This is a genomic window from Microbacterium foliorum (assembly GCF_003367705.1).
Lineage (GTDB): Bacteria > Actinomycetota > Actinomycetes > Actinomycetales > Microbacteriaceae > Microbacterium > Microbacterium foliorum.
This window is the reverse complement of sequence record NZ_CP031425.1, coordinates 3,001,003-3,057,793: the sequence shown is the minus strand read 5'-3', so window position 1 is coordinate 3,057,793 and position 56,791 is coordinate 3,001,003. Positions and strand designations below refer to the sequence as shown.

The 56,791-nt window shown below is 67.2% G+C and carries 51 protein-coding genes and 1 tRNA gene (2 of these 52 running past the window's edge); 26 read left to right on the top strand and 26 right to left on the bottom strand.

Annotation, left to right across the window (positions count from 1 at the left end; translation table 11 throughout):
- Positions 1–433, bottom strand: partial view of a phosphoglucomutase (alpha-D-glucose-1,6-bisphosphate-dependent) gene (gene pgm, locus DXT68_RS14490; RefSeq protein ID WP_045253653.1) — the start only. Its footprint begins 1,211 nt before the window's first position; the window shows 433 of its 1,644 coding nt (coding positions 1–433); it begins with the start codon at positions 431–433; the stop codon falls past the left edge of the window.
- Positions 434–495: 62 nt separating this feature from the next.
- Between pgm and pheA the strand changes: the two genes are divergently transcribed.
- Positions 496–1,446: a prephenate dehydratase gene (pheA, locus tag DXT68_RS14485; RefSeq protein ID WP_045253654.1), complete on the top strand. Its 951-nt coding sequence runs from the start codon at positions 496–498 to the stop codon at positions 1,444–1,446.
- Positions 1,447–1,707: 261 nt separating this feature from the next.
- Here the strand turns inward: pheA and DXT68_RS14480 are convergent, their stop codons facing one another.
- The 5 genes from DXT68_RS14480 to DXT68_RS14460 all read right to left on the bottom strand — a co-directional run bounded on the left by DXT68_RS14480 (position 1,708) and on the right by DXT68_RS14460 (position 6,001).
- Positions 1,708–1,914 carry a hypothetical protein gene (locus DXT68_RS14480; RefSeq protein WP_045253689.1) on the bottom strand — a complete coding sequence of 69 codons (207 nt, stop codon included), beginning with the start codon at positions 1,912–1,914 and terminating at the stop codon, positions 1,708–1,710.
- A 342-nt stretch (positions 1,915–2,256) separates the two neighbouring features.
- On the bottom strand, positions 2,257–2,580 hold the full coding sequence (locus tag DXT68_RS14475) for a hypothetical protein (protein WP_156149272.1): 324 nt from the start codon (positions 2,578–2,580) through the stop codon (positions 2,257–2,259).
- Positions 2,581–2,606: 26 nt separating this feature from the next.
- On the bottom strand, positions 2,607–3,527 hold the full coding sequence (locus DXT68_RS14470; RefSeq protein ID WP_052677675.1) for an endonuclease domain-containing protein: 921 nt from the start codon (positions 3,525–3,527) through the stop codon (positions 2,607–2,609).
- A 707-nt stretch (positions 3,528–4,234) separates the two neighbouring features.
- The gene (locus DXT68_RS14465) at positions 4,235–5,311 is read right to left on the bottom strand and encodes an LLM class flavin-dependent oxidoreductase (protein ID WP_045253656.1); all 1,077 of its coding nucleotides are present in this window, start codon (positions 5,309–5,311) and stop codon (positions 4,235–4,237) included.
- A gap of 267 nt (positions 5,312–5,578) precedes the next feature.
- Positions 5,579–6,001 carry an Hsp20/alpha crystallin family protein gene (locus tag DXT68_RS14460; protein ID WP_045253657.1) on the bottom strand — a complete coding sequence of 141 codons (423 nt, stop codon included), beginning with the start codon at positions 5,999–6,001 and terminating at the stop codon, positions 5,579–5,581.
- A 126-nt stretch (positions 6,002–6,127) separates the two neighbouring features.
- Here DXT68_RS14460 and DXT68_RS14455 point away from each other — a divergent pair, with 126 nt between their 5' ends.
- Positions 6,128–6,418, top strand: a complete 291-nt coding sequence (locus DXT68_RS14455) for a MerR family transcriptional regulator (protein WP_045253658.1) — start codon at positions 6,128–6,130, stop codon at positions 6,416–6,418.
- A gap of 41 nt (positions 6,419–6,459) precedes the next feature.
- Positions 6,460–8,190, top strand: a complete 1,731-nt coding sequence (locus DXT68_RS14450; protein WP_045253659.1) for a cation:proton antiporter — start codon at positions 6,460–6,462, stop codon at positions 8,188–8,190.
- Between the two features lie 87 nt (positions 8,191–8,277).
- Here the strand turns inward: DXT68_RS14450 and DXT68_RS14445 are convergent, their stop codons facing one another.
- On the bottom strand, positions 8,278–9,696 hold the full coding sequence (locus DXT68_RS14445) for a dicarboxylate/amino acid:cation symporter (protein WP_045253660.1): 1,419 nt from the start codon (positions 9,694–9,696) through the stop codon (positions 8,278–8,280).
- Between the two features lie 140 nt (positions 9,697–9,836).
- Entirely contained in the window at positions 9,837–10,181 is a 345-nt protein-coding gene (locus tag DXT68_RS14440; protein ID WP_045253661.1) for a hypothetical protein, read from the bottom strand.
- A 108-nt stretch (positions 10,182–10,289) separates the two neighbouring features.
- Between DXT68_RS14440 and DXT68_RS14435 the strand changes: the two genes are divergently transcribed.
- A complete protein-coding gene (locus tag DXT68_RS14435; protein WP_045253662.1) occupies positions 10,290–10,652 on the top strand; it encodes a YbjQ family protein in 363 nt (120 codons plus the stop codon).
- Between the two features lie 19 nt (positions 10,653–10,671).
- Here DXT68_RS14435 and DXT68_RS14430 read toward each other — a convergent pair whose 3' ends face one another.
- Genes DXT68_RS14430 through DXT68_RS14420 form a run of 3 tightly spaced genes read right to left on the bottom strand, consistent with a single transcriptional unit; the run spans position 10,672 to position 12,289 of the window.
- The gene (locus DXT68_RS14430; RefSeq protein ID WP_045253663.1) at positions 10,672–10,902 is read right to left on the bottom strand and encodes a helix-turn-helix domain-containing protein; all 231 of its coding nucleotides are present in this window, start codon (positions 10,900–10,902) and stop codon (positions 10,672–10,674) included.
- Positions 10,899–11,669, bottom strand: a complete 771-nt coding sequence (locus DXT68_RS14425) for a hypothetical protein (RefSeq protein WP_045253664.1) — start codon at positions 11,667–11,669, stop codon at positions 10,899–10,901. Before DXT68_RS14425 ends, DXT68_RS14430 begins: the two co-directional genes overlap by 4 nt.
- The gene (locus tag DXT68_RS14420) at positions 11,669–12,289 is read right to left on the bottom strand and encodes a hypothetical protein (RefSeq protein WP_156149273.1); all 621 of its coding nucleotides are present in this window, start codon (positions 12,287–12,289) and stop codon (positions 11,669–11,671) included. The genes DXT68_RS14425 and DXT68_RS14420 overlap by 1 nt, the downstream gene beginning before the upstream one ends.
- Before the next feature lie 228 nt (positions 12,290–12,517).
- On the opposite strand from DXT68_RS14420, the gene DXT68_RS14415 reads away from it, so the two are divergent.
- The 4 genes from DXT68_RS14415 (at position 12,518) to DXT68_RS14400 (ending at position 17,094) form a co-directional block, all read left to right on the top strand.
- On the top strand, positions 12,518–15,043 hold the full coding sequence (locus DXT68_RS14415) for an ATP-dependent Clp protease ATP-binding subunit (protein WP_045253666.1): 2,526 nt from the start codon (positions 12,518–12,520) through the stop codon (positions 15,041–15,043).
- Positions 15,044–15,164: 121 nt separating this feature from the next.
- Positions 15,165–15,668, top strand: coding sequence for an amino-acid N-acetyltransferase (locus DXT68_RS14410; protein ID WP_045253667.1), 504 nt, complete (start codon positions 15,165–15,167; stop codon positions 15,666–15,668).
- Between the two features lie 9 nt (positions 15,669–15,677).
- Positions 15,678–16,340, top strand: coding sequence for a hypothetical protein (locus DXT68_RS14405; RefSeq protein ID WP_045253668.1), 663 nt, complete (start codon positions 15,678–15,680; stop codon positions 16,338–16,340).
- A 334-nt stretch (positions 16,341–16,674) separates the two neighbouring features.
- Positions 16,675–17,094, top strand: coding sequence for an SseB family protein (locus DXT68_RS14400; protein WP_115760506.1), 420 nt, complete (start codon positions 16,675–16,677; stop codon positions 17,092–17,094).
- 1,051 nt (positions 17,095–18,145) lie between these two features.
- Here DXT68_RS14400 and radA read toward each other — a convergent pair.
- Positions 18,146–19,513 carry a DNA repair protein RadA gene (gene radA, locus DXT68_RS14395; RefSeq protein ID WP_045254193.1) on the bottom strand — a complete coding sequence of 456 codons (1,368 nt, stop codon included), beginning with the start codon at positions 19,511–19,513 and terminating at the stop codon, positions 18,146–18,148.
- Between the two features lie 100 nt (positions 19,514–19,613).
- Here radA and DXT68_RS14390 point away from each other — a divergent pair, with 100 nt between their 5' ends.
- From DXT68_RS14390 to cydC, 6 genes are all read left to right on the top strand, one after another.
- Positions 19,614–20,258 carry a helix-turn-helix transcriptional regulator gene (locus DXT68_RS14390; RefSeq protein WP_045254192.1) on the top strand — a complete coding sequence of 215 codons (645 nt, stop codon included), beginning with the start codon at positions 19,614–19,616 and terminating at the stop codon, positions 20,256–20,258.
- Positions 20,259–20,349: 91 nt separating this feature from the next.
- The gene (locus DXT68_RS14385) at positions 20,350–21,765 is read left to right on the top strand and encodes a cytochrome ubiquinol oxidase subunit I (RefSeq protein WP_045254191.1); all 1,416 of its coding nucleotides are present in this window, start codon (positions 20,350–20,352) and stop codon (positions 21,763–21,765) included.
- A 12-nt stretch (positions 21,766–21,777) separates the two neighbouring features.
- Positions 21,778–22,800, top strand: coding sequence for a cytochrome d ubiquinol oxidase subunit II (cydB, locus tag DXT68_RS14380; RefSeq protein ID WP_045254190.1), 1,023 nt, complete (start codon positions 21,778–21,780; stop codon positions 22,798–22,800).
- Between the two features lie 5 nt (positions 22,801–22,805).
- Positions 22,806–23,042: a hypothetical protein gene (locus DXT68_RS14375; RefSeq protein WP_156149296.1), complete on the top strand. Its 237-nt coding sequence runs from the start codon at positions 22,806–22,808 to the stop codon at positions 23,040–23,042.
- Entirely contained in the window at positions 23,039–24,706 is a 1,668-nt protein-coding gene (cydD, locus tag DXT68_RS14370; RefSeq protein ID WP_045254188.1) for a thiol reductant ABC exporter subunit CydD, read from the top strand. Before DXT68_RS14375 ends, cydD begins: the two co-directional genes overlap by 4 nt.
- A complete protein-coding gene (cydC, locus tag DXT68_RS14365) occupies positions 24,703–26,391 on the top strand; it encodes a thiol reductant ABC exporter subunit CydC (protein WP_045254187.1) in 1,689 nt (562 codons plus the stop codon). Before cydD ends, cydC begins: the two co-directional genes overlap by 4 nt.
- Positions 26,392–26,515: 124 nt before the next feature.
- On the opposite strand, the gene DXT68_RS14360 is transcribed toward cydC, so the two are convergent.
- Entirely contained in the window at positions 26,516–27,292 is a 777-nt protein-coding gene (locus DXT68_RS14360; protein ID WP_045254186.1) for a hypothetical protein, read from the bottom strand.
- 128 nt (positions 27,293–27,420) lie between these two features.
- Between DXT68_RS14360 and DXT68_RS14355 the strand changes: the two genes are divergently transcribed.
- A tRNA-Ser gene (locus DXT68_RS14355) sits at positions 27,421–27,511 on the top strand.
- Between the two features lie 570 nt (positions 27,512–28,081).
- Here the strand turns inward: DXT68_RS14355 and DXT68_RS14350 are convergent.
- The gene (locus DXT68_RS14350; protein ID WP_045254185.1) at positions 28,082–28,666 is read right to left on the bottom strand and encodes a TetR/AcrR family transcriptional regulator; all 585 of its coding nucleotides are present in this window, start codon (positions 28,664–28,666) and stop codon (positions 28,082–28,084) included.
- Positions 28,667–28,769: 103 nt separating this feature from the next.
- Here DXT68_RS14350 and DXT68_RS14345 point away from each other — a divergent pair, with 103 nt between their 5' ends.
- Positions 28,770–29,444, top strand: a complete 675-nt coding sequence (locus DXT68_RS14345) for an SDR family NAD(P)-dependent oxidoreductase (RefSeq protein ID WP_045254184.1) — start codon at positions 28,770–28,772, stop codon at positions 29,442–29,444.
- 494 nt (positions 29,445–29,938) lie between these two features.
- Here DXT68_RS14345 and DXT68_RS14340 read toward each other — a convergent pair whose 3' ends face one another.
- The gene (locus tag DXT68_RS14340) at positions 29,939–30,427 is read right to left on the bottom strand and encodes a MarR family winged helix-turn-helix transcriptional regulator (RefSeq protein WP_244268185.1); all 489 of its coding nucleotides are present in this window, start codon (positions 30,425–30,427) and stop codon (positions 29,939–29,941) included.
- A gap of 94 nt (positions 30,428–30,521) precedes the next feature.
- Between DXT68_RS14340 and DXT68_RS14335 the strand changes: the two genes are divergently transcribed.
- The gene (locus tag DXT68_RS14335; RefSeq protein ID WP_045254183.1) at positions 30,522–31,976 is read left to right on the top strand and encodes an MFS transporter; all 1,455 of its coding nucleotides are present in this window, start codon (positions 30,522–30,524) and stop codon (positions 31,974–31,976) included.
- 171 nt (positions 31,977–32,147) lie between these two features.
- The gene (locus DXT68_RS14330; protein WP_208856520.1) at positions 32,148–33,020 is read left to right on the top strand and encodes a quinone oxidoreductase family protein; all 873 of its coding nucleotides are present in this window, start codon (positions 32,148–32,150) and stop codon (positions 33,018–33,020) included.
- Here DXT68_RS14330 and DXT68_RS14325 read toward each other — a convergent pair.
- The 3 genes from DXT68_RS14325 to DXT68_RS14315 all read right to left on the bottom strand — a co-directional run bounded on the left by DXT68_RS14325 (position 33,007) and on the right by DXT68_RS14315 (position 35,490).
- Positions 33,007–34,359: a HipA domain-containing protein gene (locus DXT68_RS14325; RefSeq protein ID WP_045254181.1), complete on the bottom strand. Its 1,353-nt coding sequence runs from the start codon at positions 34,357–34,359 to the stop codon at positions 33,007–33,009. The two genes, DXT68_RS14330 and DXT68_RS14325, sit on opposite strands and share 14 nt — an antisense overlap.
- Positions 34,356–34,964, bottom strand: coding sequence for a helix-turn-helix transcriptional regulator (locus tag DXT68_RS14320; RefSeq protein WP_045254180.1), 609 nt, complete (start codon positions 34,962–34,964; stop codon positions 34,356–34,358). The genes DXT68_RS14325 and DXT68_RS14320 overlap by 4 nt, the downstream gene beginning before the upstream one ends.
- A 142-nt stretch (positions 34,965–35,106) precedes the next feature.
- A complete protein-coding gene (locus DXT68_RS14315; protein WP_045254179.1) occupies positions 35,107–35,490 on the bottom strand; it encodes a MerR family transcriptional regulator in 384 nt (127 codons plus the stop codon).
- Between the two features lie 115 nt (positions 35,491–35,605).
- Here DXT68_RS14315 and DXT68_RS14310 point away from each other — a divergent pair, with 115 nt between their 5' ends.
- A complete protein-coding gene (locus tag DXT68_RS14310; protein WP_045254178.1) occupies positions 35,606–36,547 on the top strand; it encodes an aromatic alcohol reductase in 942 nt (313 codons plus the stop codon).
- A gap of 260 nt (positions 36,548–36,807) precedes the next feature.
- Here DXT68_RS14310 and DXT68_RS14305 read toward each other — a convergent pair whose 3' ends face one another.
- Positions 36,808–37,440 (bottom strand): TetR/AcrR family transcriptional regulator, encoded by a 633-nt coding sequence (locus DXT68_RS14305; RefSeq protein ID WP_082068932.1) that lies wholly within the window; start codon positions 37,438–37,440, stop codon positions 36,808–36,810.
- Positions 37,441–37,544: 104 nt separating this feature from the next.
- On the opposite strand from DXT68_RS14305, the gene DXT68_RS14300 reads away from it, so the two are divergent.
- From DXT68_RS14300 to DXT68_RS14285, 4 genes are read left to right on the top strand one after another with little or no spacing between them, the layout of a single operon-like run.
- Complete coding sequence (locus DXT68_RS14300; protein ID WP_045254177.1) at positions 37,545–37,883, top strand: cupin domain-containing protein; 339 nt, start codon at positions 37,545–37,547, stop codon at positions 37,881–37,883.
- Positions 37,880–39,196 (top strand): flavin monoamine oxidase family protein, encoded by a 1,317-nt coding sequence (locus DXT68_RS14295; RefSeq protein WP_082068931.1) that lies wholly within the window; start codon positions 37,880–37,882, stop codon positions 39,194–39,196. Before DXT68_RS14300 ends, DXT68_RS14295 begins: the two co-directional genes overlap by 4 nt.
- 40 nt (positions 39,197–39,236) lie before the next feature.
- Entirely contained in the window at positions 39,237–40,718 is a 1,482-nt protein-coding gene (locus tag DXT68_RS14290; protein WP_045254215.1) for an APC family permease, read from the top strand.
- Positions 40,715–42,124 (top strand): aldehyde dehydrogenase family protein, encoded by a 1,410-nt coding sequence (locus tag DXT68_RS14285; RefSeq protein WP_045254176.1) that lies wholly within the window; start codon positions 40,715–40,717, stop codon positions 42,122–42,124. Before DXT68_RS14290 ends, DXT68_RS14285 begins: the two co-directional genes overlap by 4 nt.
- A 155-nt stretch (positions 42,125–42,279) precedes the next feature.
- Here DXT68_RS14285 and DXT68_RS14280 read toward each other — a convergent pair whose 3' ends face one another.
- Together DXT68_RS14280 and DXT68_RS14275 are read right to left on the bottom strand one after the other, a co-directional pair.
- A complete protein-coding gene (locus DXT68_RS14280; RefSeq protein ID WP_052677723.1) occupies positions 42,280–43,443 on the bottom strand; it encodes a GDSL-type esterase/lipase family protein in 1,164 nt (387 codons plus the stop codon).
- Positions 43,444–43,548: 105 nt separating this feature from the next.
- The gene (locus DXT68_RS14275) at positions 43,549–44,742 is read right to left on the bottom strand and encodes an MFS transporter (RefSeq protein ID WP_052677722.1); all 1,194 of its coding nucleotides are present in this window, start codon (positions 44,740–44,742) and stop codon (positions 43,549–43,551) included.
- Positions 44,743–45,035: 293 nt separating this feature from the next.
- On the opposite strand from DXT68_RS14275, the gene DXT68_RS14265 reads away from it, so the two are divergent.
- Together DXT68_RS14265 and DXT68_RS14260 are read left to right on the top strand one after the other, a co-directional pair.
- On the top strand, positions 45,036–45,608 hold the full coding sequence (locus DXT68_RS14265) for a TetR/AcrR family transcriptional regulator (RefSeq protein ID WP_045254175.1): 573 nt from the start codon (positions 45,036–45,038) through the stop codon (positions 45,606–45,608).
- 104 nt (positions 45,609–45,712) lie between these two features.
- Complete coding sequence (locus DXT68_RS14260; RefSeq protein WP_162829129.1) at positions 45,713–49,603, top strand: carboxylesterase family protein; 3,891 nt, start codon at positions 45,713–45,715, stop codon at positions 49,601–49,603.
- A 27-nt stretch (positions 49,604–49,630) separates the two neighbouring features.
- Here DXT68_RS14260 and DXT68_RS14255 read toward each other — a convergent pair whose 3' ends face one another.
- Together DXT68_RS14255 and DXT68_RS14250 are read right to left on the bottom strand one after the other, a co-directional pair.
- A complete protein-coding gene (locus DXT68_RS14255) occupies positions 49,631–52,123 on the bottom strand; it encodes an alpha-L-rhamnosidase-related protein (RefSeq protein ID WP_082068929.1) in 2,493 nt (830 codons plus the stop codon).
- Between the two features lie 239 nt (positions 52,124–52,362).
- Positions 52,363–52,989 carry a DUF1349 domain-containing protein gene (locus DXT68_RS14250; RefSeq protein ID WP_045254174.1) on the bottom strand — a complete coding sequence of 209 codons (627 nt, stop codon included), beginning with the start codon at positions 52,987–52,989 and terminating at the stop codon, positions 52,363–52,365.
- Between the two features lie 146 nt (positions 52,990–53,135).
- Here DXT68_RS14250 and DXT68_RS14245 point away from each other — a divergent pair, with 146 nt between their 5' ends.
- The gene (locus DXT68_RS14245; protein WP_045254173.1) at positions 53,136–53,660 is read left to right on the top strand and encodes a hypothetical protein; all 525 of its coding nucleotides are present in this window, start codon (positions 53,136–53,138) and stop codon (positions 53,658–53,660) included.
- 75 nt (positions 53,661–53,735) lie between these two features.
- On the opposite strand, the gene aztD is transcribed toward DXT68_RS14245, so the two are convergent.
- The 3 genes in view from aztD to DXT68_RS14230 are tightly spaced (at most 29 nt apart) and all read right to left on the bottom strand, a layout consistent with a single transcriptional unit that may run on beyond the window.
- Positions 53,736–54,947 (bottom strand): zinc metallochaperone AztD, encoded by a 1,212-nt coding sequence (aztD, locus tag DXT68_RS14240; protein WP_045254172.1) that lies wholly within the window; start codon positions 54,945–54,947, stop codon positions 53,736–53,738.
- Positions 54,948–54,976: 29 nt separating this feature from the next.
- A complete protein-coding gene (gene aztC / locus DXT68_RS14235; protein WP_045254171.1) occupies positions 54,977–55,897 on the bottom strand; it encodes a zinc ABC transporter substrate-binding protein AztC in 921 nt (306 codons plus the stop codon).
- Between the two features lies 1 nt (position 55,898).
- A protein-coding gene (locus DXT68_RS14230) for a hypothetical protein (RefSeq protein ID WP_045254170.1) crosses the window boundary here: on the bottom strand, positions 55,899–56,791 show its 3' portion. The gene runs 331 nt beyond the window's last position; only the last 893 of its 1,224 coding nucleotides appear in the window; the start codon falls outside the window, past its right edge; it ends in the stop codon at positions 55,899–55,901.

The window sequence follows — 56,791 nt, the reverse complement described above, 5'->3', positions numbered from 1 at the left end:
CGACGATGCCGTCGGCGCGGCCGGCGGCATCCGCGGGGAGGTCGCGGTTGAAGGTGAGGATGGCGTGGCTGAGCGCAGGTGTCGGGACCCATGCGTCACGCGAGTCGACACGGACGTCGACCCCGTTCGCGACGAGCACCTCGATGGCACTGCGCTCGGCGGGCAGCGAGAGGGCGTGGGTGTCGCGACCGAGGAACAGGGGACCGGTGATGCCCTGACTCGCGCGGTAGTCGACGATCGCCTGCGTCGTCGCGAGGATGTGGTTCTCGTTGAAGCTGCCCGTGAGCGAGGATCCGCGGTGGCCGCTCGTACCGAACGCGACCCTCTCGGCGGCGACACCGGGGTCGGGGATGCGATCGTAATAGGCGGCGATCAGTTCGTCGACATCGATGAGGTCAGTTTCCTCCGCGGGGAGGCCGGCACGGCTCGTCATGCAGACAGTCTGCCCCCATCCGGGGCTGCGCGCATCTTCTGGGCATCTGCAGGTGCCCTAAGGTGAAACGCGTGACTGCACGCCGCACCTACAGCTATCTCGGCCCCGCCGGAACGTTCACCGAAGCGGCACTCGATCAGGTCGCCGACGCGCGTGGTCAGGACAGGCGTGCGGTGCACAACGTGGGCGAAGCGCTGGCGGACGTGCTCGAAGGACGCAGCGACGCAGCCATGATCGCGATCGAGAACTCGATCGAGGGTGGCGTCTCGACCACGCAGGATGCTCTGGCCACCCTGCCCGGGCTGCGGATCGTCGGCGAGTATCTGGTGCCGGTGAACTTCGTGCTGGTCGCCCCGCGCGGCACCGCGCTGTCGCATGTGCAGGTCATCGCCGCACACCCCGTGGCCTACGCGCAGTGTCATGGCTGGCTCGGCACCCACCTGCCGACCCATTCCCATGTGCCCGCCGCGAGCAACGTCGCTTCGGCGATCGGGATGCTCGACGGCAGCCTCCCGGTGCAGGCGGCCATCGCCGCCCCCGGTGTCGTGAAGCACCTGGACGTCGACGTCCTTGCCGAGGGGATCGGCGACAACGCGCAGGCCGTGACCCGCTTCGTGCTCGTGACCCGCACGACCACGGCCCCCGCGCCGACCGGCGCCGACAAGACCTCGCTCATCGTCGAGCTCCCGAACGACCACCCCGGGTCGCTGCTCGAGATGCTCGAGCAGTTCTCGACGCGAGGCATCAACCTGTCGCTGATCCAGTCGCGCCCGATCGGCGACGAGCTCGGCCGCTACCGATTCGTGATCGATGCCGACGGGCACATCGAGCACGAGCGCATGGCCGACGCGCTGCTCGGCATCCGTCGTTTCAGCCCGCGCGTGGTGTTCCTCGGGTCGTACCCGCGGGCCGACCGCCAGATCGTCCAGTACCCGGAGCGGTACTCCGACGAGATCTTCGTCGAGGCGCGCGACTGGCTGCGAGCGATCCTCTCGGGTGAGCCGGAGGCGTAGTCGGCGCGACTGCGGGGACCGTCGCGGCGGGTCGCGCGGCCGGTAGCCCGGCGTGCAGGGCCGTCAGCGCTTGTGCCCGACGCGCAGGGCTTTCAGTGCTCTGCCTGTCGCGCAGGGCTTTGCTCTGGGAACCTCGGCGATGACCGGCGCCGCTCGCGCTCGGCGTCGTCCGGCGCTGTACCCCGCCGTCAGTGCTCTGGGAACCTCGGCGATGACCGGCGCCCGCTCGCGCTCGGCCTCGTCCGGCGCTGTGCTCCGCCGTCAGTGCTCTTGGAACCTCGGCCAATCGCTTCCCGGCCGCATCCGCGCATGCAATGCGCCCTTGGCCGACTCGAGATTCGGGTACACGCCGGATGCGGCGTCGGATCCCGCCATCACGACCGTGTAGCCCTCGTCGTCGTGACGGATGCTGCCGACCACGCCGTTCGTCCCGTAGGCCACCCAGAGGGCCAGGGTTTTGGTGCTCATCATCGAACCCCTTCCGTTGACGGTGACGCTACGCCTCGGGGCACCGGAATACCAGCCCCGCCAGACGTGTCGCGCTCGCCCGTGCCGGTTCGCGGTGCCGGTGCCCGTGCCCGTGCCCGTGCCCGTGCCCGTGCCGGTGCCCGTTCGCACCGCGAGCCGCGATCTGAGCGGGGTCGATTTCGCATCGCGATCTGGGCGGGGTCGATTTCGCATCGGAAAGGCCGCTTGGGGATGCGGAAGTGGCCCCGCACCGAGAGCCGAGTGCGGAAGTGGCCCCGCACGGAGGGCCGGGTGCGGAAGTGGCGGCCCTCGGAGGCTCGGGTGGTCGGAGGGGCGGCGGGGTCAGTTTCGCATCGCGATCTGGGCGGGGTCGGTTCCGCATCGGAAAGGCCGCTTGGGGATGCGGAACTGGCCCCACTCGAAGGGGCGGGTGCGGAAGTGGCCCCGCACAGACAGCCGGGTGCGGAAGTGGCCCCACTCGAAGGGGCGGATGCGGAACTGGCCCCACTCGAAGGGGCGGATGCGGAAGTGGCCCCGCACAGACAGCCGGATGCGGAAGTGGCCCCGCACCGAGGGGCGGATGCGGAAGTGGCCCCGCACAGACAGCCGGGTGCGGAAGTGGCCCCGCTCGGCGGTGCGGCGGTGCGGGGGCAGGGGCAGGGGCAAGGACGCGAGGGAGGAGAAGGCGGGAGTCAGCGGCGGGATGCCACCGCACGCCGGATGCGGTCCAGCAGCGGTCGGGTGTCGACGAGGTCGAGCTGGGTCACCCGGATGACGATCCATCCGAGATCCTCGAGCTCTCGTTGTCGCTGAACATCGCGCCGCCACTGGTCGCGGCTGGTGCGGTGGCCATCGCCCTCGTACTCGATCGCGATCTTGAGGTCGGGATAGGCGAGATCGCTTCGCGCGATGAGCACGCCGTTCTCGTGGATCTCGTGCTGCACGACGGGCTCAGGAAGACCGCCTGTCGCGAGGAGCAGACGCGTCTCGGTCTCCTTCGGAGATTCCACTCCGTCACGCGTGCGGGACAGCCCGTCTCGGACTCGTCGGGAACCGGGGAACCGGACCCAGGCCCGCAGGCACTGCTCGATATCGATCGGGGTGAGCGTCGGACGCCCCTCACGCAGTCCGGGGTAGTTGTCCGCCGTGCTGGTCATGGCGTCGAGAGCGATGACCATTTGATCGTCGGTGAGCGTCCCCGCGCACATGAACAGCGCCGTGACCGGATCGACGCCCGGGATCTCGCCGATTCGCCAGGGATGCGCGCGGCCCTCTGCCAAGCGCAGGCCGGTGATGCCGCGGCTGCGGACACGGGCCGAACCGGTCGTCACGACCACGGTGATCGGTGCGTCGATGCTCCAGGTGCCGGGATGCGGATAGCCCCACACCCGCATCGCCGTCTCCCCGCCGATGAGCTGGCCGTGTCGAAGTCGGGGCGCCAGGGCGGCAACGCGCTCGAGCGCCGTCTCCGCAGCCCTGATCGAACGGACGCCGCGAAACGGACGGTCGAGATCGGGCGCAGCCGCACGGCCACGACCCACGCCCGCGGCCGCGGCCTGCCGCACGGTGAAATGGCGGCCGAGTTCGTCGGGCAGGAGGATCCGATGGCGCATCCGACAAGGATGCGTGCCCAGCGCAGGGGTCGGGCATCTTCGTCGCCGGATTCCCGGGAGTTGTGGACAAGTCGCGCCTGTGGACAATATCCGCGCGCAGCTCGTGAGTCCGTTGCGTCGCGCTCCGGGACCGGTCCCGTGCCCGGTGCGGGGTCACTTCGGCATTCGGCCACGTGTGCGGGGTCAGTTTCGCATCCCACCGCGGCGTTTCGGATGCGATTTCGACCCCGCCTGGGCGGATCGCCCGGGTCCCGGTGTCGGTCGCGTGTGCGGGGTCACTTCGGCATCCGGCTGTCGGTGCGGGGTCAGTTTCGCCTCCCACAGCGGCGTTTGGGATGCGATTTCGACCCCGCCTGGGCGGGTCGCTCGGGTCGCGGTGTCGGCCACGTATGCGGGGCCACTTCGGCATCCGGCTGTCGGTGCGGGGTCACTTCGTCACCCGCCGGACGGGGCGGGGTCGTTTCCGCATCCCCAAGCGGGCTTTCCGGTGTGAAATCGACCCCGCCTGGACGCGGCCGGTGCCGGTCGGGGCGCGGACGCCGGATCGACGCACGAGGCACGGAAGGCGGGGCGCCGGTCGGGGCGCGGACGCCGGATCGACGTGCAAGGTGCGGAAGACGGGGCACGGGTCGGTGCAGGGACGCCGGAGCGCCGCACGCCCTCCGGACCGGACCGGACGAGGCCTACGCCGCGGACGAGGCCTACGCCTACGCCGCGGACGCGCCCGACGCCGCGCCCGACGCCGCGCCCGACGCCGCGGCCGCGACGAGCTCGAGCGTCTGAGCGCGACCGTCGGCGCTGTCGCGCGGCTCGGACTCGTACGCCCCGGCGACCGGAGACAGCATGACCTCGTCGACGCCGTACTTCGCGGCGAACTCGCGCACCTCGGCGGCGACCGAGTCACCGGTGCCGACGAACCACCGCGAACGCGCGGCTTCGACGACCTGGTCGGTCGCGGCATCCGTCTCGGCGGCCAGTGCCTCTTCGACGGTCTCGAGCGCGACCAGCGGCTTGTTCAGGCGCAGCCTCGCCATCATGCGCAGCTGCGGCAGGGCGCGAGCCTCAGCCTCGTGCTGCGTGGGCGAGGCCACGGCGTTCACGGTGAGGAACGTCTGCGGCTCGGGGTGCTCCTCGCTCGGCTGGTAGCCCGTGCGATAGAGATCGAGGGCGCGCTCGAGACCTTGCCCCGAGAAGTGGTTCGCGAACACGTAGGGCAGTCCGTGCGAGGCGGCGAGCTGGGCCGAGTAGTCGCTCGATCCGAGCAGCCACACGACCGGGGCGCCGGTCGCAGCCGGGGTGGCCCGCACGGTGTATTCGCCGCCTGAGGTGAAACGCAGCGAGGCGCCGTCGCCCGACACGAGGGCACCGATGTCCTGCACATGGCGGGGGAACTGCTCGACGTCGCTCGTGGTGCCCGATCCGCGCAGCAGCTGCGTGATCACGGGGTCGCTGCCGGGCGCGCGTCCCAGACCGAGGTCGATGCGTCCGGGGGCGATGGCCTCGAGTGCGGCGAACTGCTCGGCCACGATCAGCGGCGCGTGATTGGGCAGCATGACGCCGCCGGAACCCAGGCGGATCTTCGACGTGCGCATCGCCGCAGCCGCGATCAGGACCGGGGGAGTGGTGGATGCCACGGCGGGCATGTTGTGGTGCTCCGCGAACCAGAAGCGGCGATAGCCGAGTCGGTCGGCGACGGCCGCGAGGGACAGGGAGGCCGTGATGGCCTCGGCGCTGGTCTGCCCGGTACGCACCGGGACGAGGTCGAGAACGGAGAGAGCAGTCACCCCGACCCCAACGCCGGACCCCCGCGACGCATTCCCGATGCGGAACGGACGCCCCGATGCGGAACGGACGGACGCGGGGCCGCGACGCGGAGGACGGAAGACGCCGCGACACGTAAGACGGAGAACGCCGCGACACGTAAGACGGAGAACGCCGCGACACGTAAGACGGAGAACGCCGCGACGCGTCGGGAGGAGAACGCCGCGACACGTCGGGAGGAAGACGAACCGTGGGGCGGGCGGCGAAGCCCGCCCGCCCCACGGTCGCGCTCAGGCGTCGATGGCCTGAGGCTGCTCCGCCGATTCCACGGTGATCTTGCGTGGCTTCGCTCGTTCGCTCACCGGGATGATCACCGACAGCACACCGCTCTCGTACGCGGCGCTGATGCCGTCGAGGTCGACGCCGTCGCCGAGCGTGAACTGACGCAGGAACGACCCGGCACCGCGTTCACGGGCGAGCCAGCGCGCGCCGTCGCGGGTGTCGGCCGTGCGCTGGGCGCGGATCGTGAGCTGGCCCCCGTCGAGGTCGACGTCGATCGACCCTGGGTCGGCGCCCGGCAGATCGGCGTGCAGGACGTAGCGGTCGCCGTCGCGGTAGAGGTCCACCGGCATCAGCCGGGGAGCGCGGCCGGAGTCCAGCACACTCGCGGCGAAGCGATCGAGCTGGCTGAAGGGATCGAAGGTCAGTGCCATGAGGTTTCTCCTTTCGAGCGGCCCAGGAGGGCGGATGTGTGATGCAGATAATCTGCATCGCGTGGTGTAGATTTTTTATAGAACAAATCTCAGAACACCGCAAGTCGATCGAAGGGATCTCGACGCATGATCCGCCGCGACCCCCGCACGCCCCTGTACGGCATCGCCGTCGCCGCGCAGCTCGTAGACCTCCCCGAGGCCACCCTGCGCCTGTTCGAGAGCAGAGGTCTGCTGACGCCGGCCCGCAGCGAGGGGGGAACCAGGCGGTACAGCGAGGACGACATCGATCGGCTGCGTCGGGCGGCGGCACTGCGTGACGACGGCGTCAACATCGTCGGCATCGCTCGCGTCCTCGCGCTGCAGGACGAGAACACCGGCCTGCGCGCGGCGCTGGAGGACACCGCGACGTCCGACTGAGGGGCTGCGTGCACCGGCGATCCGCGCAGTAGCGTGAGTGCATGGATGCGGAGATCTTCTACGTGCTCGTCGGCGCCGTCATCGTGGCGGCCATCGCGCGATGGCGGGGGTGGCCGGCGCCGCTGCTCGTGACGGTGGTCGCGCTCGCGGCATCCTTCCTGCCGTTCGTGCCCGAGGTCGAGATCGACGGGCATCTGCTGCTCAACCTCGTGCTGCCGCCGCTGCTCTACTCCGCCGCGCTCGACGTCTCGTTCGTCGGCTTCAAGCGCAGCCTGCCGCAGATCCGCCGGCTCGGCATCACCCTCGTGCTGCTCACCTCGGTCGCCGTGGGGCTCGTCGCGTGGTGGATCCTGCCCTCGCTCACCCTGCCGGGCGCGCTGCTGCTCGGGGCGATCGTGGCTCCGCCCGACGCGGTCTCGGCGGCGGCGATCGGCCGCAAGCTCGGGCTTCCGCGTCGCATCATGACGGTGCTGTCGGGTGAGAGCCTGATCAACGACGCGACCTCGCTCACCCTCTACCGCGTCTTCGCGGCGATCATCGCCGGCGCCACCCTCACCGTCTGGGACGGCGTCTGGCAGTTCCTCGCCGCGGTCGGTGTCGGCGTCATCGTCGGTCTCGTTTTCGGCATCGTGCTGCACCAGCTGCGCATGCGGATCAGCGACGCCGTCGTGATCGGCACCTTCGGACTGCTCGCCCCGTTCGGCGCCTATGCGATCGCCGAGCATCTGCTCGGCTCGGGTGTGCTCGCCGTCGTCGCGATGGGGCTCTACGTCGGATACAACTCCCCACGCACCGACTACACCACCCGTCAGCAGGAGACGCCGCTGTGGCTCTCGGCCGATCTGCTGCTCGAGAGCTTCGTGTTCGCGTACATCGGCCTGCAGTTCCCCCGTGTGCTCAGCGACCTCGGCGGCGAGGAGGTGGGCCGCATCCTGCTGCTGTCGGGGGCGGTGCTGCTGGTCGTCCTCGTCATGCGACCGCTGTACGTGTACCCGGCGAACCTGTGGGCGAACCGGCAGGACCGGCGGCGGCTGGAACGCTGGGACCGCTCCGTCGCCTCCGGGGCGTTCGATGAGCGTCGCCGTGAGTCGAAGCGCTGGAAGCACTACAGCGCCGAGGAGCTGCGCTCCCAGATCGTGCGCGATCGGATGGCGGGTCTCCAGCTCACCTGGAAGGACAACGCCGTCATCTCCTGGGCGGGCATGCGCGGGGTGGTGACGCTGGCGACCGCGCTCGCCGCCGCCGACCTCGCCGCTCTCGACACCGAGCCGTCGCATGCGATCGTGGTCGTCGCCTTCGTCGTGACCGTCGGCACCCTGCTGCTGCAGGGCCTGACGCTGCCGATGCTGATCCGCGGGCTCGGCATCGCGAGCGACGTCGACGACGAGGACGACGCGAAGGCGATCGCCGACATCAAGGCCAAGAGCCGCGAGGCGGGCACGGCGTTCCTCGCCGAGAAGCGCGTCGAGTGGGAGGCCAAGTACGGCGAAGTCGACCTCAGCGTGTTCGACGCCTTCACCCGGCGCATGACGCGGGTCGAGCGCGACACCGACGAGGCGCAGCAGGTCGAGGATGCCGTCGCCAGGCCCTCGTACGACGACCTGGCCGCCCTGTCGCGGGGCTGGCTGCAGGTGCGGCGCGGGATCCTGCTCGAGGAACGCGATGCCGGCAACCTCGACGAGGAGGTCATGCGCGAGCTGATGACGGCGATGGATGCGGAGGAGCTCGCGCTCGACACCCGTGGTGCCACGCGTCAGCAGGGTCGCGCGTAGCGCAGGTCGCCGCATGCACGAACGCCCCGCCCGAGGTGGGCGGGGCGTTCGGTCGGTTCCGTGGTGTGGGCCGGGGAACGGTGCGGGTCAGCGGGTGCCGGCGGGCGCGTTCTCGGATGCCGCGGCATCCGCCTCGTCGTCGTCGGAGTCGTCTGCGAACGGCAGCCCCTCGCGCGGCGCGTTGTAGAGCTCCTCGTCGAGGATGCCCTCGCGCTTGGCGACGATCGCGGGGACGAGCGCCTGGCCCGCGACGTTGACCGCCGTGCGGCCCATGTCGAGGATCGGGTCGATCGCGAGCAGTAGGCCGACGCCCTCGAGCGGCAGACCCAGGGTCGACAGCGTGAGGGTGAGCATGACGGTCGCTCCGGTGGTGCCCGCCGTGGCTGCGGAGCCGACGACCGAGACCAGCACGATCAGCAGGTACTGCACGAAGTTCAGCTCGATGCCGAAGAACTGCGCGACGAAGATCGCGGCGATGGCCGGGTAGATCGCCGCGCATCCGTCCATCTTCGTGGTCGCGCCGAACGGCACGGCGAACGAGGCGTACGAGCGGGGCACGCCGAGGTTGCGCTCGGTCACGCGCTCGGTGAGGGGCAGCGTGCCGATCGAGGAGCGGCTCACGAAGCCGAGCTGCACGGCGGGCCACACGCCCGAGAAGTACTGCCTGATCGACAGCCCGTGCGTCTTGACGAGCACCGGGTAGACGACGAACAGCACGAGCGCGAGTCCGATGTAGACCGCGATGGCGAACCAGCCGAGGGCGGCGAGCTTCTCCCAGCCGTACTTGACGACCGCGGCGCCGATGAGTCCGAACGTGCCGATCGGGGCGATGCGGATGATCCACCACAGCACGCGCTGGATGACCTTGAGCAGTGACTCGGTGAATGTGAGGAAGGGCTCGGCCTTCTTGCCGGCCTTGAGGGCGGCGATGCCGACCGCGACGGCGACGACGATGACCTGCAGGATGTTGAAGTTCACGCTCGAGCTGAACGTGCCATCCGTGGCGCCGGGGTTGGTGCTCACGCTGAGACCGAGGAAGTTCTGCGGGATCAGACCCAGCAGGAAGTTCCACCAGGTGCCGACCGTGTACGGGTCGCTGGGCTCGAGGCCCTCGCCGGCGCGCGACCCGGGCTGCAGCACGAGGCCGAGGGTGATGCCGATGGTCACGGCGATGAACGCGGTGATCGCGAACCACAGCAGGGTCTGACCTGCGAGGCGAGCGGCGTTCTGCACCCGACGCAGGTTCGAGATGCTGGCGACGATCGCGGTGAAGATCAGCGGCACGACGGCGGCGCGCAGCAGCGTGACGTACGAGCTGCCGATCGTGTCGAGGGTGGCGGACAGGCCGTTCGGGCTGTCGGCCGTGGCGCCGAGCTGGCGGGCGATCAGGCCTGCGGCGATGCCGAGGACGAGGGCGGCGAGGATCTGGAAGCCGAACGACGTCAGCAGCTTCCGGACGGGACCTCGGGTGTCTGTCGCCTTCGTGGGGCGGGCGGTGGTGCTCATGGGGTGGGGACTCCAGGATCGGTGCGCGCCGTGTGCACGCTATAACGCTCAACGCTATGAGGGCGTGCGAATTCCGAGGCCGACATGACGAAGGATGACGGATGCCGCGGCATCCGTCATCCTTCGTCAGTCGACGGACCTCACTGGGTGAAGCCGCATTCCTCCACGTTGTCCCGGAGGATCTTCGTGGTCAGATCCTTCTCCTTCTCGTTCGCCTGCTTGTCCTCACCGTTCGCGATGTAGCCGAGGGTCTCATTGCTGAGGTCGGAGTCGACGAGCTTCTCGGCGAAGCACTGGGCGACGTCGTCGGTCACGACATCGCCGAGGCCCTGGTCTTCGTATACCTGCTGGATGCCGTCGGCGACGTCATCGGCAGAGGGGCGGGCCGCGCCACCGCAGGCGGCGAGCGAGAAGGCGAGGGCCGCGATGGGCAGGGCCATGAGGATGCGGGAAGAAGTGCGCGAGGTGCGGTCGTTGAGGGTCATGGTTACGACGCTAGCGGCCCACAGGGAATTCATAGTGGGGGTTGCATGGGGAGGACTCCCCACCTTCTCGTGCTGTGCCCGGCGCCCTCGCTCTGCCACGATGGCCTCATGTTCATCGTGACGACCAACGACGTGCCGGGCTACCGCATCACCCAGGTGCTGGGCGAGGTGATGGGTCTGACCGTGCGGTCCACGGACTTCGGTCAGGGGTTCACCGCCGGATTCCGCTCGCTCGGCGGCGGCGAGATCCCCGAGTACACGCAGGTCATGTACGAGGCCCGCCAGGTGGTGATGCAGCGGATGTGGGATCAGTCCCTGCAGCGCGGCGGCAACGCGATCGTCGCGATGCGCTTCGACGCGGGATCGATCGCGAACTTCACCGAGATCTGCGCGTACGGCACCGCCGTCGTGGTCGAGCCCCTCGCGCCCGCGGCTTCCGCACCGCAGCCGCCGCAGCCACCGGTCGCCTGACGCCGGCCGGGCCGCGCGGCTACGCGAGCACCAGCAGGTCGCCGACCTCGCAGGCGAGCGCGTCGCAGATCGCCCGAAGCGTGGAGTAGCGGATCGCCCGCGCCCTGTCGTTCTTCAGCACCGACAGGTTGACGATGCTGACGCCCACGCGGGTGCTCAGCTCGGTGAGCGTCATGCCGCGTTCCGCGAGCAGCTCGTCGAGTCGGCAGTGGATGCCAGTGAGCTCGTCGTCGTTCTCCGCCGGGCTCATACGAGGCCCTGCGTGTCCTTGAGCAGTGAGTCCCTCTCCTGCTGCAGGCTCAGCTTCTCCTGCTCGAGGCGGAGCCCCTGCCGGAAGACGGCAGCGAGAGCGATCAGGCCCAGTGCACCGGCGAACGGCAGCGGCGTGACGGAGAGCTGGAACGTCATTGGATACCACTCGCTGTCGGGCGGGAACACCTCGCGCAGACCTGCAGTCGCGGCGATCGAACCGAAGATGTCGGACGCGAGCCCGAATGCGAGAACCCCGATCCCGCCGATCGTGAGGGCTCGTGACACGGTCTGTGAGAAGGCGCGCCCTCGGAGCGTCTGGAAGCAAATGACCATGATCATCGCCGCAGGCATCGTGGCGAAAGCGAGGCTCGAGATCTGAGCGGCACCTGCCAGCGCCCTCAAGCCGAGCGAGGCGCCGCGCACGGTGATGTTCTCGATCGTGCCGCCACCGCATTGGAGCACAGCCCCGGTGACCTCGAATTCGTCCGAGCACGCGAGATCGCTCGGCCACGGAATCCAGAGCGGCGTGGAGGCGATCTCCGCCCAGTCGGTCGCGAAGATCTTGATCACGAACACGATCGCGCTCAGCGCTGACAAAGTGACCCACCATCCAGACACGGTCAGTGCGGCGTCTATCACCAGCGTTCGGCTTCCTCTGCGCTTGCCGCGCCAGACCACGAAGACCGCGATGAGCGCGATGACCACGAGTCCGGCCGCTATGAAGAGCAGAGATGGTCCGAGCTCTCTCGACGAGTAGGCGAACATCAGACGAGGCCTTCCGTGTCGCGCTGCAGGCGGTCGCCGATCACGAAGACCGTGCTGGTGAGCGCGAAGACGAACGCCGCGAGCACGAACGTGAACGGTTCGACGCTGATCACCGCGTTCTCGACTCCGTTGCCGGTGATGCGGGCGACGGTCGCGTTGGCCAGCATGTTGTCGAAGAAGCGCACCGCGGCAAAGCCGAGGAGTCCGGTGACTCCGGCCGTCGCGACGAGGACGGTGTTGCGGCGGCTGAAGACGCGGCCGGCGAGCACGCTCCGAGCCAGCAGGATGAGGCATCCGATCACGATGACGATGGTCAGGATCTGCGCGATCTGCGCGATGATGCCGGGCACGATCGCGATCATCGGCAGCTCAGGCGCCGTGATGACGGCGCTGTCGAGGCCGACCGAGATGCTGTCCCCGGTGCTGAGCGGCAGGTCGACCGGCGTCTTCGAGCCGATGAACTCGACGAGGACGGGGACGTCGACGCCGCGGGCGAGTTCGATGATCCGGATGATCGAGAACACCGTGATGTAGGCGGCGATCGCGACGCCGGCGATGCAGAAGCCGATCAGCGCTCCCCTGTCGCCGAGGGAAATCGCGCGGGTCTTCGTCGAGGTCATCATCCACTCCTTATCGTTGATCGTTATTACCGATAATCGTTAACATATCGACTGTCGATATGCACGTCAACCCCGCCCGCATCCGTGGCGCTGCGAGGGGCCGTCACGCCGCTATGCCGACGGCGAACACGGGCATACTGCCTCCGCACGGTGGTTACTCTCGATGTAAAGGCGCGGAGACCGTCGAGGGATCCTCGCTTCGCCCCAGTGCGAATAAGGAGTCACAGCATGTTCGAGAGATTCACGGACCGAGCCCGTCGAGTGGTCGTCCTCGCCCAAGAAGAGGCGAAGATGCTCAACCACAACTACATCGGCACCGAGCACATCCTGCTCGGCCTCATCCACGAGGGTGAGGGTGTCGCAGCCAAGGCACTCGAAAGCCTCGGCATCTCCCTTGACGCCGTCCGCGAGCAGGTTCAGGACATCATCGGTCAGGGCCAGCAGCAGCCCACCGGTCACATCCCGTTCACGCCGCGCGCCAAGAAGGTGCTCGAGCTCAGCCTCCGCGAGGCTCTGCAGCTCGGTCACAACTACATCGGCACCGAGCACATCCTGCTCGGTCTCATCCGCGAGGGCGAGGGTGTCGCAGCCCAGGTCCTCGTCAAGCTCGGCGCCGACCTCAACAAGGTCCGCCAGCAGGTCATCCAGCTCCTCTCCGGAGCGCCAGGACGCGAGCCCGCCGCGGTCGGCGCGCAGTCGAACGACACCCCGAGCGCCCAGGGCGGCTCGCAGGTGCTCGACCAGTTCGGCCGCAACCTCACGCAGGCCGCGCGCGACAACAAGCTCGACCCGGTGATCGGGCGCGAGAAGGAGATCGAGCGGGTCATGCAGATCCTGTCTCGCCGCTCCAAGAACAACCCCGTCCTCATCGGCGAGCCCGGCGTCGGCAAGACCGCCGTCGTCGAGGGCCTCGCTCAGGCGATCGTCAAGGGCGATGTGCCCGAGACGCTGAAGGACAAGCAGCTCTACTCGCTCGACCTCGGCTCGCTCATCGCCGGATCCCGCTACCGCGGTGACTTCGAGGAGCGCCTGAAGAAGGTCACCAAGGAGATCCGCACGCGCGGCGACATCATCGTCTTCATCGACGAGATCCACACCCTGGTGGGTGCGGGCGCCGCCGAAGGCGCGATCGACGCGGCGAGCATCCTCAAGCCGCTGCTCGCCCGTGGAGAGCTCCAGACCATCGGTGCCACCACGCTCGACGAGTACCGCAAGCACTTCGAGAAGGATGCCGCGCTCGAGCGCCGCTTCCAGTCGATCCAGGTGAACGAGCCGAGCCTCCCTCACACGATCAACATCCTCAAGGGGCTGCGCGACCGGTATGAGGCGCACCACAAGGTGCAGATCACCGACGGCGCCATCGTCGCGGCCTCGAACCTCGCCGACCGTTACGTGTCGGACCGGTTCCTGCCCGACAAGGCCATCGACCTGATCGACGAGGCGGGCGCCCGCCTGCGCCTGTCGATCCTGTCGTCGCCGCCGGAGCTGCGCGAGTTCGACGAGAAGATCGCCAAGGTCCGCGAGCAGAAGGAAGTCGCCTCCGAGGAGCAGGACTTCGAGAAGGCCGCATCGCTGCGCGACGAGGAGAAGAGCCTCCTCGCGGAGCGCCTGCGCCTCGAGAAGCAGTGGCGCTCGGGTGACGTCGCGACCGCTGCGGTCGTCGACGAGGGCCTGATCGCCGAGGTGCTCGCACAGGCCACCGGCATCCCGGTCTTCAAGCTGACGGAAGAGGAGTCCTCGCGACTCGTCTTCATGGAGAAGGCGCTGCACCAGCGCGTCATCGGTCAGGAGGAGGCCATCGCGGCGCTCTCCAAGACCATCCGTCGTCAGCGCGCCGGCCTCAAGGACCCGAAGCGTCCCTCGGGCTCGTTCATCTTCGCCGGCCCCACGGGTGTCGGAAAGACCGAGCTCGCCAAGGCGCTCGCCGAGTTCCTGTTCGACGACGAAGCCGCTCTCATCTCGCTCGACATGAGTGAATTCGGTGAGAAGCACACCGTCTCGCGTCTGTTCGGTGCCCCTCCCGGGTTCGTCGGATTCGAAGAGGGTGGACAGCTCACCGAGAAGGTGCGTCGCAAGCCGTTCAGCGTGGTGCTGTTCGACGAGATCGAGAAGGCCCACCCCGACATCTTCAACTCGCTCCTGCAGATCCTCGAAGAGGGTCGTCTGACCGATGGTCAGGGACGCATGATCGACTTCAAGAACACCGTCATCATCATGACCACCAACCTCGGTGCTCGTGACATCGCGGGCGGTCCGGTCGGCTTCCAGATCGAGGGCGTCAACTCGACCAACTACGAGCGGATGAAGGGCAAGGTCAACGAGGAGCTCAAGCGCAACTTCAAGCCCGAGTTCCTCAACCGTGTCGACGACATCATCGTGTTCCCGCAGCTGTCGAAGAGCGAGCTCGTGCAGATCGTCGATCTGTTCACGAAGCGCCTCGGAGAGCGTCTGCTCGACCGCGACATGACGATCGAGCTCTCGCAGACGGCCAAGGAGCGTCTCATCGAGATCGGGTTCGACCCGGCACTCGGTGCCCGCCCGCTGCGTCGCGCGATGCAGCACGAGGTCGAGGACCGCCTGTCGGAGAAGATCCTGCACGGTGAGCTCAACCCCGGCGACCACGTGAAGGTCGATGCGAAGGACGGCGAGTTCCTGTTCGAGCACGGCCCGCGTGGCGAGAAGGTCGCCGTCGGCGTGAACACCGGCGGAGAGATCTCGGCCACCCCCGACCTGGCGGTCGCCAGCGGGGAGTGATCCCGGTCTGAGTCGGAAGGGGGCGGATGCGAGTGCATCCGCCCCTTTTCCGTGCCCGGGGGTTCTCGGCGCTCCGCGCGGACTCAGGGTCTCGGGGGTGGCGGGTTCTAGGCTTGACGACGTGAGTGAGTACATCGTCCGTCCGGCGCGCAGCGCGGACATCGTCGGCATCCGCAACCTCCTGCAGCCGATGGTCGAGCAGCGGATCCTCCTCGGCAAGGATCTCGCCGTCCTCTACGGCGCGGTGCAGGAGTTCGTCGTGGCCGAAGCCGACGGGCAGCTGATCGGGTGCGGTGCGCTGCACGTGTTCTGGGAGGACCTCGGCGAAGTGCGCACCCTGCTCGTGCGGGAGGACTGGCTGCACCACGGCGTCGGCGGAGCCATCGTGGGCCGCCTCGAAGAACAGGCGAGGGTGCTCGGTCTCAGCCGGCTGTTCTGCCTCACATTCGAGGTCGATTTCTTCGGCCGCCGCGGCTACACGCCCATCGGCGAGCAGGTCGTCGACTCCGATGTGTACTCCCAGCTGCTGCGCAGCGGCGATGCCGGTGTCGAGGAGTTCCTCGACCTCGCCCACGTCAAGCCGAACACGCTCGGCAACACCAGGATGCTCAAGGCCCTCAACTAACCTGGGATCATGCCCCGTCAGTCCGCCGCCGTCTACCGTCGTCGGCGTCTGGTGACCCTGGTCGCGGTGATCCTGCTTCTGGCGGTGATCGCCGCCGCCGTGTGGGCCCTGGTCGCTCGTCCCTGGGCGAGCGCGACGGATGCCGGACCGGTGCCGACCTCGTCGGCGACGTCCAGCGCGACGCCGTCGGCCTCGCCGGATGCGACCCCGTCGGAGTCGCCCGCACCCGAGCCCGAGCCGTCGGCGGAGGAATCGCCGGGGCTCGTCGCCTGCGAGGCGGGGGATGTCGAGGTCGCCGCCGTCACGGATGCCGAGTCCTACCCGGCCGGCGTCCTGCCGCAGCTGTCGATCTCGCTGACGAATCGCGGATCGACGGACTGCGCGATCGACGTCGGCTCGACGACGCAGCGATTCACCGTGTCGAGTGGTTCCGATGTGTGGTGGACGTCGACCGACTGCCAGGAGAATCCGAGCAGCATGATCGCCACCCTCGCCGCGGGCGCCACCGTGACCAGCAAGGTGCCGGTGACCTGGGATCGCACCCGGTCGAGCGTCGAGACCTGCGCAGACGAGAACCGTCCTCGCGCTCCCGGCGGCGGAGCCTCGTATCATGTGTCGGTCGAGATCGGCGGCTTCAAGGGCGCGACCACCGCTCAGATCCTGCTCTACTGAGAGCGATCCGGTGCGCCGCTGGTCGGGTACGACAGTGGACGAAGGTCTTGAATACAGACCTGCACTCAGTTTCGGGCTGACACCGTCCTTTGTTTGGGATACCATTGGGGTGACCCTCGCAGACTTGCGGCGCATGCCATCCCCAATGGCGTCGAGCTCAGCGTCCCCAGCGCTTCGACATGCCGCCCGGGGGTCCGAGGGCCCTCTCGAGTACCCCAGTCCCCAATGGATGACTCGAGAGGGCCCCACTTCTTGCCCTTCGCGGTGCGGGCTCGATGCCGCCGTGATGTCGGCGCCGGCCGCGGCTGCGGCTGCGGCTGAATATGCTGGATGCATGGCAGCGAAGAAGGCGAAGTCCGCGAAGTCGGCGAAGAAGAAGCCCGCACCCGAGGACTTCCGGTCGGAGGCGCTCGCGCAGGCTCTGGAGAAGCAGGACGTCGCCGCCGTCGCCCTGGCACTGCGTCACGGGACCACGGTCGTACCCCTGGTGAAGCCGGGAGCGCGCGACAATCCGCTCGACAGCGGCGAGGTGTGGACGTATCGCGATCCGAACTCCGGCGATCTGGCGCTGCTCCTGTTCAGCGATGCCCGGAACAAGCCCGGCAACCTGCCACCGGGCGTGGGCATCTACACGGCTGACTGGCTGCGGGCGTTCCTCGGCACGCATCCGATCACGACGGTGTTCCTCGACATCGCGGGACCGCATCCGATGCAGGCATCGCCCGAAGAGATCCTCAAAGCGCTGGAAGCCTGACCGCGGCGGCGCTCGGCGTCGTGACCTGAGCCCGGTGATTCGGCGCGCGTCCGATGCGCGGACCTGCCAGCAGGACCGCTGGCGGCCGGTGCGATGCGAGCGGGGCGTGGCGCAGCCATCCCGCCACCGGGCGCTTGCGCATCCGGGGCGTGTGCGGGGTCACTTTCGCACCGCATCCGTGTGCGGGGTCAGTTGTGCACCGGATTCGGGGGTTTCGGATGCGGAAGTGACCCCGGCTGGCCGCGCGATGCGGAAGTGACCCTGGCCAGCCCGGGGCGAGCGCGGGGCGCTTGCGGGGCGGAGCCATCTCGATGCGGGGTCACTTTCGCACCCCATCCGCATGGGGGGCCACTTCTGCACCGGATTCGGGGGTTTCGGATGCGGAAGTGACCCCGGCTGGCCGCGCGATGCAAAAGTGACCCCGGCGGGCGGATGTGGGGAGGGCGTGGAGTGGGGCAGGGCACCGCTGGGCGGGGTCAGTTCTGCACGTGAGGCCTGGGCGGGGCCACTTCTGCACCGGATTCGGGGGTTTCGGATGCGGAAGTGACCCCGGATGGCGGCCCGGTGCGAAAGTAACCCCGCAGGGTAGCTCGCAGGGCAGGGCAGGGCAGGGAGTGGGACAGGGCAGGGCAGAGCAGGGCAGCTCGCGGGGCGGGGCGCTCGCAGGGCAGGGCAGGACAGAACGGACCTGGGCGGGGTCAGTTTGGCACCGGATGCGGGCGTTTCGGGTGCGAAAGTGACCCCGGATGGCGGCCCGGTGCGAAAGTGACCCCGCAGGGCAGCTCGCAGGGCGGGGCAGAGCAGGGCAGGGCAGGGCAGAGCAGGGCAGGGCAGCTCGCAGAGCAGGGCCGGGCAGCTCGCGGCCCGGTGCGAAAGTGACGCAGGGCAGCTCGCGGGGCGGGGCGCTCGCGGGGCAGGGCAGGGCAGAACGGACCTGGGCGGGGTCAGTTCCGCACCTGGGGTCTGGGCGGGGTCAGTTCGGCGCCGGGCGCCGGCGTTTCCGGTGCGAAAGTGGCCCCGGCTGTCTCGCGGGCGGCCGAAGCCGGGCGGGTCAGAAAGGCGGAATGTCCGCGTCGCTGCGTCGGTTCGTGTTGCGAGCCCTGACGTCGTTGAGTGCGGCGCGGAGGGTCTTCGACCGGTCATCGACGACCTGCTCGTAGCCGAGCCGCGCGGCCTCGGATCGACGCTGAGCCGATTGGGTCACGGGGCGGATCTCGCCCGCGAGGCTGAGCTCGCCCACGGCGGCGACGGTGCGCGGCACGGATATCTGCTGGATCGACCCGGCGACGGCGATCGCGATGGCGAGATCGGCGGCCGGTTCCGTGAAGCGCACGCCACCGACCGTCGACACGTACACGTCGAGCGTGCTGGTCTTGATCCCCGCGCGCCGCTCGAGGATCGCCAGCACCATCGCCACCCGCGACGAGTCGAGACCGTGCACGACACGTCGCGGGTTCGGAGCGGTCGTGGTGATCGTGAGCGCCTGCACCTCGACGGGGAGCGCACGGCGCCCTTCGAGAGAGATCGCCACGCAGGTCCCCGGCTCGGTCGCACCCTGCGAGAGGAACAGGCCGGAGGGATCGGGCACCTCGGAGATGCCGTCGCCCGTCATCTCGAAGCATCCGACCTCGTCGGTCGGGCCGAATCGGTTCTTCAGCGCCCGGATGAAACGCAACGACGTCTGCCTGTCGCCCTCGAAGTGGCACACGACGTCGACGAGATGCTCGAGCACCCGGGGGCCGGCCACCTGGCCGTCTTTCGTGACATGGCCGACGATGATGATCGGCAGACCGCGGTCTTTCGCCACGCGGATCAGCGCCGATGCGACCTCGCGCACCTGGCTCGGCTGGCCCGCGGCTCCGTCGATCAGCGACGACGACACCGTCTGCACCGAGTCGACGATCACGAGCTGCGGCTGCACCTCGTCGATGTGCCCCAGGATCGTCGCGAGATCGGTCTCGCTCGCGAGATACAGCTCGTCGTGCAGCGCCCCGGTGCGTTCGGCGCGCAGCCGCACCTGGGCCGGGGACTCCTCTGCGCTCGCGTAGAGCACCCGCCGACCCGAGCTCGCCGCCTTCGCCGCGACCTCGAGCAGCAGGGTCGACTTGCCGACACCCGGCTCGCCGCTGAGCAGGATCGCGGCCCCGGGCACGATGCCGCCGCCGAGCACCCGGTCGAACTCGCCCACCCCGCTCGTGCGGCGAGGGGCGTCTTCGGTCGTGATCTGCGTGATCGGGCGGGCGGCCTTCGCCGCTGTCGGGGCGAGGGGAGTGATCCGGCTCAGGATGCCGGTCTGCGCGCCCTGTTCCTGCACGGTGCCCCACTGCTGGCACTCGGCGCAGCGGCCGACCCACTTCGCCGTCGTCCATCCGCACTCGGTGCAGACGTAGGCGGGAGGGGCGGGTTTTCGGGTGGCCATGCTGTCAGGCTATCGCCGGCATCTGACATCCCTATCAGCGGGAGCATTATTCACGGCCGAACACCTCGAAGTCGTCCGGAGCCCGCGGGATACTGGAGTCATGGCCAATGGCGGGCCCGTCTGCGGGCCGATCTCGACGTTCTCCCGGGTGCAGCTCCTGCATCTCGTGCAGACGCGCGCGGAGCGCACGATCGACGAGCTCTGCCAGGCCACGGGCCTGCATCCGAACACGGTGCGCGAGCACCTGCAGCGCCTCATCGAAGGCGGCTATGTGATCCAGGCGAGCGAGCACCGCACCACCCGCGGCCGCCCGCGCACCCTGTACAGCGCCGCCACCGGCACGGCCGACGCGTCGAGCCCCATCGCGAGGAACAAGGCCAAGGCCGCGGCCGAGCGCGGCGACCTGCTGCGCCGGGTGATGCCGGCATCCGCCTCGGCTCTGGGTCGCGACGCGACCTACCAGCTGGACGCCCTGATCGAACACTTGGAAGAGAGCGGCTTCGAGCCCGTCGTCGATGACGAGCAGCTCACCGTCGATCTCAGCCCGTGCCCGCACGCCGCGGGTCGCGCCGAAGACCGTCCGATGCTGTGCACCGTGCACCTCGGCCTCATGCAGGGGGTGCTCACCCAAGCCGGTGGGCCGCTCGCCGCCGAGGCCGTGCGCACCTCCGCCCTCCCGGCGGACTGCGCTGTACCTGCGGAGTGCGTCGTACAGCTGACGCTGACGGAGATGACCGCCGCCTAGGCGCACATCTGCCTTATTCACGGCCGGCGGCCCCTCGGGGGCGGCAGGCCCGTCATTAGCGTGGCACCAGGGCGCGAAGAAGGAGTGGCTCATGGAATGGCTCGACCCGCTGGTCCTGTCCCGATGGCAGTTCGGACTCACCACCGTCTACCACTACCTCTTCGTGCCGCTCACGATCGGCATGGCGCTCGTCGCCGCGATCTTCCAGACCGCGTGGGTGCGCACCGGCAAGGTGCAGTACCTGCACCTCACGCGGTTCTTCGGCAAGATCTTCCTGATCAACTTCGCCATGGGCGTGGTCACGGGCATCGTGCAGGAGTTCCAGTTCGGCATGAACTGGTCGGACTACTCCCGGTTCGTCGGCGACGTGTTCGGCGCCCCGCTCGCCTTCGAGGGACTGCTCGCCTTCTTCTTCGAGGCGACGTTCATCGGGCTGTGGATCTTCGGATGGGACAAGCTCCCGCAGAAGCTGCACCTGGCCACCATCTGGTGCGTCTCGATCGGCAGCATCCTCTCGGCGTACTTCATCATCGCCGCCAACGCGTTCATGCAGAACCCGGTCGGCTACGAGTACAACCCCGTGACGAACCGCGCCGAGCTGGTCGACTTCTGGGCTCTGCTGACCAACCCCGTCGCCCTCGCGGCGTTCCCGCACACGATCTTCGGCGCGCTGATGTTCGCGGCCGGTGTCGTCATCTCGGTCTCGGCCTGGCACCTGGCACGGGGACAGCACTTCGACACGATGCGCATCTCGCTGAAGTTCGGGCTCTGGGCGATGATCTTCTCCACCGCGGGCGTCGTACTCACCGGCGACCAGCTGGGTCTCGCGATGTACGCCGCACAGCCCATGAAGATGGCGGCCGCCGAGGCGACCTTCAACACGGTGTGCGGACCGGATGCCTCCTTCAGCCTCTTCACGCTCGGCACGCCCGACGGCAGCTCCGAGTTGTTCTCTATCCGCGTGCCGTACCTGCTGTCGCTGCTGTCGACCCACACGTTCGACGCCTGCGTGCACGGCATCAACGACCTCAACGCCGAGTACGCCACCACCTTCGCCGACACCGGTCTCACCGAGTTCGCCCCGATCCTCTGGGTGACCTACTGGGCGTTCCGCTGGATGATCGGCCTGGGCATGGCCGCCGCGCTCGTCGCCGTCGTCGGACTCTGGCTCACCCGCAAGGGAGCCAAGAAGCCGCCGGCTCCGTGGATGTGGAAGCTCGCGATCTGGTCGTTCCCGCTGGCGCTCGTCGCCAACATCATGGGCTGGGTCTTCACCGAGATGGGCAGACAGCCCTGGATCGTGTTCGGGCTGATGACCACCCAGGACGGCGTCTCGCCCGGCGTCAGCGGCGTCGAAGTCCTCATCTCGCTGATCGCCTTCACCGCGATCTACGCCGCGCTCGCCGTGGTCGAGATCCGTCTCATCATCCGCGCGGCCCAGAAGGGCCCCGACACCGAAGAGCAGCCCCACGAGGAGACGGCCCAGCTGCCGTCGGTCGTGTACTGAGAGGGAGCAGTCATGGAATACATGTGGTTCTGGATCGTCGCCTTCCTCTTCGTCGGCTACTTCGTGCTCGACGGGTTCGACTTCGGCGTGGGCATGTCGCTGCCGTTCCTCGGCAAGAACGACGTCTCACGGCGCCAGGTCATCAACACGATCGGCCCGATCTGGGATCTCAACGAGACCTGGGTCATCGTCGCCGGCGCGTGCCTGTTCGCCTCGTTCCCCGAGTGGTACGCGACACTGTTCAGCGGGTTCTACCTGCCGCTGCTGCTGATCCTGCTCGCGCTGATCCTGCGGGGGGTGTCGTTCGAATACCGGCACCAGCGCGAGAGCGCGCAGTGGAAGGCCGGATTCGATCGGATGATCGTGATCGGCTCGGCCGTGCCCGCGCTGCTCTGGGGCGTCGCCTTCGGCAACATCGTGCAGGGCGTGGCGATCGATGCGAACCACATCTACGTGGGCGGGTTCTTCGCGCTGCTGAACCCGTACGCGCTGCTCGTCGGAGCCACGACCCTGCTGCTGTTCTTCCTGCACGGGGTGCTGTTCGTCGCGCTGAAGACCGATGGCCCCGTGCACGAAGACGCCCGCCGTCTGGTGAAGCTCGCGGCCGGCCCGACGGTGCTGGCCGCGGCAGGCACGGTGCTGTGGACGATCGGCATCGCCTGGGAGCGCGACGCACCGCTCATGCTGATGGTGGTCGGATGCGGGCTCGTCGCCGCTCTCGCCCTGATCGGCTCGGTCGTGTTCTCGCTGCGCGGCCGCGACGGACGCGCCTTCACGGCGGGTGCGGTGAGCGTGGCATCCGCTGTCGTGATGCTGTTCGCGGCGCTGTTCCCCTACGTGATGCCGTCGACGATCGATCCGGCCTTCAGCCTCACGATCGAGAACGCGTCGAGCACGCCGTATACGCTGACCATCATGAGCTGGACCGCCCTGATCGCCCTGCCGCTCGTGCTGGCCTACCAGACGTGGACCTACTGGATCTTCCGCAAGCGGGTCACCCGCCGCTCGATCGAGGGGGCTCCGGCCCACGCGTGAATCGGTTGCATGAGGCTGCGTTCACCCGCTCATCGAGCGAGGCCGCGCGCAGCGCGCTCGGGTCCCGGTCGTTGAGCGAGGCCGCGCGCAGCGTGCCCGAGACCCGCTCGTTGAGCGAGGCCGCGCGCAGCGTGCTCGAGACCCGCTCGATGAGCGAGGCCGCGCGCAGCGCGCTCGGGTCCCGGTCGTTGAGCGAGGCCGCGCGCAGCGTGCCCGAGACGAAACGCGCTGCTGTCCGATGAAGCCGGTCGACATCCGCCTGATCCGGTATGCGAGCGCCGCGCGGGGTTTCCTGCTGCTGTCGGGGATGATCGGCGTCGCGCAGACCGCGGTCACCATCGCGTTCGCGTGGATGCTGACCGATGCCGTCACCGGTGCGCTCGCCGGACGCGACGTGATGCCGTCGCTGCTCTGGCTGCTCGCGCTCGCCGCTCTGCGCGGGGTGCTCATCGCGGGGTCGGATGCCGCCGGCACGCGTGCGGCGGCGAAGACCGGGATGCAGCTGCGCGCCGCGCTCATCGCCGCGATCGGCCGCCTCGGACCGGGGTGGCTCGCGCAGCGCAACCGCGCCGGTCTCGCCGTCACCGCGGGGCACGGGCTCGAGGCGCTCGACGCGTACTTCGCCCGATACATCCCGCAGCTGGTGCTCACGGTCATCGCGACGCCGGTGCTGCTCGCGGTGATGTGGTGGCAGGACTGGCCGAGCGGTCTGACCGCGCTCATCACCCTGCCGCTGATCCCGCTCTTCCTGATCCTGATCGGCATCGCCACCCGCACCGTGCAGCGCACGCAGTGGCAGACGCTGCAGCGCCTCGCCGCCCGCTTCGCCGACACGGTGCAGGGGCTGTCGACGCTGCGGCTGTTCGGCCGAGAGCGCCGTGCCGCCGCCCAGATCGAGGCCACGGCCGACGAGTACCGCCGCGAGACGATGAAGGTGCTGCGGTTCTCTTTTCTGTCGGGGTTCGCGATGGAGCTGCTCGCCTCGCTGGCCGTGGCGTTGATCGCGGTGGCGGTCGGGTTCCGGCTGCTGTCGGGCGATCTGTCGCTCGAGGTCGGTCTGTTCGTGCTGCTGCTCGCGCCCGAGACGTTCCTGCCGATCCGCCAGGTGGGCGTGCAGTTCCACGCAGCGGCCGAGGGCGTCGCGGCCACTGAGGACGTGTTCGAGGTGCTCGACGCGGCAGGGGCTCAGGCGGGCGGCGTTCACGATTCAGCACGAGATGTCGGGAAACCGCGTGCCGGTGGCCGTGAGTCCGGCCCCGGAGATTTTCATGCTGAATCGCGAACGGCGGCCGGGGGAGACCTGGTCGTCTCAGGCCTCCGGGTGCGCGACCTTGCGCCCGTCTCGTTCACCGCGACCCCCGGAACCGTCACCCTGATCGAGGGGCCGAGCGGTGTCGGCAAGTCGAGTCTGCTCGCCGCTCTGCGCGGTGCGACCGAGTTCGAGGGGACCGCCACGGTCGGCGGCGTCGATGTGCGCACCCTCGCCCCCGCGGACTGGCTGGCCTGGAGCGGACAGCGGCCACAGCTCAGCCGCGGCACGGTCGCAGAGAACGTCGCGCTGGGCGACGTCGCCCCGGATGCCGACGGCATCCGCCACGCGCTCGACGATGCCTGTGCGAACGAGGTCGATCCGGCGGTCGAGCTCGGTGTGCAGGGCAGCGGCCTCTCGGGGGGACAGGCGCAGCGCGTCGCGGTCGCACGCGCCCTGTATCGACAGGGGCGTCACCCGCACTCCCTGCTGGCCCTCGACGAGCCTTCCAGTGCGCTCGACTCCGAGACCGAGGCGCGGCTCTGGGCGTCGCTGCGCGCCCGGGCGGATGCCGGAGCCACGGTCATCCTCGTCTCGCACCGCCGCTCGGCGAGGGACATCGCCGATCGCGTCGTCGCCCTGGGGGTGGGCGTATGAGCGTTCGACCGGCACAGGGACCGAGCGTCGAGGCGCGCGTGCGCGGCATCCTGCGTCTGGCGCAACCGCCGGCCCGCCGGTTCCTGCCCGGCCTGATCTGGGGGTTCCTCTCGGCCGGTGCCGCGGTCAGCCTGCTCGCGGTGAGCGGCTGGCTGATCGTCAGCGCCTCGATCGTCGACTCGCTCGTTCCGCTGTCGATCGCGGTCGTCGGCGTGCGCTTCTTCGCCGTCTCGCGGGCGGTGACCCGCTATCTCGAACGGTTGAGCGGACACGATGCGGCGCTGCGGCAGCTCGCCTCGACCCGTGCCGACATGGTGCGACGCCTCACACCGCTGTCGCCGGCAGGTCTCGGGCGCACCGATCACGGACGCGTGCAGTCCGCGCTCGTCGACGACGTCGAGAACCTGCAGAACCTGCCGCTGCGGGTGGTGCAGCCGCTCGCGGTCGCGGGCCTCGTCGCGTCGGGGGCGGTCGTGTTCCTCCTGTTCGTGTCGGTGCCCGCGGCGCTGACGCTCCTCGCGTGCCTGGTGATCGCGGCGGCCGCGGCCGTCGGGCTCGGCTGGCTCTTCGGATCACGGGCCGAGGCGGCGGTCTCGCGTCGTCGCGGCGATCTGTCGGCGGCGCTGACCGACTACTTCGGTGCGCTCGACGTGCTGCTCGCGTATGGCGCCGAGGCTCAGGCGCGAGAACGGGTCGCGCAGGCGGATGCCGAGCTCCGCCGCGCCGTCGGCAGAGCCTCGCTCGCGCAGGCGATCGCCGCCGGGGTCGTCTCGGCCGTCGCGGGTGCGGCGTCGGTCTGGGCCCTCGCCGTCGCCGCGCCCGGGCTCGCGACCGGGGTGATCGACGGGCCGTGGCTCGCGGTCGCGGTGCTGGTTCCGATGGTCGTGTTCGAGGTGTTCGGCGCGGTGCCGATCGCCGCGGCGTCGTGGCGCAGTGTGCGCTCGAGCGCGGAGCGGATCGTCGATGTGCTGCCGTCCGAGGCACCCGCCGAGCTGCGATCCGACGACGGTGAGGATGTCGAGATCCCTGGAGTGCCGGCGCTCCGGCTGCGAGACGTGCGAGCCTGGTGGCCCGGAGGAACGTCGGCGCTGCGGGGCGTCGATCTCGACCTGCAGCCGGGGGAGCGGGTGCTGGTCGCGGGGCCGAGCGGGGCGGGCAAGAGTTCTCTGGCGGCGGCTCTGGTGGGTTTTCTGCGGGTCGACGGCGAGTATTCCGTCGGAGGCATGGACGCATCGAGGATGTCGGGACCGGCCCTGCGGCGAACGATCGGCCTGTGCGAGCAGGCGCCGCAGCTGTTCGACGAGGACATCCGCCAGAACCTGCTCTTCGCGCGCGACACAGCGACCGACGAGGAGCTGCTGGCCGTGCTGGACCGCGTGGGCCTCGGCGCCTGGGTGCGCGAGCGCGGCGGCCTGGACGCTCGGGTCGGCGATCGCGGCGGTCTGGTGTCGGGTGGTCAGGCGCAGCGGATCGCGCTGGCGCGGGCGCTGCTGCGCGGATTCCCCGTGCTCGTGCTCGACGAGCCGACGGCCGGTGTCGATCCCGATGCCTCCGATGCGCTGCTGAACGATCTGCTGCAGGCGGCGGGCGACCAGTCGGTGCTGCTCATCTCGCACGTCGAGCCGCCGCACGGGACGGTCGATCGTGTCGTGCGGCTCGAGGGCGGGCGCACCGTTCCGGTGTGAGCGCGCGTTTCGTCTCGCTGCGCTCGCTCAACGGACGGGTGCGGTGTGGTCGTCGAGCGGGGGCGCGTTTCGTCTCGCTGCGCTCGCTCAACGACCGGGTGCAGACGGAGAGCGGTGGTGCCGGTCAGACGCTGAGGTCGGCGCGAGGCTCCATGACGATGCCCTGGGCTTCGAAGACGCGGCGGCGCTCCTCGATGCGCCGGTGCAGTTCGACCTGTGCGTCATCGACGAGGCGCGGGTCGAGGTCGACGGTCGGGGGATGCGGGTCGCCATGGTTCGCGGCGATGTAGGCGTCGAGTTCGGGACCCGATGTCCACGAGGTGATCAGCGCGAACCGCGGCGCCGTGCCCCGGTGCCACACGGCATGCCAGAAACGCTGGGTGTCGACGATGATCCGCGACCCCTGACGCAGCGGCAGACGGATCTCGGTCGCCGGGTCGAAGCGGTCCGAGCGCAGCAGAAGCAGCGAGTCGGTGTCGTCGGAGAGGTTGTAGTACCCCCGCACGACCCAGCCGGTGCCCTCTTCGTTCAGCCGGTTGTTGTCGTCCTGATGCAGGTTGTAGACGGCATCCGCATACTCGTTGGGCTGCAGCTCGATGACCCGGCAGCGTCCGACTCCCGCGCCCGACTCGAGTGCCCGTCGCTGCAGGGTGGGAGCGATGGCGACCTGCGACTCGACCCAGACGCCGTCTTTGTCGCTGCGGGGCGGGGTCTGGTTCCAGAAGCCGTTGCACTCGATCTCGCCGGCGTAGCTCGCCAGAGGGGCGAAGCGCGTCACGCCCGACGAGCGCCAGGGGATGTAGGTGAGGTCGAGCCACTCGGCGGGGTCGGATGCCTGGTCGTGGTCGTCGAGCACCACGTAACCGGTCTCGGCCAGCGCCTCCGATGTGATGAAACCCATGGTTCGTCCCTCCGTCGCGTCACTTAGGCCATCCTAATCCGGCGGTCGCTGTCGGTCTCGGGGCCGTGCCGGAGATAACCCCACGCTCCGATTCGCGCCGTGGCGCGGCTTGTCGTAAGCTAGTCCGCGGTGACGTGTCCGAGCGGCCGAAGGTGCAACTCTCGAAAAGTTGTGTAGGGTAACCCCCTACCGTGGGTTCAAATCCCACCGTCACCGCCATGGAAGCCCCCGAGAAATCGGGGGTTTTCCCGTATCCGGGATGGGGCGTGGTGCATTTTTGGTGCACCTTTTGCGACGTGCTCGAGCGCGGTTCCTGAGGTTCTTGGCTATCCGTCGCGGTCCGCGCTGATGCGTCGGTATTGGTCCACGTGCCAGTCTGGGCGGGTGATCGTCAGGAAGACGAGGTCGGCGCTCTTCGGTCGTGAAGGTTCTACCTCCGCGTTCGGCGGGAGCGTCGATCCGAAGCGCCTCCATGCCCCGGAGCGGAAGTGGTAGTGGTACAACGCGAGCTTCTCGTCGGCAGGTCAGCCGGTTCGCCATACCGCGCGATGTCCGTGATCGGATAGCCGGATGCGGTGATCAGCCCGTCGACCCGTTCAGGAAGGAGAACGGCGGCGACGCACGCGGCTCGACCGCCCCAGTCGTAGCCGGCCACGACCGTACAGTCGATCTCGAGGGCATCCATCAGATCGATCACATCCTGTCCGCGTACGCCCTGCCGCCCCGACGGGTCCGTGGGTCGGCGGCCCCGCCTGTCACGCCCTGGGTCGCGCATGCGGACGATCAGGGTCAGTGACGACGGAGCCCGTCGAGGAACAGTTCTGCGAGGCGCACGGGGTCGCCGATACCGTCGGGGTCTCCCGCAGCCACGACGCCGTGGCTGGCGCGAGTGAGGATCAGCAGGTCGCGGTGGTGAAAATCCTCACGGAGGACGCCCGCGCTCTGCGCCCGTGCGGTGAGCGCGAGTGATGCGCGCAGTGCCCGGTCATGATGATCCCGGAAGGCGTCCGAGCTCGATGCGGGATCGGCGATCACCTCGCTGAACGCCCGGTCCTTCGCCTGCATGTGCACGAGTGACATCACGTGCCCCCGGAGCGCTTCCCACGGCTCGGTCTCGGCCTGCACGGCGAACGCTTCGATGCGTTCCGCATAGTCGCGCATGGTGGCCTCGAGAAGTGCCTCGATCAACAGCCCCTTGGTCGGAAAACGGCGGTACACCGTGCCGACTCCGACGCCGGCCAACGTGGCGACCTCTTCCAACGACGTGTGAGAACCTCGCTCGGCGTACACCGTCGCCGCCGCAGTGAGGATCGCTGCACGGTTGCGTTCCGCGTCGAGGCGCAGGGGCCTCGTCTTCTCTGTCGGGGTGGGCATGTCAGCAGTCTACCCATTAAGTGGAAATCTCACTCCGTTTGTGTGATGATCATCCGGAGCCCAGATTCCACTTATCCTGGCCTCGCTCGAAAGGAATCCGCTTATGCCCACCATCGCCATCGTCGGTGCCGGCCCCGGACTGGGCCTCTCCATCGCCACAGTGTTCGGCCGCCACGGCTTCTCCGTCGCTCTCGTGTCCCGCACCCAGGACACGCTCGACCGCCTCGCCGCAGAACTCGGCGAGGAAGGCATCGACGCCGCCGGCTTCGCCGCCGACATCACGGACAGGCCGTCCCTGGTCACGGCTTTCGCCCGCATCGAGGAACGGTACGGACCCGTCGACGTGCTGGAGTTCTCGCCCTCGCCCGGAATGTCGCCGGAAGCCATGGTCGCTCCGCTGGATGCGACGGTGGAGAACATCCAGCCCGAACTGGACTACTACCTCTACGGCGGTCTTGCCGCAGCGCAGCAGGTCCTGCCCGACATGATCGGACGCGACTCGGGAGCCCTCCTCTTCACCACGGGCGGATCCTCGAAGAACCCGCTCGCCGGGCCGCCCGAGTTCGGCAACATCGCCATCGCCACCGCCGCCCTTCGCGCCTATGTGATGAAACTGAACCAGGTCACCGCCGGCACCGGTGTGTACGCGGCGCACGTGCCGATCTCTACCTGGATCGGTGCCGCTGGCCCCGAGAGTCAGGCCGACACCATCGCCGAGCACTACTGGGACATCTACACCCGGCGAGACGGCGCCGAACACCCCTATCCTGCGGCGTGACGCAGCGACCTCGACGGCTGCAGAAGTAGCAGCAACCGAGGGGGTGCCGGGGGCGAATGCTCTCTGCATCCCCTCTCTCTGCGATCATCGGTGGATCAGCCTGCTGCCGGGACGATCTCGCTCGGCGTCACGTCGAGCTCGGTGCTGGTGAGCACCTCACCCGTGAGTGTGATGTCTCGGGATATCCTGAACGGCTGAACCCCCCCCGGTTTCGGGGGTTCAGCCGTTTTCCGTTGGTAGTTCTTCGTGGGGTCGAGGATGTACTCGGCGAGGACTTCGCCGGTGTCGAGGGTGATGATCGTGGAGTCGTCGATGTTGCACGGTCACGGCTGTGATGGGGATCTCGTGCGTGGCCACCCGTTCACGATGTCCTGAAACCAGACACCGACGCCTTCGGAATGCAGCCTCCCGCACGGCTAGCCGCGACGCGCTGCTGCAACATGCAGTGAGAGGGTCGTGCCGATTCGAGCGGGCGGGTCGGCGGCCAAGACTGGTCAGGGAACCTCGGCGATCGGGGCCAGCGCGTCGATGCTGCGCTCCAGCAACGAGATGAGGGCCATTGACTCCGGTGCGGTGAAGGCTCGTTTCAGTCGGGCTTCAACGGCTTTCGCTTCGACATCTGCCTTCATCACGAGGTCCTCCCCGGCGTCGGTCAAGGTGACGACGAGGACTTTGGCGTGCAAGGTGGACACGACCCGCTCGATGAGTTGTTTGGATTCGAGGCTCCCCAAGACCGCAGCCATGGTCTGAGGCGTGACGGCGGCCGCGCGGGCCAGCTGTGCCGCAGACTGGCCGGGAGCATAATGCAAGGCCAGCATCGCTGCATACTGCGCGACGGTCAGGTCGAACGGCCGAAGAACCCGAGTCTTCTCGGCAATCAGGGCCTGTTCCGCACGTTTGAGAAACGTGCCGATCCGAGAGCTCACCTCCGCCTCGAGAGCCGCGACCCCCTCGCCCGCATCCGTCATCAATTCCCCGTTCACGTCTTGCCAATACTCGACTTAGTGATCGTACCCTGCTACTGTCCACCTGTGACAGATCGCTGTCATTCAACAGGTAACGATTACAGGAGTCGCCATGACAGCAGCCTCACTAATCCGGCTCGACGTTCGTCAACGATGGCAGCTGGCGGTGCTGGCTACGGCCACCTTCACCCTGGCAGTCGACTTCTCGGTTCTGAATGTCGCCCTCCCCGCCATGGGGCGGGACGTCGGTTTCAGCGTGGAGGACTTGCACTGGATCATCACGGCGTTTGCCCTCCCTGCAGCTGGCCTCAGCTTGTTCTTTGGCCGACTCGGTGATCTCACTGGACGCCGAAGACTCTTGCTCGTCTCGATGATCCTGCTCGGCATCGGCTCTGTCCTCGGCGGTGTAGCGCAGACACCGGAGTTGCTCATCACCGCCAGAGTCGTCCAGGGCGTCGCCTCCGCAATGGCCGCCCCGGTGGCACTCGCCATGCTGACGACAGCCTTCCAAGAAGGCCCTCTTCGATCCCGCGCCCTGGCGCTGAACGGCGCCCTCCTCTCAGCCGGATTCACCACTGGTGCGCTCGTCGGTGGAGCCCTGACAACCGCCGTCTCCTGGCGCTGGGCGTTCTTCATCAACATCCCCGTCGCCCTCTTCGTCCTCCTCGCCGTCCCGCGCTTCTTCGGCCCTGATCCGAAGAACAAGGCGACCAGGCTCGACTTCCGCGGCGCGATTCTCATCACCGCCGCTCTGGTGTTCATCGTCTACGGGCTGACGCGAGCCGGAACCGATGGCATCGTGAGCGTCACCGCTCTGTCTTGGCTCATCAGCGGCGCACTCCTTGCGGTGATCTTTGCCTTCGTAGAATCGCGACAGCGGCAGCCACTCGTGAGCATCCGCACCCTGCGCCGCCGCACCGTCTCTCTTGGCAACCTTGGCGGACTCACCACCTTCGCGATGATGTCTTCCATCACCTACCTGATGACCCTCTATCTGCAGGACGTCTTGCAACTGATTGCAATCGCCACCGGCGCGATCATCGCCCTCATCGGAGTGATCTCGGTCGGCGGCGCCTCGGCGGTCCCTCGCCTCATCGGCCGATTCGGGCAGAAGAACGTTCTCGTAGCTTCTTTGGTCCTCCAAGGGATCGGTGCTCTTGTCGCATCAAGGAGCTCAGACGCTCTATGGTCACTCATCCTCGTCGGCGTCTTCTTGATCATCGGGAGCCTCGGTCACATCGGATCGATCATCGCGTACACGGTCACCGCCACCAGCGGCCTCCCCGATGACGAGCAGGGCCTCGCCACCGGGCTCACCTCCACCGCACAGCAGGTGGGCATTGCTCTCGGCACGCCTCTCATGGCTGCAATCGCCGCCGCATCCGTCTCAACCAACAGCCCCACAGTGGCAAACGCGATGTTGCCGGGGCTGACCATGGCCATGTCCGTCAACGGCGCTATCGCGCTCCTTGTCGCTGCCATCCTCGGGTTCCTTCTACCCGGGAAGCCTGCGGACCAGGTCATTCCGAATCCCGTCCCCACGACTTCACTCAACACAGCTCAGTGAAGAAGGACTGCGTCGAGGGCCTGCCCCCGGACACCTCGGCCCCGAGCACCCGACTTATCCTCCATGCATTGAAAGGGCTCCAGCATGCGCGCCTACGCCGTCAGAACCACCGATGAGTCCACCGATCTTCACGAGCTCGACCTCCCGATTCCGCGTCCAGCCCGTGGCCGGGTGAGCATTGACGTGCAGTACGCCGGTCTCGGCATGATCGACGCACTCTGGGCCAACGGGTTCATGCAGAGCAGCGCCGGATTCGTGCCGGGCCTGGAAGTCTCGGGAACTGTCCGCGAGGTCGGCGAGGACGTCGTCAATCTGCATGGCGGCCAGCGCGTGGCGGCCTTCCTCCCCAATGCGGGCGGACTGGCCGAAGTCGCCTGTGCCCCATCCTCGCTCGTCGTACCGCTCCCGAAGGGCCTGACTCCCGAGCTGGCATCGGTCGTGCCGACCAACACCGTGACCGCCCACCTCGCGCTCACCACCGTGGCCAGGTTCACCCCCGGAGAATCGATGCTCGTGCACGCCGGTGCCGGTGGGCTCGGCTCACAGTTCCTCCAGGTCGCTCGGACGCTCGGAGGGGGACGCATCGACGCGGTCGTCGGCACACCTGAAAAGCAAACGATCGGGCACCGCCTCGGATACGACAACACCTACCTCCGCACCGACCTGGCGTCCATCCCAGACGATGCCTACGACCTCGTCATCGACCCCGTCGGAGGAGAAGCAGCCACACGTGCACTCCGCATGTTGCGGTCAGGTGGACGTCTCATCAAGGTCGGCAACGCCTCGCAAGCAGCGGACGTGACCATCAGCTCACTCGCGCACTGGCTGCAGAACAAGACCACCGCCGGATTCAACGTCGGCGCCTGGCTCGCCGCATTCCCCGAACACGGAACCCACTCCCTGCGATGGTCGCTCGACGCAGTCACGACAGGAACGGTCCGGGTCGACCTCACGCGAACGGGTCGCTGGGCGCAGACCACCGAGATTCTGAACAAGCTCCACGCCGGTGTGACGACGGGCAAAGCCACGATCAGAGTCGCCTAGGCCGTGCGGCAGTCCCCTCGAGCAGTGCACCTGAATGACTGATCGCACTCAGGGCGTCAAAGACTCTCAGGGTCTGCGTGTAAGTGGCGTGCGGGTAGAGCGCGACGGAGGGGAGCTCGTTCAGGCGATCGGGGATTGCTTCGGTGACGACAGCGACGGCGGGCTGGAGGCCCGCGGCGACCTGGAGGGCGAAGTCCCGCAGATACCCTTCGGCGAGCCCTGCGTCGGCTTCGAGGCGTCGAATACTGTCGCCATTGAAGGTGCCGAGTGTGTTCGCGCCGTCGACTGCGAAAGCGAGCTCGACGTCGTCGAAGACCGCAGGTTCGTGGGCGAGGACTTGCTCTCGCTGCGTGAACGGGAGCGAGCTGTTGAGGTCATAGAAGGGGGCGAGCACGCTACGACCGGGCACATGGGTGAGGGAGTAGTTCTTGGAGTGCCCATCGTTGTGACCGATGATCCAGGAGAAGACGTGCAGCTTCGCGAACCGCTCCTTGGCGGTCCTGGCGTCCGCAGCGCTGAGGTTGCGGTCGAAGACGGTGAAGATGTCGCGGTAGCCGGGGCCGCCGTCGGATTCGTACTTCTGGACGTGCGACGTCCCGGTAGCTTGAGCGAGGTCTTCCTGGTGGATTCGGCTGATGGCGCCGTTGTCTTCGAAGCGATCGAAGCGTTCCACTATGAGGACGTGCTCGCCGTCGAACTCGGCGATCACGGATGCGGCCGTGTCGATCCCGAGCAGGCGTGCGACCTGCAGCGTGATGTGCTCGGTGACGTCGGAGCCGGGCAGCGGCTGGATGCCCGGCTTGAAGATGTGTGTCGACGGCTGCCGTCCAGACGGCTCGAACCACTGATCGTCGCGAAGGGTGAGCGCGAACTTCCCCTGAGCGCCGCCGAGCGAGAACCCTTCTTCGACTGCGCGGTGCTGCAACCAATCGGAATCGTCTCGACGGATCTGCCTGATCCGGTCGCCGATCTCTCTGTCGGTGAGCGGCGTCAGGTTCTCCTCCTGCCTGGGTGATGTGCCTGCGGGGTAGAACTCGAGTGCGCCGGCGACATCGGCTCCGTAGACGGAGAGCAGGTCGAAGGTGCTGTCGCTGGTCAGCTTCGCTTGCCGCGCCCACCGGGAACGAACATCAGCGCGGTCCGGCATGAGGTTGTCGAGGAACCGCTTGGTCTCGTCGTTCCCGAAGGGGGGACTTACGACGGGGAGTGTCACAGAGATGGGGACTGGGGTGTCCGATTCGACGTATTCGGGCAGGTAGCGCAGTTGCAGGTTCTCGCCCCGCCGGGTGATCGTGGCGACGTGGGTGTCGTAGAGGTGCACGTTGAGGGCGCGGATCATTCGATACCTGCCTCGGCATGCGGGTCGGCGTCCGTTCGGGCTTCCGCCGTTCGGGCATCCGCGGCGGCTCTGGAGCCGGCTTCCACCGCGCGAGGCGGATCGATGAGGACGGAGCCCGGGACGGTGAGACGCTCGGTGAGTCCGCGGGAGGCTTCGCGGATGGAGGCGAGCGTAGCGGGGCCGAGGTTCGCTTCGATCTGCTTGAGGATGCCAGAGGTGTCGAATTCGGGTGGGAGCGAGGGGGCGATCCGAGGGAGCGAGCCAAGGAGCTGCTTGTCGAGTGCTCCGAGCGTGCCCGAGCCGATCAGCGGTGTGATGCGCGTGGCGAGTGCGTCGGCCGCTGCCTGGGCGGCACCCGTCGCGACGGTCGTGGCGCGAGGGATGCGGCGCTCGGTGGTGGCGTCCAGGTGGATGCCGAGGTGGTCGAGGATGAGCAACACCGTGTCGAAGGAGGTGCCGCCGTTGCCGCGTTCGAGGCGGGCGAGGGACTGACGGGTGATGCCGACAGCGTCGGCGACGTCCTGCTGGGTGAGGTTGCGCTGGACGCGGGCGTTCTTGACCATACGCGCGAGGTCTGATGGTGTCTGCAGCTTCACCGTGGCCACCCCATCTGTGTTCGAAAAATCGCACCGCACGTTTTGGTTATAAAAATATACCATCATCGTCAGGTGCCGTAAAAAGAACATGGCGCAAATGTGCTAAAAACTTTACATGGGAAGGCCTTTCAGGCGGACTGCCACGGACCGGTCACGTGGGTGCGGTCGTCAGCAGATCCGCATGGTCGGAGTTCTGGAGATAGCTGATGACAGCCTCGCGGCTCTTCTGCAGGCAGACGATGCGGTTCTCGACCACGCGCAGCTCTCTCGCCAGCTCTTCGGCGGAGGCTCGGCTCTCGTGCGTCGACTGCTGGTTCGGAACAGGCGCCTCGATGTCCAGCACGATCTTGATCATGCGAGTGGAGAGTCCCGCTTCGACGAGTGCACGGACGTGGCGGGCATGATCGATCTGTTCGGCGGAGTAGTCGCGGTACCCGTTCCCCGACCGTGATGCCGCGATGAGTCCCTGCTGCTCGTAGTAACGCAGCATGCGTGCCGGCGCTCCGATCTCTTCCGCGGCTTCGCTGATCTTCATCGCGGTGTGCCCTTCCTCGATGGTGCTGGATTTGACCTTGACAGTGATGTCAAAGTTTACGCTTTGTGAGCGTACGGCGTCCCGATCCTCGAGATGCCGGAGAAAGGAAGAACACATGTCAGTGAGCGGCTGGGACGGCGCCTCGCGGGAGATCCTCGTCATCGGAGCAGGTGAACTCGGGATGCCCGTGCTGCGCAACATCGCGCGCCGGGCGGCCGATGTGCCGGGAACTTCCGTGGATGTGCTGCTGCGCGCCCATACGATCGACTCCACCGTTCCGGCGAAGCAGCGCGACGTCGCGGAGATCCGCGCCCTCGGCATCGGGATCGTCCCCGGCGACCTGGTCGAGAACACCGTCGACGACCTCGCGGCGATCTTCTCGGGCTACGACACCGTCATCGGCTGCACGGGGATCACCGCAGGCCTCGACACTCCGATGAAGGTCGCGCAGGCCGCGCTGCAGGCGAAGCTCCCGCGGTACTTCCCGTGGCAGTTCGGAGTCGACTTCGATGTGATCGGGCGGGGGAGCCCTCAGGACATCTTCGACTCGCAGCTCGACGTGCGAGACCTCCTCCGATCACAGGACGACACCGAGTGGGTGATCATATCCACAGGCATGTTCATGAACTACCTCTTCGAGCCCGGGTCGGGGATGGTCGACCTGCCGAACGACACCGTGAACGCACTCGGCACCCCGGACACCGCCGTCACCGTGACGACCCCGGAAGACATCGGTGCGCTCACCGCGGCGATCCTGTTCGCCGAGCCGCGGATCCGCAACGAGATCGTCTACGTCGCCGGCGACACGATCACGTACAGCCAGCTGGCGGAGGCGCTGGAACAGGGTCTGGGGCGCTCGTTTGCGCTGCGCGTATGGTCGGAGCCCCTCCTCATGGCTGAACTCGCCGCCGACCCGGACAACATGACCAGGAAGTACCGCGCAGTGTTCGCACAGGGACGCGGCGTGGCCTGGGGGAAGGAAGGCACGTTCAACGCGCGCCACGGCATCCCGACCATGACTCTGCGCGAATGGGTGGAGAGGAACCTCGTCGAGTAGACGACGCTGGTGGTGGCGCTGCCGAGTGCGCCGATCTCGCCGCGAGGCGCTGCCCGCGGCTCCGCTGCGTCAGTCGATGAATCGCCGCTTCGCCAGCCAGGCGTGGATCACCAGGCGATCATCGCTCTTCGTGAGGTCGAGCAGCGAAGTACGCGGAGATCACCTTGACGGCGCAGAACTCTCTCGAGGCGCCGGACGGTCTCGATGACTTCGTCCGCAGCGAGGCGTGCACAGAAAGGCATAGCCCCGGCACGGAGCCATCAGGTTTCGGTGAGCAGACCCACGTCATTGCTGGAGTGGGGCTGCTCGTCGGTCGCGAGTGCGCCGGGCTGAACGCGCGTGTCGTCGCCCAGTAGTCCTTGCCAGAGGTTGTGCAGTGCCGCTCGCAGGAGCTCAGGATCCACACCGGCCATGAATTGCAGGACGACGCCATCCAGGGTTGCGAATGCGGATCGGGCGATCGCGCCGGAAGGATCGTCGATACCGTGTTCGCTGAGGCTCGCCTGGACGACCTCGTTGTATCGGGTGTAGAGGCGACTGACGTACGGCTTGTAACGCGGGTTCCTCCGGGATTCGAGAATCATCTCGTATTGGAATGCCTGCAGTTCGGGACGATCGGCGACGGAGTCGAGCAGGCCATCAGCGAATGCGCCGCTCGTCGCGAGGTCGAGCAGACCCGTCGTCTCGATCGATCGCTCGACGCTCCAGTCGAGTGCGGCTGCGAGGAGCGATTCTCGGTCTCCGAAGTGGTGGGCGATCAGCGAGTTGTTCACGCCCGCTCTCTCCGCGACCGCGCGAAAAGTCATGCCGCGGAGGCCCTTCTCCGCGACGATCCCTACCGTTGTCGCCACCAAGAGATCGCGACCGCTGCCATGAGGGACCTGTCGAACCATGCATCTACTAAACCGCAAAAACCCGCTCTTGCGCCCAGACTAAGCAAATGCTTAGTCTGGGCGCAGGTGCACCAGAAGCGCCGGGACCGTCAAGGAGGACGCCGATGTCTGAACAATTCATCACCGCTGGAAGTGTGGACGCTGCGAAGCGTGAGCCTTTCGAGGTCGGAGAGGTGCAGTGGGTGCGCCGCCCCGGAGAGGGCGAGCGCGACGAGCTCTCGGCCGGCTATTGGTTCATCACCCCGGAGCAGACCCCCGGTCCGATGGTCGTCGTGGCTCATGCGGACGAGACCATCTACATCATCGAGGGACGAGTGCGAATCGAGCCGGAGGGCTCCGCAGCATTCGAAGTCTCTGCTGGCGGATCCGCGTCGATGAACAAGGGCGTCTCCGCGACGTGGACAGTGCTCGAGCCGACCGTCGAGTTCTTCGTCTACTCATGAGTGACATCGACATGGAACAGCCGTACGACACCATCGTGGTGGGAGCGGGGTTCTCGGGCCTCACAGCTGCTCGCGAGCTGTCCCGTGCAGGGCAGTCGGTGCTGGTCCTCGAAGCGCGAGATCGGATCGGCGGCCGCACGTGGCTCGACCGCCGACTCGGCATGGATCTGGAACTCGGCGGAACGTGGGTGCATTGGACCCAGCCGCATGTCTGGGCCGAACTGAGCCGTTACGGCATCGGTCTTGCCCCCAGCCCGGTACCCGAGAACGCGTACTGGTGGGACGGCTCGAAGCTTGTCGCGGGCTCGGCAGACGAGCTGCTCGAGTTGCTCGACGAGCCGAATGAGATTCTCACCGCGCGGTCCAGAGACGTCTTCCCTCAGCCTTTCCGTCCCCTGAGCGCGTCGGTCGAGGCGTTCGACTCTCTCTCGCTCGCCGACGAGATCGCGGCTCTGCCGATCAGCGCGGAGAGGCGCGCACTGGTCGAGTCATTCTGGACTCTCAACTTCAACGGGCGGATCGCAGATGCCGCCTTCACGCAGGCGCTGCGATGGGTGTCGCTGACCAATGGTGATTGGAAGGTGAACTTCGAGGCGTGCGCGACCTACAAGATCGCGGGAGGTACGCGCGCTCTCGCCGAAGCGATTTCTCAAGACACGTCGGCGGACTTCGTCTTCGGGGTCGACGTCCGCCAGATAACGCAGGAGCAGTCGTCCGTGGCGGTGTCGACGGCCGACGGGTCTGAGTACTCCGCCCGTGATGTGATCGTCACGGTGCCGCTGCAGACGTTGCCGCGCATCCACTTCGAGCCGGCTCTTCCCGCACCGGTCCGCTTGGCGGCCGACCGCGGGCAGCTCGGTCTCGGCGTCAAGGTCTGGTTCACCGTCGAGGGTGAACATCGTCCGTTCGTGGCGCTCGGTGGAGCGGATTGGCCGCTGAACTTCTTCCAATCGGAGTATGTGCGCGACGGCCTCACTTACGTCATCGGGTTCGGCCCTGACGCATCAGCCCTCGACCCCAACGATCCGGAGGCGATTCAGCGGGTACTGAGCCGCCTCGTGCCGGACCTGCGCGTCATCGCCAGCGCCGGACACGACTGGGTCGGCGACGACTTCTCCCGAGAGACGTGGCCGATGCACCGAGTCGGCTATCTCTCCGACTCTCTGCCCGCGCTTCAGCAGCCGCTGGGGCGGGTCCGGCTCGCGGGGTCGGATATCGCCGACGGATGGGGCGGTTTCATCGATGGCGCCATCGAGAGCGGCTTGAAGGCAGCACGCGGGGTTCTCACGGCATCCCGCCTGGTGTCCGCCTGATTCAGCAACACCCAACTACGAGAGATCAATGGTGATCATCATGTCCACGAAAAACGAAGTGAGCCCCCCGCCCCTCGCGGAGCGAGGTGATCCCGACGACCGCACATCACTTCGCAAGGGTGCCGTCGGCGTGCTCGGCATCCTCTTCTTCGTCCTTTCAGCGCAGGCGCCTCTCACCGGCATCGCCGGCGCCCTGCCCCTGACGATCCTGCTCGGCAACGGGGCAGGCGCACCCGGCGCCTACCTGCTCATCGGCATCATCATCGTCATCTTCGCCGTGGGGTTCATCGCGATGTCGCGACGGATCGACGGCAAGGGCGCCTTCTATGCATACGTCTCCGCCGGACTCGGGCGGCGGACGGGCACAGGTTCAGCATGGCTCGCGATCGTCGCCTACGCGACTGTCCAGGCGGCGATGTACGGCCTCTACGGCGCGAGCTTCAGCGGTCTCCTCGCCACAGTCGGCGTCTTCGTGCCGTGGTGGGTCCCGGTGATCGTCACCATCGTCCTGGTACAGGTTCTGGGGTCGCTCAACATCGAGCTGGGTGCGCGGGTACTCGCCGTGCTCGTGGGATTGGAGGTGGCGATCCTCCTGGCCTTCGCGGTGGGCACGCTCATCATGGGCGGGGGCCCCGAGGGATCGATCGATGTGGCCTCGAGCTTCTCGCCGGCGGCGGTGATGTCCGGCGCGCCGGGCGTCGCTCTCATGTTCGCCGTCGCCTCGATGTTCGGCTTCGAATCCACGGCGATCTACTCTGGCGAAGCGAAGGATCCTCGTCGCACCGTCGCACGTGCGACCTACCTCTCCGTCGGCGTCATCGCACTGTTCTTCTCCTTCGTGTCGTGGATGTTCATCTCGTTCTACGGTGCGGACGCCGCGGTCGCCGCGGCGGAAGAAGCCGTCGTCTCCGGTGACTCGACCGTGTTCGTCTTCAATGCGCTGGTCGGTATTCTCGGCGCCTGGTCGGGGCCTGTGGCCGGGGTCCTCCTGGTCACCTCGCTCTTCGCCGGCATCCTGGCCTTCCACAACGGCATCAACCGGTACATTCACGCGCTGGCGACACAGCGTTCTCTGCCCTACGCCCTCGCTCGCACCAATCGCCAGAGCGCACCGCACGCGGCCGCGTGGGTGCAGTCGATTCTCGCGGTGCTGATCATCCTGCCGTTCGTCGTGTGGGGGCTCGATCCCGTGCTCACCCTGTTCTCGTGGTTCAGCGGACTCGCCGTCGCCGCGCTCGTGACGCTGTACATCCTGTGCTCCATCGCCGTGATCACCTATTCGGTGCGGCACCCGGGAGGCGGAACGTGGCAGACCAGGGTCGCACCCGCCGCCGCGGCCGTGCTGCTGATCGGCGTCCTCGCACTCGTCGTGACGAACTTCACCTCTCTCATCGGCGGTGACGTGACGACCGCCGTCGCACTTCTCGCGGTCGTACCGATCGCATTCATCATCGGGTTCGCCACCGAGCGACACCGCTCGACCACGGACATCTCAACCACATCCGACAAGGAGACATCATGACCACTGCGACCACACTTCTCGATGCCATCACTGTTCGGGAGTCCGACGGGCGGGCGATTCCGGATGCAGCGACCCGGGAGACGATCGGATACGCACCCGTGCACGGGCTCGAAGATCTCGACGCCGCCGTGGGTGCCGCCAGGGGTGCGCAACCGGCCTGGGCAGCCCTCGGCCACCAGGAACGCAGCCGAATCCTGCATCGCATCGCCGACGACATCGAGGCGCGCTCTGAGGAACTCGCGGTGATCCTGTCCCGGGAACAGGGCAAGCCGCTCGACGGTCCGAACGCCCGTTTCGAGATCGGCGCTGCAGCCGCCTGGACGAGAAACGCCGCCGATACCGTTCTCGAACCCGAGGTCGTGTTCGAGAACGGCACCTCTCGAGCGGAGGTGCACTACGACCCGCTCGGAGTGGTGGGCGCGATCGGACCGTGGAACTGGCCGATCATGATCTCGGTCTGGCAGATCGCACCGTCCCTCCGGATGGGCAACGCTGTAGTCGTGAAGCCCAGTGAGTACACGCCGCTTTCGGTGCTGGCGCTCGTCGAGGTGTTCAACGCCCACCTTCCCGAAGGTGTTCTGTCCGTGGTCGTCGGGGACCGCGAGGTCGGCGCGGCGATCGCGAAGCATCCAGGTCTCGACAAGATCATGTTCACCGGTTCAACGGCGACCGGCAGGAAGATCATCGAGTCCTCCGCCCAGAACCTCGCCCGACTCACACTGGAGCTCGGAGGCAACGATGCAGGCATCGTGCTGCCCGGCACCGATGTGTCGAAGATCGCTCAGGATCTCTTCTGGGGCATCTTCATCAACACCGGTCAGACATGCGCTGCACTCAAGCGGCTGTACGTGCACGACTCGCTCTACGAATCGGTCGTCGATGCGCTCTCCGATCTCGCCTCGACCACGCCGATGGGACCTGGACTCGAGGCGGGAAATGTCCTCGGACCCCTGCAGAACCAGAAGCAGTTCGAGATCGTGAGCCGCCTCGTCGATGAGGCGCGATCCGGAGGCGCCACTGTCGTCACCGGCGGCACGCCCGCCGAAGAACTCGGGCCGCTCTTCTACCGGCCGACCGTCGTCGCCGACATTGCGGACGACGCCTCGCTGGTCGTGGAGGAGCAGTTCGGCCCGGTGATTCCTGTGCTCCGCTTCTCCGATATCGATGATGCCGTCGCACGGGCGAACAGTTCCACGCAGGGCCTCGGTGCTTCCGTCTGGTCTGATGATGTCGACGCAGCCCTGGACGTGGCCGCCCGGCTGCAAGCGGGGACCGTATGGATCAATCAGCATGGCGCGCTCAACCCTCACGTTCCGTTCGGAGGTACCAAGCAGTCCGGGTACGGCCAGGAATTCGGCGTAGCGGGGCTCAAAGCTGTCGCCGCCCCGAAGGTGATCTCGCGATAAGGCACGACAACGATAGATAGGGCGCGATGCGGGGATCGGGCTGGTGCACGATGCGGTCGTCACCAGTTCGACCTCCGTCCCGTGTGCGGTGCGAGGAGTGGAGAGCGTCGAGCTCTGACCGGGAGGAACTTCGCGATCCGTTCCGCCGTGTCGGTCTATCGATCCCGGTCCGTTCCGAACAATTCGGAAAGTGCCCCGTCGGGGCCAGACGCCAACTCGGCGAAGCGATCGGCAATCAGAGTCGTGCCGAGGAGATCAGGGTGAAGCCCATCGGTGAGGGTCGGTTCTTCGTCAGGGCCGAGCAACTCCCGGCCGTCGATCGAAAAGATGAGATCGTCGGATCGGCTGGCGATCACGGATGCCAGCAGACCGCGAATATCAGTCAAGCTGAGGGCATCATCTCGTGCGTTCGGCACAGGGTGAAAGCTGCCCGATTCATCCATCTGGATCACCCCTCCGCGGTTCTCATAGGTAGGGCAGAAGAGCGGTGAGATCACGATCAGAGGCGTGTTCGGTTGCCGAAGCCGGAACTGATCGAGCAGGTTGTGCACTGCGGGAACGAAGGTCCTGGAAATGTGAGAGTCCCAGTTGGCCACGTTGATGCCGATCTCCAGAGAAACAACGTCCGCGTCGATCCCCGCCAGTTCTTCCACCACGCAGGGGTCGAGCAGGCTGTTTCCCGGCAGGCTGGCATTGGTCAAGGCGATATCCAAGCGGCGAGCGACCTGGACGGGCCAAGGGTGCAGAGGGTTCCTCAGATGTCCTCCTTGGCTGATCGAGCTTCCGTGGTGCAACCACCGAACGCGATCCGCCGCGGGACGGGCCGCGACGGGAGCGTCCGCCGCGAGTCCATGAATCACTATCGCTGCGTCGAGCGGAAGGCAGATGTCCACGATGGAGCTCGTGGCGCCCGAAGGTCGCTCGAGCAGCACCTGCCCTTCGGGGCCATCGACTCGACTGACCTGATCATGCTCATCGATGAAGAGCGTGCTCCCGACCTCTGGCTCGATCTCCCCGAGCGACCACACGACTCCGTCCGACACCGCGGCAAACGGCGCCCGCGGCGCGGCGGGTCCGTACGTGGTCCGCTGGGCGGAATAGTCGATGCGGATGCGGCGCGCATCAGTTGCGAGTTCGATCCGTGCGCCACCCGCCGCAGACGCAACGACCGTGAAGACCGGTGACATCACGCGGTCGGTTGCCCAGCTCGTGAAGTGGGACGGTGTTACTCCGCCTTCGCCCGTCTTCACGTGCGCGCTTCCTCGAAGGGCCCCAGCGATGGTCGTCAAAGGGAGATCGAACCAGCCATCGTGGTTCATCGTTTCCTCCTCATGTGATCCCTGATCCTCGTCGCACCGGGTCGTCCCTCGAGAAGATCAGGCAGGCTGAATGCCAACGGAGATGGCGTGTGTGCGCCCCTCGCCCTAGCGGACGCTGCGGATGGGGATGACAGCGATCGCACCCACGATGACGATGACCGTTGCGAAGATGAACAGGCCGCTGTATCCGCCGAAGCTGGTGATGATCGTCGCTGCCACGATTGCACTCAGAGCCTGCGGCAGACCGGTGGCGAGGTTGAGGATTCCGAGGTCTTTCGCAGCCGCCCCCTCGATATCAGGCAGGACCTGAGTCATCAGCGCGGTATCGGAGGCGAGGTACATGCCGAATCCGATTCCCGTGAGTATCACCATGATGACCTGCCCCGTCATGGTCGGCGCGATGTACTGGGACATGAACCCCGCAGCCATCGCGACGCACGCGGCGTAGAGGAAGGGCTTGCGGCGGTGCCAGCGGTCGCTCAGCCACCCGGTGACGTACGCCCCGATGAGTGTCGGTGGCAGAGCCACGAGACCCAAGACGGCGATCGCGGAGTTCGCTCCTTCCAGGTCCAAGGCCAGGTAGTCGATCAGGATGAAGAACTGGTAGCCGAAGACGACGTAGTAGCCAAGGATGAACAAGAATCGCGCGACGAACGCCCACGCGAAATCCGGGTTCTTGAGGGGGTTGATCCAGAAGCTGAGCAGAAAGGTCGTCCAGCGGAACTTCTTGACCGGCATGTCGAGGCTGCTCGAATCTCGAGCGACGAGGATGAAGGCGAACCCGACGACAAAAGCGCCGATGCCGAAGATCGTGTAGGCGAGATTCACGTTGGCCGCGAGGTTGCCGGCGATGAACACGCCCACCGCATAGCCGACGTTGAGACCGAAGCCGATGAAGGCGGACACCATGCCACGGCGTTCCGGAGGGTACCTATCGGCCGTGAGCGCGGCGAGGGGGGCGGAGATCGTCGCGAAGCCCAACTGGAAAAGCGTGACGAGTCCCACGAGGAAGGCGATCGTCTGCACGCTTCCCAGGCTGACCGTGGACATCGCCATGACGAGGAGTCCGATGAACATCCACGGCGCACGTCTGCCGAAGCGGGACCTGGTGCGATCGCTGAAGGCACCGATGATGGGCTGCGCAAGCAGAGTGATCAGGAGTGTGACCGACGAGACGATCGCCAGATTCGTGACCTTGTTCGCGTCATCGATCAGTGCGACCTGGTTGGGCAGGAGGACCACTGTCACGCCCAAGAGGGTCGCGATCAGTGCCGTGTTCACGATGCCGATCGATGGCATCAGGGCTTTTCCCGCGGGGGGTGAAGTCCTGACGCCCTCGGTGAGGGGGCGAGACAGGCGATCGCTGACGGCACCCGAGGCGGGGGTCTCGCCCGGAATTGATAAAGACATCTGTGTCCTTCGGGTCGGTGAAGCGTGGGGTGATGAGCTCGGCGCGGTACAGGTGGCGCGCGGTTCGATCCCATCGTTCTCTTTAGTCCAGCTCCCGAAGAGTATCCGATTGGATACACGCGTGCAATAGGGGGCGTGGTGAACCCATTCGCTCCGAAGGTTGCCTCAACTAGTCTCGGAAGATGAGTTCAGATACCTCCGAGGAGAGCACCAGATCCCAGTTGGTGCGCGCCGCAGTCGCCGTGATTTCTTCGAAGGGAATGCGTGGACTCACGTTGCGGGCCGCCGCGGCGCAGGCGGGGTTGACCCACGGCCTGATCGTGCGTCATTTCGGCACACGCGACCGCTTGATCGAAGAGGCGATGGAGTACGCGATCGATCGTTCGCTTGCCGGGTCGGTGCCGTCAGGTCTGGTCGGTACGCGGCCTCAGCTGGGTGACCACCTCGTCGAGGTCGGCCTGGATGACGGCGGGGCGGTTGCGTTTCAGCGCGAAGTGCTGAATGAGGCGCTGCGGAATCCGCGGCTTCGCGGGCTCGCAGTGAAGATGTACGAGCGGTACGAGTCTGCGGTCCGAGAGCAGCTCGAGGGTATGGGTGTGGTCGACCCCGATGTGGTGGTGCTCGTCGGCGCCGCAATGGATGGTCTGGTGCGGCGGCAGATGGACTTACGGGATCTCGCCTCGACAGAGCGCGCAATGCGCGCCCTGGACGGCATCGTGCGGGGGCTGGGCGTCGGAGCTCAACGCGTCGACTGATCGTCACCCCGCGCACGCCGGCGTTCGACGGGTGCACGGGGTGACGCCGTCCGATGGGTGCGTTAGTATCCAAATGGTTACAGGCCGACGTCGGGAGGAAAATCATGGATCAGTCCGCGAATCGCACCCATGTTGAAGTATCCACGCCGGTTGGGACGGTTCGCGGGACGAGCGACGGCATGACCGACCGCTTCCTGGGCATCCCCTACGCGGAGGCGCCGACAGGATCGCTGCGCCTGGCGGCACCGTCATCTGTCGTGCCATGGGGCGATGTCCTGGATGCCACGGAGCCCGGTGCCACGCCGCTGAGGGCTGAGGTGGCGGACTTGTTCACCTCGATCCCTGAGCCTGCGGTGCAGGGAAGCTCGATCTTGAACGCATCCGTTTTCACACCTAGCGTTCGAGACGGCGTCGAACTCCTCCCGGTCATGGTCTGGATCCATGGTGGCGGATACATCGGTGGGAGTCCGGCCAGCCCCTGGTACGACGGTGCTGAATTCGTTCGCCGCGGCATCGTGACGGTCAACCTGTCCTACCGATTGGGGGTTGACGGCTTCGGATCTCTGGACGGGGCGCCAACGAATCGTGGGATGCGTGACCTCGTTGCCGGATTGCGGTGGGTCCGGGATCGCATCGCCTCCTTCGGGGGTGACCCCGAGAGGGTGACCGTAGCCGGGCAGTCAGCGGGCGGCGGCGCCGTCTTGACGTTGATGGCCTGTCCCGAGGCATCGGGACTGTTCTCAGCGGGCATCGCCCTGTCGCCCGCCGTGGGGGATGTGCCGCTCGTCCGGTCGCGGGAGGCCACGAATACTGTCGCGACAGCGCTCGGGATCCCTCCCACGCGCCATGACTTCTCACAGATCGATGAGAGTGTCGTAGAGCGCGTTCGCATCGACGTCGAGGACATCGACTGGTCGGACTCCATGGCTCTTGCCCGGAGCTTCCTCGACCCCGGGATGGCCTTCGCGCCGGTGATCGATGGCGACCTGCTGCCGCACGGTGCTCTCTGGCCGGCAGGCATTGCGAATGGTGCCGAGAAGCCTCTCCTGCTGGGGGCCACTGACGGCGAGTTCTCCGACATCTTCAGTAAGAGCGACGACCTCGACGGGCGGAACCCCGCGCACATGCTCCGCGAACTCGGAATCAGCGACCACGCTGCCACCCGTATCCTTCGCGATCATGCGTCGGACAGCCCGGCGCGTGTGCTGGGCCGCGCCGTCACGGACCTCGTCTTCCGCGGGCCGGTCGCTCACATCGCTCGTGAGCGCGCACGTCGAGGTGCTCAGACCTGGCTCTACGACTTCGCGCGGCCCCCGATGGGGCATGACATCACTCCGCACTGCGCAGATGTGCCCGCTTTCTTCGCCGTCGGCGACACCCACCTCGGAAGCGCCGCGGACGGAACGGACTTCTTCGACGACGCCGTCACCTTCATCAAGACTCGCCGAGCTCCGTGGAGCCCGTTCACTCTCGCGGACTCCGTCACGAAGGTCTACGGCAGGCCATCGACGGTCGTCGTGGGTCACCCGTGGCCGCAGGGACCTGCGGCGACAAGGGGCGATGCTCTCGACGCGCACCTACGTTGCCTTCTTGAGCGTCTGACGCTGGAACGGAAGGTCGAGTTGCTGACCGGATCGACATTCTGGAGCACCGCCGCGATCGAGGAGGTCGGACTGCGCTCCATGGTGTTGTCCGACGGCCCATCGGGTGTCCGCGGTGAGTGGTGGGATGAGCGCGACCCATCGGTGAGTTTCCCGTCTGCCACGGCCCTGTCTGCGTCGTGGAACACCGACCTTGCTCGCCGGTATGGCGAACATGCGGCGAAGGAGGCGCGACGCAAGGGCGTGGACGTCGTGCTGGGGCCCACGATCAATCTCCACCGATCCCCTCTCGGCGGCCGGAGTTTCGAATCATTCAGCGAAGATCCTCTGCTGACCGGCGACCTGGCTGCCGCCTACGTCGATGGCGTTCAGTCGCGGGGGGTCGCTGCGACACCGAAGCATTTCGTCGCGAACGACTTCGAGACCGATCGATTGACAGCCTCTGTCACGGTGAGTGACAGAGCACTCCGAGAGCTGTATCTTCGAGCATTCGAGGGGCCTGTGCGCGACAGCAAGGCGTGGCTCGTCATGAGCGCGTACAACGCGATCAACGGAGTGACAGCGACCGAAAGTCCGCTTCTCCAGGAGATTCTGTCCGACGAATGGGGCTTCGACGGGGTTGTCGTGAGCGATTGGGGTGCAGTGCGATCGGTGGCGGCCGCGCGGGGCCGGCAAGACCTTGTCATGCCGGGGCCGGAGGGCCCCTGGGGTGCTGCTCTCATCGCCGCGGTAGGTGCAGGTGACATCCCTGTGCGTGATATCGACCAGAAGGTGTTGCGCATTCTCCTGCTGGCCGTGCGGGTCGGTGCGCTTGACTCGGTCTCTCCCATGGCTGCAGATCACGTTGCCGAGGATTCGATCTCATTCGTTCGTGAGGCTGCAGCGTCCGGGATGGTCCTCGTGCACAACGCGGTGCGAGACATGACGCCGACCCTTCCCCTGAGCCGTCGACACGGATCGCGCATCGCGGTCTGCGGGCAGGCCGCCCGCTATCCACGAATTCAGGGAGGTGGGAGCGCCACTGTTCTGCCCGAAGAAGTGATATCGCCGTTGGAGGGCATATCTCGCGCCGCTCACGGGGCATCCGTCACGTATGCACCAGGGGTCGCCATTGCGGATGACCTGCTCGACTTTCCCTTGGAGCGCATCAACGTCCCCGGAACGACCCAGAACGGCGTACTCGTGCAGCTCATGGCGGACGGTCGCGAGATACATCGCGAAATACGCGGCGCGAACATGCTCGTGGACCTAGATCCCGAGGCGCCTCTGAGCGACGCGGACATGGTCGTCGTGACGACCGAATTCACGCCTGGCGACACGGGGTGGATGCCGATCGGCTTCGCAGCAGCGGGCCGGACCGTGCTCTCGGTGAACGGGCGCACCGTGTTGGACGCGACCCTCGAGGTCGACGGGATCGAGTTGGGTGCTTCGTTCCTCAGTCCGCCCATCGCATCCTGGCTGAATGAGATCCCCGGAAAAGTCCTGCTCCGGTACGAGCATCACCTGAGCACACGCCCGAGTGACCTCTTCTTCAGTTTTGCCTACGGTCTGGACGCGAGCAGCGACGGCGGTCGGCTGATCGTGGATGCTGTCGCCGCAGCCCGTGATGCCGATGTCGCGGTGGTCGTGGTGGGAACCAACAGCCGGGTCGAAGCCGAGGGCTCGGACCGGACCGACTTGTCGCTTCCGGGGCGTCAGGATGAACTCGTCCGCTCCGTCGCCGCGACCGGTACGCCCACTGTCGTCGTCGTGAACTCGGGAGCTCCTGTTCTTCTGCCCTGGCGCAGCGAGGTCGACGCGATCGTGCTCTCGTGGTTCGGCGGGCAGGAGTATGGTCATGCTCTCGCCGACGTGCTCTTCGGCGACCGTGAACCGACCGGGCGCCTGCCCATGACGTGGCCCGACGGCATGGACGACGTTCCTGTCCTGGACGTGACACCCCGCGACGGCGTGCTTCGCTACGACGAAGGCGTATACATCGGGTATCGCGCGTGGCTGCGAAACGCGGTGCGGCCCGCCTACCCCTTTGGATTCGGTTTGGGGTACACCACCTTCGAGATGAGTGCGGAACTCTGTGAGGGGGACGACGCGGGGACGATTCTCCTCGATGTGTTCGTGCAGAACACCGGCGACCGCGACGGACGGCACGTCATTCAGGTCTACGTTACGGGCGGACCGGAAGAGCTCGATCTTCCCGCCCGGAGGCTCGTCGCGTTCCAGGGGGTGGTGCTGGCTGCGGGGGAGAGGCGACACGTTCCCGTGGAGGTGGATCGGCGCTCGTTCGCATACTGGGATTCGGAGAAGAACGGTTGGGTCGATCCGGATGGTCCGCTTCGCCTCATCGTTGCCCGCTCGGCCGAGGATGAAGGCGTGGAGATCGCACTGCCCGATTGAACCCGTCCGGTGAGCTGGTGACGTCCATCAGTTCTCGCGCGCGAGGCGATACTCGCCGGGCTCGAGTATCCGCCGCTCGCCCACGCCGTGCACCTCGAGCGTGACCGGTGAGTCGATGAAGATCTCGGGGGGCGTGACCTTCACCGTCAAGGTGCCGCGCCCGGTCACGATCTGAGCCTCTGCTGTGTGTATGAGCCCGAGGCGAGGGCGCAAGCGCCACCGCTCGGCGGAATAGCCGATGGGGCGTGCACCGATGATGTGCGCGAAAAGGTCGCGCGTGGGGGAGCAACTCCAGCCGTGACTGTGGGTTCCCCATCCCCAGCCTTCCCCGAAGGTGTCGTACCCGTCTGTCAGGAAGATGCTCCACCCTCGGATCGCGGACACCAGCTGCGGGGATGCTCCCGCGTAGCCGAGCGCGTCGTGAACGACACTCGCCCCGAAAGGCTCGGCACGGATGATCTGCTGGTCGACATTCCAGTCGGGGTCGGGGTGTCGGCTCAGCCACGATTCCAGTGCCGCACCGTCGAAGCCATGGTCGGGATCGCCGAGCCATGTTCTGGTCAGGAGTGCCCGTTCGTCGGAGATCGCTTCGCAGACAGGCATCCAGCGTGATCTCGGTGCGAAGCCGGAGACGATGGCCGCCGCGGAGGCGAGTTGCGAAGCGGCTCGGGAGCGTCGATCACCGTCGTCGACCCGATCGAGGTAGATGCCGCGACGTGCATCCCAGAAGTCCTCGAAGCCTACGCTGGCAGCGTCGTAGAGCCCTCGTGCCCACCGTGCCGACGCGGCGTTGCCTACCGCTTCGCAGAGCGTCGCGTATTCTCGCAGCGCACGTCCCCACAGGCCCGTCAGGATGCTGCTTCTTCCGTCCGTGTACACGCTCGACCAGTCCACCAGATTCCAACCGGGAACATCTTGCAGCGTCCCTCGTCGATCCCGATAGGGCAGGAACCATCGGAGTACACGCTCGATGACGGGCAACGCTTCCCGCACGACATCGTCGATACCTTCGTGTTGTGCGTAGAGGTGCACGCCGTGGATCCAGTGCAGCGACCACGCGGGGATCGTGGCTGAGCCGGCGTCCTCGACATCACCCGCCACGCTCATCGGCAGGAGGCCATCTGGTCGCGGCGATGCAGCGAGCTGCACGTAGCGCTTCGCCATCGTTCGATCGGCGTTCGTGTAGAGATCGACTTCCAAGTGGACGACGCCGTCTCCCACCCATGCGCGCTGTTCGCGGGTGGGGCAGTCGATGTAGGCGTCTGTGGTCGAGATCGCGACGGTACGAACACCCGCGTCCCAGATGGCGTTGAGTTCATCGTCATTGCTGAAGAACGCGGCGCCGCCGGGACGGTTCGGCCGCTCCTCTCTGACCGTGAGCGTGGGTATTCCTGCGTCGGATGACCCGCGTCCGTGAACGAGCACCGTCGCAACTCGGAAGCCATGGGGTTCTGAGGTCGCGAATCGGTCGTCGGCTCCCGAGGTCAGGTATCGAACGCCGTGTGAAACCGCCGCTGGTGTGAGGCGAACATCCTCACGAAGATCGATGTCGACGGCCACGCCCGCCGGTGATTGCAGGATGAGTTCCACGACGCCGAAGACGATTCGCCCGAAGTCGTAGACGATCAACGTGCTGTCGGACGGTTCAGTCTCCTGGGCGGCCCGAGCGGAACGAACCCGCTCACTGGGGTGATCGCCATCGCTCTGCGCCTCTCGACCGAGACGTGCGCGGTAGTGATTCACGCTGATCGCGACCGCTTCCGAAGACGGGGCGTACGTCCGTTCCACGGACGGCAGGGCCCCGTATGGCTCCGCGGGTGGGCGCGCTCGACCACCACCCGACAGGTGGCCCACGGGAAGCAGCGCGGCTCTGCTCCAGGAGACGTCGCGCGGAAGGTTCATCCAGTCGGCGTCCAGAAGACGCCCGTCGTGGATCTCGGCGGGAATCCCCTCGACGTCGGTGCGAGGAAGGCGGGTTGTCGCATGGCTTCGTGCCACAAGCCAGGTCTGGTCGGTGACGACGACCGGCTCACCGTCCGGCCCGGAGAGTTCCGCGATCATCGCGGCCGATGTGCCAAGCCCTCCCGAACTGCGGGCCGGCATCCACACCGCATTGGGCGTTCCGTAGTACGTCACGCGCACCGCGATCGTGTTCTCCCCCGCGCGGAGGAGAGTCGAGACATCCATCTCGTCGGCCGCGAGTCGCTGAGGCTGAGACCGCAATGGTCCTCTCAGTATTTCGACCCCGTTGATCCACACGACATGCCGACTGTCGGAAGCGATCCTCAACCGGTGGGCTTTCACCGGGCCCGCCAGCACGAAGCTCTTCCGCAGAAGCAAGGTCTCGGCGGGTGCTTGCCTATTCGACCCGTCCATCCCGGGTATCGACCCGGTCGGAAGATCGACGCCCGGTGCTGTGACCCATTCCGCATTCCACGGGCGGATGGCCTCTCGTGAAGCCTTGGCGTCAGCCGTTCCTCCCGCGATGCGATCGTTCGCGAGGGCAGATGATTGGTCCATAGTCGCCGCCTCCAGCTGGAAGAGGATCTTCCCGCGCCCCGTGGTTCTGTATCCGATTGGATATCATCCTATGCCACGTGGAGAACATGCAGCAGCAGCCGAGGGGATGCCGGGGCGAGTGCTCCCGGCATCCCCTCTCTCTGTGACCAGCAGCGGATCAGCCTGCTGCCGGGGCGATCTCGTTCGCTTGCTGAATGCGGCTCTGTCAGGACGCCTTCAGAAGGGACTCGAACGGTGGTTTACGACTCGTCGCGGAAGTCGGAGATCGTGCGCTCCACGAGGCGTGGTTCGTCGAAGACGACGTCGCAGCCGTCGCTCTGGGGCGACTGAGCCTCGAATCCGATCTCCAGCGGCTGGTGTCCATCGGGCAGCGAGAATGCGCGGATGAGCTCCCATCGTTCGCCGTCCACGGATGCGTGGAATGCGAAGACCGTCCCCTTGCGGGATATACGCAGGTGCACGTGATCACTGTCGACGGTGAAGGCGTTGGCATCGTCGGACACGCGATTGTTGACGACGCTGACGATCATGCCCTGCCCGCGCGGCGAGAACTCGAAGCAGAGCTTCGCCCACGTCTCACGGTCGTGGCGAAGGAAGAGCACGCCGGCATCGAACGTGCCCGCGAAGCGGACGCGGACCCGAGCGCTGAGCTGGAAGTCCCCGGCGGGAGCATCCGTGAGAAGCGTTGCGGCGTTGTGCAGCGTCGATGACGTGACCTGGCCGCCGTCGTCGCCGCCCGGATCGGTGAAGATGTCGGTGCCAGGGATGCTGGACACACTGATGCTGCCTGACGCAGGATCCACCGACCAGCGGTCTTCTGGGAACGGACGAAACGGGGTCTCGATGCGGGGAACGTAAACCGTCATGCGATCAGGCTAGCGCGACGATGACGCAGTGACCGAGCTCGTGGTCGTCGAAAACCTCGGCGTATCGACGCGCCATCCATGGGACGATCGGTTGCATGAGAACTCCGGCCCACGTCCTCGCGCTCATGATCGACAGGCGGTGACCGGTGGGATCCGACCGCCGAGCACCCGGCCCGGGCAGGAGTGAAGCCGGCAGCCACCGCTCCGAGGCGCTGAAGGAGCGCATCTACGTCACCTTCACCGCTCTCGTCGTCACCGTCGCATCCGCCCGCGATGTCGAACATCAGACGGTCGGGGGTGCGGCCAGCACGCTTGCCCTCACCGTGCTGGGAACGCTGCTCGCAGTGTTCGTCGCCGACCTCACCGCTTCGATGGTGACGCGGGCGGCGCTTCCGACCGGCGTCGAGATCAGACGCATGCTCTTCGTCAGCTTCGGCTCACTCGGGGTGATCGTCGCCCCCATGATCATCCTGGGATTCAGTGCCTTCGGTCAACTGTCCTTGAGCAGTGCCCTGCGGCTCACCGCGATCGTGCTCGTCGCGACACTCGTCGTGATCACACTCATCGCCATCTTCCGGGTCCGCGCCGCACTGTGGGTGAAGCTGATCGTCCTCGCGTCTGTCGCCCTGCTCGGCGTAGCAGTGCTCGCCGTCGAACTGTCCATCCACTGACCACGGCAGCAGCAGCCGAGGGGATGCCGGGGGCGAAAGCTCCCGGCATCCCCTCTTCCTGCGACCCGCGGTGGATCAGCCCGCTGCCGGGGCGATCTCGTTCGGTGTCACGTCGAGCTCGGTGCTGGCGAGCACCTCGCCCGTGGTCAGGTCGACCGCGTGCACGCTGTTCGCCGCGGGCTCGGTGACGTACGCGATGTCTCCGGCGACGACGATGGCCGGGTGGGCGTCCTGCCACTCGGCGGGACCCTCCCATGCGTCGACGACGGGGAAGCTGTCGGTGATCTCGCCCGACGCCGGGTCGAGCACGTGGATCGACCCGTCGGTGCTGAGGATGTAGGCGAGATCGTCCGGTCCGCGGACGATGTCACGGAAGGTGTACTCGACGCCCTCGGGCAGGTCGACGACCTCGAGCGTCTTGGCCTCGGTGTCGATCAGGGTCACCGCGCTGAGCAGGTAGCCCTCGGCGTCGATGTCGTTCTTGTAGTCGCCGACGACGAGCGGGCTGGTCTCGCTGACGTAGGCATTGCCCATGCGTCCGTACGGCTGGTCGGGGGCGTTCACCTTGGTGATCTCGCCGTCGTGGTAGATCAGCGCGCCGTTCTCGCAGCCGAAGACGACGGCCTCGTCCTTCGCGGTGCCCTCGCCGTGCACTCCCGGGCACTGGTCGGACGACGCGATCTCGGTGCCGTCGGCATCCTTCGCCACGATGCCGTTGCGACCGTCGGCGTTGCCGACGGTGGTCAGGAAGGTGCCGTCTTCGAGAACGACCGAGACACCGTGGTGCGCCTCGACGCCCTCGACGGTCTCGACCTCGGGCAGTCCGTCGGTGCTCGACAGGTCGGCGGTGTCGACGATCGTCGTGTCGCTCGTGCCGTCGGCATAGAGCACGGTCTTGCCGGCGTGCCGCACCACGTGGCCGGGGGTATCGGCCTCGAAGATCGTGTCGGTCAGTGCGGGGTCATCGGTGGATCCGGCCGCGGTGTCGAGCACCTGGAAGCCCTCGCTCATCGTGATCATGACGTGCCGGTCGTCGCCGGCGGCGTTGAGACGCGTGAACGGCTCGGAGTCGAAGTCGGCGAGCGTGTCGAGGGTCTCGCCGTCGAGCACGAGGATGCCGCCCTCGTAGGCGACGGCGACGCGGGGGCCCGGCTGCGCGTCGGATCCGCCGCCGCCGGGGGTGGATGCCGGCGTGGTCGAGCCGCCGGCGGCGCACGACGCCAGCGTGACGACGGCGCCGAGCGCCGCGGCGCCGATCATCGCGCGACGAAGGGGGGAGGTTCGCATGTGCATTCCTCTTTCTCTCTGGTGAGGTCTCAGGGGGTGAGACCGGTGGTGATGCGCTCGGTGTTGATGCGCATCATGGTCAGGTAGTCGGGGGCGCCCCCGTCGGGGCCGGTGAGGGATTCGGTGAAGAGCTCGACGACCTCGACCTGCACGTCGGCCTCGCTCGCGAGCGCCTGCACCAGCCGGTCGGGAGACGACGACTCCGCGAAGACCGCGGGCACGCCGGTCCGCTCGATCGCGTCGACGAGATCGGCGAGGTCGGATGCCGAGGGGGCGGCGAGCGTCGTGCCACCAGGGATCACTGCTCCGACGATCTCGAAGTCGAAGCGCTCGGCGAGGTAGCCGAAGACGTGGTGGTTGGTCACCAGCGCACGCCGCTCGTCGGGGATAGTCGCGAACGCCTCGGTCATCTCCGCATCCAGTGCCCGGAGCTGTGAGCGATAGTCGTCGACCGTCGCGTCGAGGTCCTGGGTATCGATGCCCTCGAGCTCTGCGAGCACGGGTTCGAGGGCGTCGACGACGTCGATCATGCGCGCGGGGTCGGTCCAGAAGTGCGAGTCCGGCATCCCCGCGGCATCACCGACGCTGTAGTCGAGCACCTCGATGGCGTCGCCGGCCACGAACGCGGGCACTCCGTCGGCCGCGTCGAGGTGCTGCTGCAGCCCCTCTTCGAGGCCGAGGCCGTTCGACACCAGCAGGTCGGCGCCCCGCAGGGTCGCGGCCTCCTGTGCCGAGATCTCGAACGAGTGCGGGTCGGCATCGGGCTTCATGAGCGTCACGACCTGCGCCTGGTCACCGACCAGTTCTCCGACGACGTCGCCGAGGATGTTCGTCGAGACCACGATGGTCGGGCGCGGGTCGTCCGGGGGCGAGCAGGCGGCGAGTCCGGTCGCGACGAGGGCGGCGAGGGCGCTGAGCGCGGCGGTCGTGAAGAGGCGTGCGGGGCGCATGTCATCGTCCTGTCTCGGCGACGAACGCCGGTGCGGTGTCGGTGTCGAAGGTGCGGGCGATGCGCGCGGCATCCGCGTAGTCGATCTCGAACAGGCGGTGCTCGCTCGGCGCGCTCAGATAGGCGCGGTGCTGATCGGCGATCAGCACCGGAGCAGCGCCCGCGGCGAGGGACTCGGCGGCGAGAGGTGCGGTCTCGGCGATCACCGCTCCGCTCTCGTCATCGAGCACGAGCACACGTCCGTCCTGGGCGAGTGCGAGCAGAGTGCCGTCTTCGTCGTCGACCGCGGTCACGTGCACGAGCGGAGCAGGGGAGGGGAGCAGCGTCCACGACCTCGCGCGCGTGTCGAGGAGCCAGATCCCCTCGGATCCCGCGAGGCCGGCGACCGTGGGGCGCCCTTCGCGGTTGTCGAAGGACGCGGCGGGAGGCGCGGTCGTCCCGGCCGGATACGGGATGCGCTCGACCTGCAGTCCGTCGCCGTCGACATGCGCGAGCAGCGCGCCGTCCTGGCATCCGATCACCGCGCCGACCCGTGTCGTGATCGTGCCGGCGGGGTCTGTGCAGGGCTCCTCGAGACCGGTCGGCTCACCCGCGGCCGTGTACCCGCGCACGCTCGTGCCGATGCCGTCGGATGCCTCGGTGACCAGAGCGAACGAGCCGACCGGCACGACGAGCCCCTCGTGCGGCTCGCGCTCGATGCGGAAGAGCTCACTGATCTCGCCCTTCGACAGCGCCTGGGTGTCGAGCAGCACGGCGTCGCCGGAGCCCGCGAACGAGATGCCGGTGCCGCCGGTCGTCGACAGGGTGGTCGTCGCGACCGCGGCCCTGCCTTCGCCGGACACCGAGCCGAGCACGGCGGGGTCCGCCCGGTAATAGTGGAAGTGGTCGACGTGAT

Coding starts and splice junctions, on each gene's coding strand:
- DXT68_RS14445 (WP_045253660.1), bottom strand. CDS start 9,696: ATGAGCACCACCGCCCGCCCCACGAAGGCGACAGACACCCGAGGTCCC.
- DXT68_RS14420 (WP_156149273.1), bottom strand. CDS start 12,289: ATGACCTCGACGAAGACCCGCGCGATTTCCCTCGGCGACAGGGGAGCG.
- cydC (WP_045254187.1), top strand. CDS start 24,703: ATGAGCGTTCGACCGGCACAGGGACCGAGCGTCGAGGCGCGCGTGCGC.
- DXT68_RS14400 (WP_115760506.1), top strand. CDS start 16,675: ATGGCAGCGAAGAAGGCGAAGTCCGCGAAGTCGGCGAAGAAGAAGCCC.
- DXT68_RS14275 (WP_052677722.1), bottom strand. CDS start 44,742: ATGCCATCGATCGGCATCGTGAACACGGCACTGATCGCGACCCTCTTG.
- DXT68_RS14455 (WP_045253658.1), top strand. CDS start 6,128: ATGATCCGCCGCGACCCCCGCACGCCCCTGTACGGCATCGCCGTCGCC.
- DXT68_RS14325 (WP_045254181.1), bottom strand. CDS start 34,359: ATGATCCGCGCCCTCAACGTGCACCTCTACGACACCCACGTCGCCACG.
- aztC (WP_045254171.1), bottom strand. CDS start 55,897: ATGCGCCCCGCACGCCTCTTCACGACCGCCGCGCTCAGCGCCCTCGCC.
- radA (WP_045254193.1), bottom strand. CDS start 19,513: ATGGCCACCCGAAAACCCGCCCCTCCCGCCTACGTCTGCACCGAGTGC.
- DXT68_RS14280 (WP_052677723.1), bottom strand. CDS start 43,443: ATGAACCACGATGGCTGGTTCGATCTCCCTTTGACGACCATCGCTGGG.
- DXT68_RS14350 (WP_045254185.1), bottom strand. CDS start 28,666: ATGCCCACCCCGACAGAGAAGACGAGGCCCCTGCGCCTCGACGCGGAA.
- DXT68_RS14405 (WP_045253668.1), top strand. CDS start 15,678: ATGCCCCGTCAGTCCGCCGCCGTCTACCGTCGTCGGCGTCTGGTGACC.
- DXT68_RS14470 (WP_052677675.1), bottom strand. CDS start 3,527: ATGCGCCATCGGATCCTCCTGCCCGACGAACTCGGCCGCCATTTCACC.
- DXT68_RS14360 (WP_045254186.1), bottom strand. CDS start 27,292: ATGGGTTTCATCACATCGGAGGCGCTGGCCGAGACCGGTTACGTGGTG.
- aztD (WP_045254172.1), bottom strand. CDS start 54,947: ATGCGAACCTCCCCCCTTCGTCGCGCGATGATCGGCGCCGCGGCGCTC.
- DXT68_RS14300 (WP_045254177.1), top strand. CDS start 37,545: ATGTCTGAACAATTCATCACCGCTGGAAGTGTGGACGCTGCGAAGCGT.
- DXT68_RS14305 (WP_082068932.1), bottom strand. CDS start 37,440: ATGGTTCGACAGGTCCCTCATGGCAGCGGTCGCGATCTCTTGGTGGCG.
- DXT68_RS14250 (WP_045254174.1), bottom strand. CDS start 52,989: ATGACGGTTTACGTTCCCCGCATCGAGACCCCGTTTCGTCCGTTCCCA.
- DXT68_RS14260 (WP_162829129.1), top strand. CDS start 45,713: ATGGATCAGTCCGCGAATCGCACCCATGTTGAAGTATCCACGCCGGTT.
- DXT68_RS14345 (WP_045254184.1), top strand. CDS start 28,770: ATGCCCACCATCGCCATCGTCGGTGCCGGCCCCGGACTGGGCCTCTCC.
- cydB (WP_045254190.1), top strand. CDS start 21,778: ATGGAATACATGTGGTTCTGGATCGTCGCCTTCCTCTTCGTCGGCTAC.
- DXT68_RS14430 (WP_045253663.1), bottom strand. CDS start 10,902: ATGAGCCCGGCGGAGAACGACGACGAGCTCACTGGCATCCACTGCCGA.
- DXT68_RS14435 (WP_045253662.1), top strand. CDS start 10,290: ATGTTCATCGTGACGACCAACGACGTGCCGGGCTACCGCATCACCCAG.
- DXT68_RS14310 (WP_045254178.1), top strand. CDS start 35,606: ATGTCAGTGAGCGGCTGGGACGGCGCCTCGCGGGAGATCCTCGTCATC.
- DXT68_RS14440 (WP_045253661.1), bottom strand. CDS start 10,181: ATGACCCTCAACGACCGCACCTCGCGCACTTCTTCCCGCATCCTCATG.
- DXT68_RS14285 (WP_045254176.1), top strand. CDS start 40,715: ATGACCACTGCGACCACACTTCTCGATGCCATCACTGTTCGGGAGTCC.
- DXT68_RS14290 (WP_045254215.1), top strand. CDS start 39,237: ATGTCCACGAAAAACGAAGTGAGCCCCCCGCCCCTCGCGGAGCGAGGT.
- DXT68_RS14385 (WP_045254191.1), top strand. CDS start 20,350: ATGGAATGGCTCGACCCGCTGGTCCTGTCCCGATGGCAGTTCGGACTC.
- DXT68_RS14415 (WP_045253666.1), top strand. CDS start 12,518: ATGTTCGAGAGATTCACGGACCGAGCCCGTCGAGTGGTCGTCCTCGCC.
- DXT68_RS14335 (WP_045254183.1), top strand. CDS start 30,522: ATGACAGCAGCCTCACTAATCCGGCTCGACGTTCGTCAACGATGGCAG.
- DXT68_RS14295 (WP_082068931.1), top strand. CDS start 37,880: ATGAGTGACATCGACATGGAACAGCCGTACGACACCATCGTGGTGGGA.
- cydD (WP_045254188.1), top strand. CDS start 23,039: ATGAAGCCGGTCGACATCCGCCTGATCCGGTATGCGAGCGCCGCGCGG.
- DXT68_RS14265 (WP_045254175.1), top strand. CDS start 45,036: ATGAGTTCAGATACCTCCGAGGAGAGCACCAGATCCCAGTTGGTGCGC.
- DXT68_RS14425 (WP_045253664.1), bottom strand. CDS start 11,669: ATGTTCGCCTACTCGTCGAGAGAGCTCGGACCATCTCTGCTCTTCATA.
- DXT68_RS14450 (WP_045253659.1), top strand. CDS start 6,460: ATGGATGCGGAGATCTTCTACGTGCTCGTCGGCGCCGTCATCGTGGCG.
- DXT68_RS14390 (WP_045254192.1), top strand. CDS start 19,614: ATGGCCAATGGCGGGCCCGTCTGCGGGCCGATCTCGACGTTCTCCCGG.
- DXT68_RS14480 (WP_045253689.1), bottom strand. CDS start 1,914: ATGAGCACCAAAACCCTGGCCCTCTGGGTGGCCTACGGGACGAACGGC.
- DXT68_RS14255 (WP_082068929.1), bottom strand. CDS start 52,123: ATGGACCAATCATCTGCCCTCGCGAACGATCGCATCGCGGGAGGAACG.
- DXT68_RS14460 (WP_045253657.1), bottom strand. CDS start 6,001: ATGGCACTGACCTTCGATCCCTTCAGCCAGCTCGATCGCTTCGCCGCG.
- DXT68_RS14315 (WP_045254179.1), bottom strand. CDS start 35,490: ATGAAGATCAGCGAAGCCGCGGAAGAGATCGGAGCGCCGGCACGCATG.